Source organism: Streptomyces bikiniensis, assembly GCF_000716625.1.
Lineage (GTDB): Bacteria > Actinomycetota > Actinomycetes > Streptomycetales > Streptomycetaceae > Streptomyces > Streptomyces bikiniensis.
Genome location: NZ_JNXJ01000035.1, coordinates 1 through 56,491 on the forward strand (window position 1 = coordinate 1; position 56,491 = coordinate 56,491).

The following is a 56,491-nucleotide window of genomic DNA, read 5'->3' on the forward strand; positions in this document are numbered from 1 at the left end:
GTCCACCGCCGCCGCGAACGGCGCGATCTTCGCCTCCGCCAGCGCACGCACCGACTCCCGGAGCATGTCGTGCTCCTCCGAAGGACGGTACAGATCGAAGTCCTTGCCCATGATGTGGAGCTCCCCTAGACGCTTGTGGCACTGAGTACCCTCAGCAAAGCACACTCAGTGTCACGAACGCCAGAGCGCCCCGACGCGTCATGCGTCGGGGCGCTCGGAGAACCGCGCGGTCGGTCTTGTCAGCGAGAGGACGTCGTGAGGTTCTCGCCGTCCTCGGCGAAACGCTTCTCGTCGTACTCGGCGGCCAGCCTCCGTGCGTGCTCCTCGGTCATTTCCAGGCGGATCAGCAGGGCCGGGGTGCATATGGTCGGCAGCACGTACCGGAGCAGGACCAGGACCCGGTGGGTCAGGTCGTTACGGTCGCACAGGATCTGGGACATCGCCTGAATTCCGGAGAAGGAACCGGCGAAGAGTTCGGCCGTGTCCGTCACGTCCACGTGGAGGAGGAGTTCTCCCCGCACCTTCGCGACGGTGAGGATCTCCGCCACCTGGTCGATCCAGGCGCGGAAGGGGGCCGCCCTGTCGACCCCCGCGGCGCCGCTGTCCATGGCCAGCGCGACGCTCGCCCGTACCAGCGGGTCGCGCTGCAGCCGGTGGGCGAGAAGGAAGGCCTGGTCGATCAGTTCCTGGAGCTTGACGGGCTGGGGCGTGAGCGGTTCGTCGAGCATCTGGGCGTCCAGCACGCCGAGGGCCAGGTCCTCCTTGGAGGCGAAGTGGAAATACAGCGCCCCCTTGGTCAGTCCGGCGCGCACCAGGATCTCCCCGATGGTCGTCCGTTCGTAGCCCCGCTCGGCGAAAACGGCGGCGGCCGACTCCAGGATCAGCCGCCGGGTCCGAATTGCACGCGCTTGCTGCGCCAAAGCGCCTCCCGCTGTCTCGCTGTCTGTGCTCACCCTGTGACGTGAAGCATTGAAAAGAAAACCGCGCTCTACGTACCCTACGCCGGACGGATTTGCCGTTCGGGGTGCGCAGGGACTGCGAGGGGGAGCCATGGAACAACACCACCGTGGAGGAACGACACCCGTTCCGGGGGAGTTCGTCCACCGGGCGGACCCCGCCGACATCATTCCCACGGGCTGGGCACAGGTGGAGGAGAACCGTTACTCCGTCTCCGCTCGCTGGCCTGCTTCGCATCCCTTCTTCTCCCTGGTGGCAGGTGACCGGCACGACCCCGTGTTGGTGGCCGAGACGATACGTCAGGCCACCATGCTCGTCCTTCACGCCGAGCTCGGGGTACCCGTGGAGGATCAGTTCGTCATGTGGGAGCTGAACTACACCGCCGATCCCGGAGAACTCGCCGTCGACGGCCCCTCGTCGGAGATCGTCGCCGAGATCTCCTTCCCCGAGCTCGACAGGCGCGCGGGCAAGGTGCGCGGCCTGCGCACCAGCGTCCTCATGACCCGGGACGGCCGGCGGGTCGCCACCGGCGACAGCACGGCGCGCTGCACCCCGGGCCCGGCGTACCGCCGGATGCGGGGCGAGCGGATGGCCGCCCTCGGCCGCCCGGTCCCCCTGATCCCCGGAGTGGACCCGCACCTGGTCGGCCGCGAGGACCCCAAGGACGTCGTCCTGGGCCCCGGCGACCGCCCCGACCGCTGGCAGCTGCGGATCAACACCGCCCACCCCACCCTCTTCCGCCGCCCGAACGACCACGTCCCCGGGATGCTCCTCCTCGAAGCGGCCCGCCAGGCGGCGATGCTGGCGACCGGCAGCACCGCCTACCTCCCCGCCGCCATGGAGCTCTCCTTCTCCCGCTACGTGGAACTCGACAGCCCCTGCTGGATCGAGGCCGAGGTCCTGAGCGCCCCCGCCGACCCGGCGACCACCGTCCGGGTCACCGGCCACCAGGACGGAAGCCGCGTCTTCCTCTGCACCCTCACCTCCCCGTCCCGGGAGCCGGTCGCGGCCGGGCCCTGCCCCGCCGTCCGGTCGGCGGGCTGATCCGGACCATGGGCCCCCGCATCCTGATCACCGGCGCGTCCGGATTCATCGGCGGCCGGGTGGCGGCCGCCGCCGCGGCGACGGTGGAGGCCGGGCACGTACGCCTGCTCACCCGCGGCCCGCTCGACCCGCCGGCCGCCGGGCCGGAGGGGGCCCCGGCGGTCGAGACCGTCCTGGGCGACCTCCGGGACCCCGGCTCCCTGCGCCGGGCCTGCGAGGGGATCGACGTGCTGGTCCACTGCGCCTCCGCGATCGGCGGGGACGAGGAGACGGCCCGCGCCGTCAACGACGAGGGCACCCGGGCCCTGGTCGACGCGGCCGTACGCGCCGGGGCGACCAGGATCGTCGCCCTGGGCACGGCCTCCGTCCACGGCCGCGGCCCCTTCCGGGCCGCCGCCCCCGGCACCCTGCCGATCGCCCCGGTCTCGGCCACCAGCCGCACCCGCGCGGCGGGCGACCGGCACGTCACGGAGGCCGGCGGCACCGTCCTGCGCCCCCACCTCGTGTACGGGACCGGGGACCGGCGGATGCTGCCGGGCCTGGTCACGCTGCTCGGCGCCCTGCCCGGCCCGCTCGACGGCGGCACCTCGCGGCACTCCATGATCGACGCGGACAGCCTGGCGCGCGTCCTGCTCGGCGCGGCGCTCTCGCCCAGGACCCAGGCCGGCCCCCACCACGTGAACCACCCCGAACCGGTGCCGGTCGCGGACCTCCTCGCGGTGGGCGAGGCCCTGCTCGTCCACCGCGCCGGGCCGCGCCGGGGACCGGCGGTGACCGTCGCCGAGGCGCGCACCCTCCTCGCGGACCACCCCTTCGCCCTCCACCACCTCGACATGCTCGCCACCGACCACTGGTTCGCCGACGAACGCCCCTGGCGGGAGCCGGGCCGCGACCCGGGAGCGCCCTTCACCGAGGGGTTCGCGAGGCACGCGGAGTGGTACCGGAGCCTCCTCGGCCGTTCCTGAACGGGAAGCCCGCCCGGTCTCCCCGGGCGGGCCCGAGACCCCCTCGCGCACCCCTCCTCCGGGCGGTTCCCGGTCGATAAAGTGGGGGCACGATGACACGTTTCCGCGAGAGCGTCCGGTCCCTGCTGCGCGAGCAGGTGCTCGACGCGGCCTACCGCCTCGTCGCCGCCGAGGGGTGGAGCGGGCTGCGCATGACCTCCATCGCGCGGGCCGCCGGCATCAGCCGCCAGACCCTCTACAACGAGTTCGGCTCGAAGGAGGCCATCGGAAACGCCCTGGTCCAGCGCGAGCTGGAAGGCTTCCTGATCGGCATCGAGCGCGAACTCGACGCGCACCGCGGCGCGTTGGAGTCGGCTGCGGCGGCCGGAGTCGGCTACACGCTCCAGCAGACCGTGGACAACCCCCTCATCAAGAGCGTCCTGGTCGCGGCGCGGGGCGGCGAGGACGACCTCCTCGCCTACCTCACCACCCGTACGGAGCCGGTCTTCGGCACGGCGATGGCGATGCTCGACGCGTACGCGACCGAGGCCTGGCCCGACGTGGACGCCGAGTCGCGCGGCCTCGCCGTCGAGACGGTCGTGCGGCTCACCGTCAGCCACATCGTCCAGCCGGTGGCCCCTCCCGCGGAGACGGCGGCGCGCATCGCCAGGATCACGGCGAGGATCGCGTACCCGGGCGGCACCTGAGGCGCGCGCCGTCTCCGGGCCGGAAGTACGGAGCCGGGGCCGTACGCGCGACTCCCGAGCCGGACGTACGACGAGGTCCGGTGCCGAACACGGGGGATCTTCGGCACCGGACCTCTGTTGAATATTCTACGAGATGGTCCGGGGTGCTCGCGCACGCCCCCCCGGCCGACGGGCGAAGCGCGGCCCGACGGGGTACACCTCCCCTGAGACGCGGATGCGGCCGGACCCGGCCGGGACACCCCTCGCCCGCGTCCCCGACGCCGAGGAGGAGGCCGCCGTGGAAGGCAGGAGCAAGGGATTCGTGCATTCCTTCAACCGTCTCGGGGGATACGGGTTCGTCGTCCCCGTCGGCTCCGAGGACCAGGTCTGGTTCAGCGCGGAGGACATCGAGGACGAGAGCCGGACCGTCTCGGAGGGGCAGCAGGTCTCCTTCGTCCTGGTCCTCGGGGACGGCCGCTTCGAGGCCAAGGAGCTGCGCGTCTGACGGCCACCGCGCCCCGGGGCGCGCCCCCGGGGCGGTGGTACTGTGCCGAGGCCAGTCGCACCTTTGTACGCACCCGAACGGGTGGGTGCACGGGTCAGGGAATCCGGTGCGAGACCGGAACTGACGCGCAGCGGTGAGGGCGACGGGCGGAGCATCGGCCACTGGGCGGCGACGACGGCCCGGGAAGGCGCCCCGTCCGGCTGACCCCGAGTCCGAAGACCTGCTGGCGGCCCCGGCGGCACACGCGCGCCCGGGGAGCACCGTACGACAGGCTCCGCGCATGAGCCCTGGCCGCAGAGGAAGTCCCGTGCCGCTCGCACACCCCGTCCGCTCCGCCGTGCCGTTCCTCACCGGAGCCCTGCTCCTGACCGCGACGGGCTGCGGCGCGGGGACCACCCCCGCCCCCGACCGGCCCGCGGGCGGCGCCGCCGGGGAGGCGAAGACCGGGTACCCCGTCGTCCTCGACGACAACTGCGGACGGCCCGTCCGCGTCGAGCGCGCGCCCGAGCGGGCCGTCGCCCTCGACCAGGGCGCGGCGGAGATCATGCTCTCCCTCGGCCTCGCCGACCGCATGGTGGGCACCGGCACCTGGACGGATCCCGTCCTCAAGGGCCTGGAGAAGGAGAACGCCAAGGTCCCGCGCCTCGCCGACCGCTACCCCTCCTTCGAGAAGGTCCTCGACACCGAACCCGACTTCGCCGCCGCCTCCTTCACGTACACCCTCGGCAAGGGCGGCGTGGCGACCCGCGAGCGGTTCGAGGAGCTCGGCGTCCCCACGTACCTCTCGCCCACCGACTGCGTCGGCAAGGACAACGGCGGCGACGGCGACGGCGTCCGCGTCCGGCCGCTCACCATGGAGACGGTCCACGGCGAGATCCGCGACCTGGCCCGGATCTTCGGAGTCCCGGAGCGCGGCGAGAAGCTCGTCGCGGAGCTCAAGGCCCGGGTGACGAAGGCGACTTCGGGTGGAAGCTTCGAGAACGCCACGGTCCTCTACTGGTTCGCCAACTCCGAGGCGCCCTACATGGCGGGCTGCTGCGGCGCCCCCGGCATCGTCTCCCGCGAACTGGGTGCCAAGAACGTCTTCGACGACACCAAGGAGGAGTGGCCCCAGATCAACTGGGAGACCGTCGCCGACCGCGACCCCGACGTCCTCGTCATCGGTGACCTCACCCGCCGCTCGCAGTCGGCCGAGAGCGCCGCCAAGAAGATCGAGTTCCTGGAGTCCGACCCGGTCACCCGCAACATGACCGCGGTGAAGAACAAGCGGTACGTGCTGCTCAGCGGCCAGGCGCTCAACCCCACGGTCCGCACCGTCGAGGCCGTCGAGAAGGTGGCGGCGGCCCTCCGCTCGTACGGTCTCGCCAAGTGACGCCCACTGCCCCTCCGCCCACTGCCCCTCCGCCCACCGCCCCTCCGGCCGGGGCTTCGGTGCGGAAGGGAGCCGCGGTCCTGCTGGGGACGGCGGCCGGGCTCGCGCTCCTGGCCGCGTCGATCGCCGTGGCCATCACCATCGGCCCGGCCCGCATCGGCGTCGCCGACGTGTGGGCGACGGTCGCCGCCCACCTCGGCGGGGGCGTCCCGGAACTCTCCCCGATCCGGGACGGGATCGTGTGGGACCTGCGGCTTCCCCGCACCCTGCTCGCCGCCGTCTGCGGCGCCGGCCTCGCCCTCTGCGGCGCGGTGATGCAGTCGCTGCTGCGCAACCCGCTCGCCGACCCCTTCGTCCTGGGCGTCTCCTCCGGCGCCTCGACCGGCGCGGTCGCGGTCGTCGTCCTCGGTGTCGGCGGGGGAGTGCTCTCCGTCACCGGCGGGGCGTTCCTCGGGGCGGTCTGCTCCTTCGCGCTGGTGCTGCTGCTCAGCCACACCCTCGGCGGCTCCACGGACCGCGTGGTCCTCTCCGGGGTCGCCGCCATGCAGCTCTTCTCCGCCCTCACCTCCTTCGTGGTGATGACGGCCGCCGACGCGGAGACCACCCGGGGCGTCCTCTTCTGGCTGCTCGGCTCGCTCGCCGGGGCCGGCTGGACCGACGTGTGGGTCTGCCTCGGCGTCCTCGCGGCGGCCCTGACGACCTGCCTCGGGTACGCGCGGACCCTGGACGCGTTCGCCTTCGGCGAGGAGGCCGCCGCCTCCCTCGGCGTCGCCGTCGCCCGGACCCGGATCGTCCTCCTCTGCGCCACCGCGCTCCTGACGGCCGCCCTGGTCTCCGCCGCCGGGGCCATCGGCTTCGTCGGGCTCGTCCTGCCGCACGCCGCCCGCGCGCTCGTCGGCCCCGGGCACACCCGGCTGCTCCCGGTCACCGCCCTGGCCGGAGCCGTCTTCCTCGTCTGGGCCGACACCCTCGCCCGTACCGTCCTCGACCCCCAGGAGGTCCCGGTGGGCGTGGTCACCTCGCTGATCGGCGTACCGGCCTTCGTCCTGGTCCTCTACCGCACGAGGAGCACGCGATGACCCCCACCCGCGAGGACACGGGCCTGCGCGCCGACCGGGTCTCGCGCACCGCCGGCGGCACCCTCGTCCTGGACGGCGTCGGCATCGCCCCGGTCCCCGGCACCGTCACCGGCCTCCTCGGCCCCAACGGCTCCGGCAAGTCCACGCTCCTGCGCCTGCTCGCCGGCGTCCTCGCCCCCGACTCCGGGACCGTCACCCTCGACGGCGAGCCCCTTGCCGGGCTGGGCCGCAGGACCGTCGCCCGGCGCCTCGCCACGGTCGAGCAGCAGTCCGACACGCAGACCGACCTGACCGTCCTCGACGTCGTACGGCTCGGCCGCGTCCCGCACCGCAGGGCCTGGACCCCGCCCTCGGTGGCGGACGAGGCCGCCGTCCGCTCCGCCCTCGCCCGCACCGGCCTCGCCGACCGGGCCCGCCAGCCCTGGCGGACCCTCTCCGGCGGCGAGCGCCAGCGCGTCCAGATCGCCCGCGCCCTCGCCCAGGAGCCGCGCGAGCTCCTCCTGGACGAGCCCACCAACCACCTCGACGTCCAGCACCAGCTGGACCTCATGGAACTCGTCTCGGGCCTGCGCCTCACGGCCGTCGTCGCCCTGCACGACCTGAACCTCGCGGCGATGTACTGCGAGCGGTTGGTGGTCCTCTCCGGCGGACGCGTCGTGGCCGCCGGCACGCCGGACGAGGTGCTCACCGAGGAGCTGATCGCGGACGTCTACCGGGTCCGGGCCGCCGTGACGCACCCGGACCCCGGCGGCCGCCCCCACGTCCGCTTCCTGGGGACGGCCGGGCCGCCCTACTCCCCTTCGCCGGGCTCCGGCGCCAGCGCGTCCATGAAGGAGCTGACCGAGAACACCGCGCGCCCGGGACCGGCCGGACCGTAGCCGGGCGGGGCGGTCAGGTCGTTCTCCCGGAGCGTCTCCGTGTACGCCTCCAGGAGCCGCAGGTGGTACTCCAGCGGGGCGCCGTCCGGGTTCTCGCGGCCCAGCGGCGTCGTCGGCTCCGGGCACCAGGTGGTGAACCGGGGCGTGATCCCGCGCGACATGAAGAACCGCAGCCCCTCCCGCGTGGAGGCGATCGCCTCGTCCACGGTCAGGAAGCCCGAGGGGCGCGCCATCTCGACCCCGGCGACGAAGTTCGGGATGACGTTGCGCGGCCCGAAGACCTCCGCCGAGTCCAGGATGCGGCGGTGCCACTCGTCCCGGCCGATGTAGCGCTCCTTGCCGGGGCAGTACAGCTCGAACAGGCGCCGGTCCCACACCTCGTAGTTCGGGTGGTAGATCCGGATGCCGTAGTCGTGGAACCGCCGCACGTCCTCCTTGGGCAGGGCCTGCGCGACGACCTTGCCGATCCAGCGGCCCGGGAAGCGCTTCTCGATCGCCTGCGCGTACTGCCCGTAGAAGTCGGCCTCGTCCTTGCCGCCGACCTTCGAGGTGACGGCCCCGCCGGTCAGGGTGTACGCGGTCGAGGCGCGGGCCGTGTCGTGCCGGTCGATGATCTCCAGGGCCTCCAGGACCTCGTCCACCGGCTTCACCCCGGTGTACGGGCGGCCCGCCGCCTTGTGCTGGCGCCAGTTGTGGTTGATGTCGCAGTACTGGCACTCCTCCTTGGCGCCGAAGTACTGGCACACCCGGAAGACCGTCAGGTAGATCAGATAGCCCCACTGGATCGTCGGCGCCACCTCCATCACGGACTTGCCGTTCGACAGCGGGTGCCGGTAGTACTCCGGCATCGGCGGCAGGCCGACGTCCGCGATCCGCGCCCCGTCCAGGAACAGCGCGAGGGCCCCGTCGGCGTCCGGCGCGACCCGGTACGGCGAGGACGGGTTGACCCGCACCGACACCACCGTGCGGCGCAGCCCGTACGGGCCGCCGGTCAGCACGATCTCCTCCGGCGGGCGGTTCAGGGCCGCCTCCCCGAGCTCGGGCAGCGTCCGGTGGTCGAAGGAGAAGATGAAGTACGACTTCGGCTTCACCTCACCCCCTTCGTTGCCGGACAGGGCGGAGGGGTCGAAGGCGACCCCTCCGCGCAGCAGGTCCTCCTTGAGCACGGCCTCCCGGGGGATCCCCGGGAAGCGCTCCATGAGGGACTCCACGACGGACGTACGGGTGGGTGCGACGCTGGACACAGGCGGATCTCCGGAGGTGAGGGGCTTGGTCTGTTCTTCGTCTTCGGCGGTCTGCGGCTGAGTGGGACTAACCGACGAGGGCGTCGAGCCGTTCGATGATCCTGCGGAGTTCGCGGGCGCCGCGAGGCGACATCGCCCGGAGCACGCCGTCGAGCAGGGCACGGCCTTCGAGGGGGTCGCCGCAGCAGTACCAGTGCACGTTGCCGAACTCGTCGTCGTGCCAGAGCTCGCGCTCGGGGCGGTGGACGTGGTCCTTCCACATGCGCAGTGCCGCGCTGGTGTCTCCCGGCTGGAGGTAGTTTCGCGTGCGTTCGAGGCGAACGATTTCGGACAGCGCTCGCGGTGAGAGGCGGTCGACGGCCGGCCTCGAGCGCCGTGAGTGCTGTCGGCCCGGGATGCCGGCCCGGATGCGTCCTGGCCGTCTACGCGGCATGGACCTTTCGGTTGGTCATCATGCCGTACATGGTGCCACGAGCTCGGACGGCGCCTCGAACGGGTTCGCTCCTCCGGGTCTTCGCCGGACGTGGGGACCGCCTTCGTCCGGTCGTGTGCTCGGGCCGAGGAACACGCGCGACCGCGACGAAGGCGGTGGCGGCCGCCGTGCCTGCGGAGTCGTCGGCGCGGGTGGTCGCGGTCGTGGCTCCCGCCCGTGTGCGGTTTCACCGGCTTCCGGCGCCGGGGTCCGCGGCGGGAGCGGACGGGCGGGACGCCTCGCGCGAGCGGTTCCGGGCGGGCCGGCGGCACTGCGTCCGGCACATGTTCCTGTAGGAGAGCGCCGCCGCACGCGGCTACTGCGTGATCGAGTAGCCCCGCCGGACGAATGCGTAGTGCCCCCGGCGGCCCGTGCCCGGGTGTCCTGCCGCCCGCGTCCCCGGCGAACGGACGCCGCGCACCCCGGGACCGACGGGCCGGGACGCGGCGGGGCGGCTCACCCCCGTCGCCGTGGCTGCGCGGTACGGAACGGAGCGTCGCACCGCGCCCCCGCCGCCGGCAGCGGCCGAGGCGGTCGTGCCCGGGAGCGGGCGGGGCGGTCAGGCGCGGGGGACGAGGTCCAGTTCGGCCAGCGCGGCCGCGGCGTCGGCGGCGTGGTCGGGGGAGGGGCTCTTGGCCAGCGCCCGGTTCAGGTGGCGGCGGGCGGCCTCCCGGTCGCCGCGCATCCGGGCGGCCAGTCCCAGACCGATCTCCGCGCGCACCTCGCCCCGGCCGTAGGCCCGTTCGCCCGACACGGACAGCGCGCGTTCGTACAGCTCCGTCGCCTGCCGGGCACGGCCGGCCGCCAGGGCGGTCCTGCCGAGCCAGGTCAGGGTCTCGACGACCTCGGTCCACAGCCCGAGCTCCTCGGCGACCAACAGCCCCGCCCGGTGCAGCCGCTCGGCCCGGACCCGGTCCCCTTCGCGCTCGGCCGCCAGCGCCAGCGCCCGGGTGGCCCGCAACTGCCCCCAGCGGTCGCCCACCTCCTGGAACAGCGCGGCGCCCAGCTCCGCCCGGTCGTGGTCCCCGGCCGGGTCGTTGCCCGCCAGTTCCACCAGCGCCGCCGCCTCGCCCCAGCGGTCCCGGGCTGCCCGCGCGCCGGCCAGGCTCGCCCTCACCAACCGCAGCCCCTCGGACCGGAGGCCCTGCCCGAGCAGGCCGGTGCCGACGAACCACTGCAACCGGGCGCGCAGCACCGGGTCGCCGATCCCTGACGCCGGGTCCTCGTCCGCCGCGACGGCCGGCTCCGCGTCCACCGAGGAGGTGCGCAGCTCGATGCCGGTCAGCCAGGCCCGCGCCGCCGGCCGAGCCCCCGCGTCGGCCCCGTCGTCGACGGCCAGTGCCGTCTGGAGCGACCTGCGGGCCTCGGTGAGCCGTCCCCGAAGGAACCAGTACCAGCTCAGCGCGTTCACCAGCCGCACCGCGCACCCCGGGGCACCGCCGGCCGCGGCGAACTCCAGGGCGCGTCGCAGGTTCACGGTCTCCGCGTCCAGCCGCTCCAGGCAGCGGCGCTGCTCCGGGCCTCGCAGCAGCTCGCTCTCCCGCTCCGCCGCCTCGGTGTGCCGGCGCACGAAGCGAGCCCGGACGGCGGCCTCCTCCCCGGCCTCCGCCAGGCGCTCGCCGCAGTACGCGGCCACCGACTCCAGCAGGCGGAACCGATCTCCCTCCCGCACCACCAGCGAGCGGTCCACCAGCCGGGACAACAGGTCCGGCACCCGCTCCGGGCCGAGGTCCGCACCGGCGCAGACCGCCTCGGCGAACCGAAGGGTGCAGCCGTCCGCGTGCACGGCCAGCCGCCGCAGCACGGTCCGCTCGTCCGGGGAGAGCAGCTGCCAGCTCCAGTCGAGCATGCTGCGCAGCGTCTGCTGGCGCGCAGGGAGGCCCCGCACCCGGGCCGCCGGCGGGGTGAGCCGGTCCTCCAGGCAGGCGGCGAGCTCGTCAGGGCTCAGGGTCCGCAGCCGAGGCGCCATCAGTTCCAGCGCGAGCGGAATGCCGTCCAGGCGACGGCAGATGGCGGCCACCGCCGCCGCGTTGCCCGCGTCGAGGGCGAAGCCGGGCGCCGCCGCGGCCGCCCGCTCCACGAACAGCTCGACGGCGCCGGACCGGGCCACCGCCTCCGCGTCGGCACGCTCCGGCAGTGCCAGCGGCGGCACCGGGTGCACCAGCTCGCCGGGGACGTCGAGGGCCTGCTGGCTGGTGACGAGCAGGTGCCCGGCGGGGACCGCCGACAGCAGGGCCCCGGCGAGCACGGCCACCGGCTCGACCAGGTGCTCGCAGTTGTCCAGCAGGACCAGCAGCTCCTTGCCGGCAACCGCCCGGCACAGCCAGCCCACCAGGTCGTCCAGGTCCGGCTCGGTCGCCGCGGTGTCGCACAGGCCCAGGGTCGTGATGACCCGCTCGGCGACGTCGTCGTGGTCCGCCGCGGCGCTCAGACCGGCCAGTTCCACCAGCCACACGCCGTCGGCGAACCGCTCGGACAGGTCGCGCGCCGCGGCGATCGCCAGCCGCGTCTTGCCCACGCCGCCCAGACCGGTGAGCGTGACCAGACGGGTCCTGGTGCCCGGGCTCAGCAGGGCGCGCACCCGCTCGACCGCCGAACGCCGGCCGATCAGCGGCGTCAGCGGCGTGGGGAGGTTGGTGCGACGGGACGGCGCCGCTGCGACCGGCGCGGCCAGCTCCGGTTCCTGACGCAGCATCGCCTCGTGCAGGGCGGAGACCTCCGGCCCGGGCGACACCCCCAGCTCCTCGACCAGCCGACGCCGCAGCTCCTGGAAACCGTGGAGCGCCTCGCCCTGCCGCCCGGCCCGGTACAGCGCGCGCATGTGAGCCATCCGCAGCCGTTCGCGCAGCGGGTGCCGGGCCACCAGTTCGCCCAGCTCCGCCGCCAGCGCAGGGTGCTCGCCCAGCACCAGCCGCACCTCGGCCTGGTCCTCGACGACGCTCAGGCGCAGCTCCTCCAGCCGGGCGACCTCGGCGCGGACGAACAGCGACTCGGCGACGTCGGCGTAGGCCGGGCCCCGCCACAGCGCGAGCGCCTCGGCGAACAGGCCCGCCCGTGCCGAGGGCTCGCGGCGCCCGCGGGCCCGCTCGACCAGCTCCTGGAAGCGGGCCGCGTCCAGCGCGCCGTCGGGCATCACGAGCCGGTAGCCGGCGGGCTCCCGGACCACCCGCTCCCTGCCCAGCACCCGGCGGAGCTGGGAGACCTTGGTCTGCAGGGTGTTGGCCGAGCCGCCGGGCGGATTGCCCGCCCACAGGTCGTCGATCAGGCGGTCGGCCGGCACCGGCCCCCCGCCGTGCACCAACAGGTCCGCCAGCAGGGCGCGCACCTTGGCCTCGGGAACCTTGACCGGCCGCCCCTCGGCGTCCCAGACGGCCAGCGGGCCGAGCACCCCGTAACGCATGCCCGCAGTGTATCTCCGGGCGACCCTCAGGAAATCGTGCGTGACCGTCTGCATCGTGGCCCCGAACGTTCTCGGACGGAGACCATGGGGAGTTCCATGAGCACAACAACCGCAGGCGGGGCCGGGGCCCGGGAATGGGGAGGACTGGCGGTCCTGTCGTTGCCCACCGTGCTGCTGGGCCTGGACGTCACCGTGCTGTACCTCGCCCTTCCCTCCCTGGCGGAGGACCTGCGCCCGAGCGGCACCGAAGAGCTGTGGATCATGGACGCCTACGGCTTCCTGATCGCCGGCTTCCTGATCACCATGGGCACCCTGGGCGACCGCATCGGCCGGCGCAGGCTGCTGCTGCTGGGGGCGGCCGCCTTCGGAGTCGTCTCCGTGCTGGCCGCCTACTCCACCAGCGCCGAGATGCTCATCGCCGCCCGCGCGGCCCTCGGGATCGCCGGCGCCACCCTCATGCCGTCCACCCTGGCGCTGATCAGCAACATGTTCTCCGACGAGCGCCAGCGCTCGCTGGCCATCGGCGTCTGGGCCACGAGCTTCGCGCTCGGCATGGCACTCGGCCCGGTGGTCGGCGGCGCGATGCTCGACCACTTCTGGTGGGGTTCGGCGTTCCTCCTCGCGGTCCCGGTCGCCGTCGTGCTGCTGGTGGCCGCGCCCCTGCTGATCCCCGAGTACCGGGCGCCGCACAGCGGCCGCTTCGACCTGCTCAGCGTCGTGCTGTCGTTGGTCGCGATCCTGCCGGTGATCTACGCGGTGAAGCAGTTCGCCAAGGACGGCCTGGACCTCGCCACTGTCGCCGCCACGGTGGTCGGCGTGGTGTTCGCGGTGGTGTTCGTCAAGCGCCAGGGCAAGCTGGCGAGCCCGCTGCTGGACATGCGCCTGTTCACCGACCGGACCTTCAGCGCCGCGCTGAGCGTCCTGCTGGTCGGCCTGGTGGGCGTCGGCGGCTCCATGCTGCTGATCACCCAGCAGCTCCAGCTCGTCGAGGGGCTGCCGCCTGTCGAGGCGGGGCTGTGGATGGGCCCGCCCGCGATGCTGATGTTCCTCGCGGCGATCGGAGCTCCGCTGGTGTCGCGCCGGGTGCCGCCGGGGATCGTGGTGGCCGCCACGCTGACGCTGTCCACGGTGGGGTACGTGCTGCTCACCCAGGTCGACGCCGGGGACGGCGTGGCCCTGATGGTGATCGGCTTCGGCCTCGTCTACCTCGGACTGGGGGCGATCGCCGCCCTGGGCACGGACCTGGTGGTCGGGGCCGCGCCGCCGGAGAAGGCCGGCTCGGCCTCGGCCATGTCGGAGACCGTCCAGGAGCTGGGCCTCGCCCTGGGCGTGGCGATCCTGGGCAGCCTGGCCACCGCCGTCTACCGCAACCGCATCGACGGCGAGATCCCCGCCGGTACGCCCTCGGACGTCGCCGAGCCCGCCGGCGACAGCCTGGCCGGCGCGGCGTCGTCGGCCCAGCGGATGCCCGAGGGGTGGTTCGAGGCGGCCAAGGAGGCGGCCACCTCCGGTCTGAACACCGCCATGCTGGTCGCCGCGGTGTGCACGCTGGTGCTGGCGCTGCTCTCCGCCGTCGTCCTGCGGCACGTCGGGGTCATCGGCGGCCAGGAGCCGGACGCCGGGGAGAGCGTCCCGGCGGAACGTGCCGGGTCACAGGTGTGAGCGTGCCGGAGCCACGCACCCCCCCCGCCCGGCGCCGGGCGACCGGTGCCGGTGCGGGGCGGCCCGGGTCACCCGGCGTCCTCCGCCACCACGTCCCGGGCCAGCCGGACGAAGGAGCGCAGCGCCGGATGCTGGTTGTTGGACGCCCAGACCAGGTACACCGGCACCGGGGGCGCGTCCCGGAGGGGGAGGTACGTGATCTCGGAGTGCGGGTGCATCCACGCGGTGGAGGCCGGCGTCACCCCGAGGCCGACGCCTGCGGCGATGTACGTCTGCCAGTCGTCGAGGGTGTCGACCTCCACCGCGACGACGGGCCGCCTGCCGTCCTGCCAGAGGCGGAGACTGGTGGTGCCGGAGAAGGAGTTGATCACCAGGGCGTGGTCGGCCAGGTCCGCCAGCCGGACCTCGCCCACTGCGGTGAGCGGGTTGTCCGTCGCCACCGCCACCACTCGGGGCTCCATGACGAGCAGCTCCTCGTGCAGGTTCCGGCCCCGGGCGTGGGTGCGCATGATCGCCACGTCCGACAGCCCGCTGGTGAGCCCGCCGGCGGGGTCGTCCACCCGCCGCAGACGCACCTCGACGTCCGGGTGGACCTCCTGCCATCGGCGCAGGATCTCGCTGGTGTACACACCGACCGCCGACCAGGCGTGTCCGACGCGCAGGGCGCGCACCCTCTGCAGGTCCGAGCGCATGGCGTCGTCGAAGGCGGTGACGGCCGCGTCGGCCTTGGCGCAGAAGGTCTTGCCGGCCCGCAGGTCGGCGCGGGCGGTGCGCAGCTCGCCGGTCTGCGGGAAGGACCCGATGGTGGTGGTCGGGAGCAGCGGCAGGCCCAGGTGGGCGCGCTGGGCGGAGGCCCGCTCGGGGTACGGCTGCGAGCGGCGGGAGTCGGCCTCCGTCACGGCGGCGGTCCGGGCGCGCACCCGCGGGTTCCGGGTGAGGGGGGAGGTCGCGCGGGAGGCGACGGCGGCGAACCCGTCCAGGTTGGCCGCGGCCGGGCCGGTGAAGTCGAGCGCCAGGCCCTCGACCGGCGCCTTGGCCAGGACGGGCAGGGCGTCCCCGAGGCGGTCGAAGTACGAGGCGACGAGGAGCTTGGGCCGGTCGGTGAGCGCGCCGAGGTCGCGATAGGCACGGGCGGCGGCGTTCAGGTCGGCCGGGGTGCGGTCCTGGACGAGCGCGGGCTCGTCCAGCTGCACCCACGCGGCGCCGGCCGCCCGCAGGTCCGCGAGGACCTCCGCGTACACCGGCAGGAGCCGGTCGAGCAGGGGCAGCGGGTCGAAGTCGGCGGCCACGCCCGGCGCGGGCTTGGCGAGCAGCAGGTAGGTGACGGGTCCGACGAGGACCGGACGGGCCGCCGGCCCCAGAGCCAGGGCCAGGGCCTCCTTGAGCTCCGCGACCTGCTTGGAGGAGTCGGCCGAGAAGACCGTGTCCGGGCCCAGCTCCGGCACCAGGTAGTGGTAGTTGGTGTCGAACCACTTCGTCATCTCCAGCGGGGCGACGTCCTGCGTGCCGCGCGCCATCGCGAAGTAGCCGTCCAGGGCGTCCGCGGCGACCGCCTCCCGGTGCCGCGCGGGAATCGCGCCCACCATGACGCTGGTGTCCAGGACGTGGTCGTACTACGAGAAGTCGCCGGTCGGCACCTCGTGGACGCCGGCTCCGGCGAGCCGCCGCCAGTTCGCGCGGCGCAGTTCGGCGGCGGTGGACCGGAGGGAGTCGGCGGTGACGCGGCCCTTCCAGTAGCCCTCGATCGCCTTTTTCAGCTCCCGGTCACGGCCCTGGCGGGGGTAGCCGTACACGGTGGCCCGTGCTGCCGCGGCTGCGGACTTCGTGGTCACGGAGATCTCCTTCGCGAGATGAATCCCTGAGATCCCGGAGACGGGACGGGGGTGCGAAGGGGCGACGGACCGGACGGTCGCGAGCACGCGCGGCGGGGCGCGGTCGTCCGCCTGGTATGTGCGCCGACCCGCCCTCGAGGTCACCGGGATGTCCGCGCGCGGAATCGTCCGCGTGCGGGCAGCGGGCAGGTCTTCGGACTCGCGGGCGCGTCGTGTCGTGCACGACTCCTACTGGCCGTCGCTTCCCAGACCCTTCCCGGGTCCAGTGCGTATGGCGGCGGTCGTTCCCGCTCACCGCTGCGGGGCAGCCCCGGATTCCCACCGGATTCCCACCGGGTTCCCTCTTACGACGCGTCCCGCCTGGCGGACGGGGCGAACCAGCTGCCCGGCCAGACTGTGGGGTCGATCGCCGGACGGGAGGAGTGCGTCTCGCCATGCGGACGCGGAGGTGAGACGGGCGGTTGCCGCCCGCGGAGCATCGCGACCGCGCGACCGCAGGGCCGCACGACGCCGGGGCCGCGCGACCGCAGGGCCGCACGACGGCGGGGCCGGGGACGGCACCACCCGTCCCCGGCCCCTCGCCGTACCGCCGCCGGGTCCTCTCTCGGGACCCTCCACCGGGCCCCTCCCCGGCGGCGGGTGCCGGCCCCCTCAGGCCGGCCGCCCGGACGTCTCCGCCCGGTCGTACACGTGGAACCCCCGGCCGGTCTTCCGGCCGAGCAGCCCCGCCTCCACCATCCGCAGGAGCAGCGGGGGAGGGGCGTACAGGGGCTCCTTGAACTCCTCGTACAGCGAGTCCGCGATGGACGCGACCGTGTCGAGTCCGATCAGGTCCGCGAGCCGCAGCGGCCCCATCGGGTGGGCGCAGCCCAGTTCCATGCCCCGGTCGACGTCCGTGGCGGAGGCGAACCCCGACTCCGTCATCCGGATCGCGGACAGCAGGTACGGGACGAGCAGGGCGTTGACGACGAAGCCGGCCCGGTCGCGGGAGCTGATGGCGGTCTTGCCCAGGGTCTCCGTCGCGAAGGACGTCACCGCGGCCGTCGTCGCCGCCGAGGTGTGGAGGGTCGTGACGATCTCCACGAGCGGCAGCACGGGCACCGGGTTGAAGAAGTGCAGCCCCACGACCCGGTCGGCGCGCTCGGTGGCCATGCCGAGCCGCATGACCGGGAGCGAGGAGGTGTTGGTGGCGAGGACCGCCGCCGGGTCGGTGACGATCTTGTCGAGCGCGGCGAACACCCGGGACTTGACGGCGGGATCCTCGACCACCGCCTCGACCACGAGCTGCCGGTCCGCGAGGTCGGACATTTCGGCGGTGGCCGTGATCCGGTCGAGCGCCGCCTCGGCGGAGGGGCGGTCCAGCTTGCCGCGCCGGACGGCCCGTTCGAGGGAGACGGCGACCCGCTCGCGGGCGGCCCGCGCCGCCGCGCGGTCGGCCTCGCAGATCACGGTGGGGAGCCCGGCCCGCGCGCAGACCTCCGCGATGCCCGCGCCCATCTGCCCGCCGCCCACGACGCCGACGCGCCGGATGCCGCCGCCCGGACCGGGACTCGTACCGGCCTCCGTGCCGCCGCCCGGACCGGCGCCCGCGCCGCTCACACCGTCACGTCCGCGGTCGCGACGGTACGGACGAGGTGGCGGGAGTACGCCTCCGGGGTGAAGAAGAGCGGCAGTTCGGCGGTGAGCGCGGTGCTCTCGAAGAGCTCCCGCACCTCGTTCAGGGCCGCCCACGGGAACTCGGCGCCGAGCGCGTCCAGTTCCCGTTCCAGGAGCTCCAGGACCGTGTCGCGCTCGACGGTCCGGTGCCGGAGCCACTGCCAGATCTGGACGCGGGCGATCTCGGCGGCCGCGGCGTCCTCCACCAGGCCGTCCAGGACGACGGCGCCCCGGCCCCGGATCCAGGCGTCGTAGTAGCGGAGCACCACGGCGATGTTGGTGCGGACGCCCTCCTCGGTCGGCGGTCCGCCGACCCGCCGCACCGCGAGCAGCTCCCCGGGCGTCACCCGCACGTCCTCGCGGCTCCGGTCGAGCTGGTGCGGACGGTCCCCGAGGACCCCGTCGAAGACCTCGCGGCAGACCGGCACGAGCCCCGGATGGGCCACCCACGAGCCGTCGAAGCCGTCCTCCGCCTCCCGCTCCTTGTCCAGGCGGACCGCGGCGAGCACGGCCTCCTTCGCCGCCGCGTCCTCGGCCGGCACCTGGGCGGCCATGCCGCCGATCGCGTGGGCGCCGCGCCGGTGGCAGGTGCGCACGAGCAGTTCGGTGTACGCCCGCATGAACGGGGCCGTCATCGTCACCTTCGTCCGGTCGGGCAGCAGGAAGTCGGAGCGGTGGCCGAAGGTCTTGATCAGGCTGAACAGGTAGTCCCAGCGGCCCGCGTTGAGGCCCGCGCTGTGCTCCCGCAGCTCGTACAGGATCTCCTCCATCTCGAACGCCGCCGTGATCGTCTCGATGAGGACGGTGGCGCGGACGGTGCCCCGGGGGATGTCCAGGAGCTCCTGGGCGAGCAGGAACACGTCGTTCCACAGGCGCGCCTCGTACCGGTTCTCCAGCTTGGGGAGGTAGAAGTACGGGCCGTACCCGGCGTCGGTCTGCCGCCGCGCGCAGTGGAAGAAGTACAGGCCGAAGTCCACGAGCGCGGCCGGCACCGGGCCGCCGTCGAGCTCCAGGTGCTCCTCGTCCAGATGCCAGCCGCGCGGCCGGACCACGATCGTCGGCAGCCGGCCCTCGCGCAGCCGGTACTCCTGGCCTCCCCCGGTGGTGAAGTCGAGGCGCCGCTCGATCGCGTCGAGCAGGACGAGCTGGCCACCGATCACGTTCTCCCAGGTGGGCGCGGTGGCGTCCTCGAAGTCCGCCATCCACACACTGGCACCGGAGTTGAGCGCGTCGACCGCCGCCCGCCGCTCCGGCGGACCGGTGATCTCCACCCGGCGGTCGGTCAGGCCGGGGGCGGGCGGGGCGACCCGCCAGTCCGGGTCGGCGCGCACGGCGGAGGTGGTGAGCGGGAAGTCGAGCGGCGAGCCGGTGGCGAGCCGGATGGCCTGCCGGCGCCGCTCCTTGAGGAGCCACCGGCGGCGCTCGCCGAAGGCGGTGGCGAGACGGCCGACGAAGTCCAGGGCGTCGGGGGTGAGGATCTCGTCGTGGCGGTCGCCCGGGGCCGCGAGCACGCGGACCTGGCGGGTCGGGACGGCGCTGGTGGTCATCGGTGTCTCCTGAGGGGGAGCGGGTGGTGCGGGGGAGGGCGGGGGCGCGGGTCGTACGGGGAGGGGGTGCGGGGACGGGTGACGTGGACACCCGCCCCCGCGGTTCGAGGGGCCTCGGAGGGCCTAGTGGAACTGCTCCTCCTCCGTGGACCCGGCGAGCGCGGTCGTGGAGGAGGCGGGGTTGACGGCGGTGGAGACCAGGTCGAAGTAGCCGGTGCCGACCTCGCGCTGGTGCTTGACGGCGGTGAAGCCGTGCTCCTGCGCGGCGAACTCGCGCTCCTGGAGGTCGACGTACGCGGTCATGCCGTGCTCCGCGTAGCCGCGGGCCAGGTCGAACATGCCGTGGTTGAGCGAGTGGAAGCCGGCCAGGGTGATGAACTGGAACTTGTAGCCCATGGCGCCCAGTTCGCGCTGGAACTTGGCGATCTGGTCGTCGTCCAGGGCCGCCTTCCAGTTGAAGGACGGCGAGCAGTTGTACGCCAGCATCTGGTCGGGGTGCTCCGCGTGGATCGCCTCGGCGAACTCGCGGGCCTGCGCCAGGTCCGGGGTGCCGGTCTCGACCCAGATGAGGTCGGCGTACGGGGCGTAGGCCAGGCCGCGGGCGATGACCGGCGCCATGCCGTTGCGCACCCGGTAGAAGCCCTCCGCCGTGCGCTCGCCGGTGGTGAACTCGGCGTCCCGCTCGTCGACATCGCTGGTGAGCAGGTTCGCGGCGAGGGCGTCGGTGCGGGCGATGACCAGGGTCGGGGTGCCGGCGATGTCGGCGGCGAGCCGGGCCGCGTTGAGGGTGCGGACGTGCTGCGAGGTGGGCACGAGCACCTTGCCGCCGAGGTGGCCGCACTTCTTCTCGGAGGCCAGCTGGTCCTCGTAGTGGATGCCCGCCGCACCGGCCGCGATCATCGCCTTGGTCAGCTCGAAGGCGTTCAGCGGACCGCCGAAGCCGGCCTCGGCATCGGCGACGATCGGCGCGAGCCAGTCGGTCGTGTCGGTGCCGCCCTCGGCGGTGGCGATCTGGTCGGCGCGCAGCAGCGCGTTGTTGATCCGGCGGACCACCTGCGGCACCGAGTTGACCGGGTAGAGGCTCTGGTCGGGGTAGGTGTGGCCGGCCTGGTTGGCGTCGGCGGCGACCTGCCAGCCGGACAGGTAGATGGCCTGGAGCCCGGCCCGGACCTGCTGCACGGCCTGGCCGCCGGTGAGGGCGCCGAGCGCGTGGACGTAGTCGAGCTCGTGCAGCTGACGCCACAGGCGCTCCGCGCCGCGCCGGGCGAGGGTGTGCTCCTCGCGGACGCTGCCCGAGAGGCGGACGACGTCCTCGGCGGTGTAGGTGCGCTCGACGCCCTTCCAGCGGGGGTCCGTGGCCCACTGCCGCGCCAGCTCTTCGGCCGCCTGGTTTCCTGCCTGCGCCATGATGGTCTCTCCCGGGGAGTGTCGAACTTTGCGAAGGTCGGCGAAGACTCGCGAAGCTCCGTATGAGGTGACGAACGGCCCGCCGTGCCCCGGGCGGAGACGACCGGGTCCTACGACGTCAGGGCATGAGCCGTGCCCCGAACTCCGCCTCCTGCCGGGTCACCGGCGGGCCGTGGTCCGACTTTCGCAGTGGCACTCCGTGCCATCAACCATGGCCGCATGCCAACTTCTGCGAATCTTTCACCCCGGGTTTGCCAAGTTTGCGAAGCCCCGAAAGGGCCCGGGGTGACCTAGGGTGTGACCCACGTACGACCCGAAGGGAACGGCCGTGAGCAAGATCTACGCGGGGGCGCGGCTGCGGCGGCTGCGCGAGGAGCGCCGGCTGAGCCAGGCGGACCTGGCCAGGGTGCTCAGGATCTCGCCCAGCTACCTGAACCAGATGGAGCACGACACCCGGCCCCTGACGGTCCCCGTCCTGCTGCGGGTCGCCGAGTCCTTCGGCGTCGACCCCGACTTCTTCTCCGAGCGGGACACCGGCCGGCTCCTGGCCGACCTGCGCGAGACCCTGGCCGACGAACTCGACCGCTCCGCGCTCTCCGCCGCCGACCTCGCGGAGCTCGCCTCCCGCCTCCCGCACGTGGCCGCCGTCCTCCTCGACCTCGGCCGCGGCCGCCAGGCCCTCACCGAGCGCCTCGCCGCCCTGAGCGGCGACCGCGGCGACGCCCTCGCCCCGGACGCGGCGCGCGCCCGCACGCCGCACGAGGAGATCCGCGAGTTCTTCTACCGGCGCCGCAACTACCTCCACGACGCCGACCTCGCCGCCGAGGGGCTCGCGGAGGAGATCGGCGTCCGCCCCGGCGAGGTGCGCCGGGCCCTCGCCGCCCGGCTCGACGAGCGCCACGGCGTCCGGATCGCCGCCGACGCCGAGGCCGACCGGCAGCTCCACCGCTACGACCCGGCCGCCCGCATCCTGCACCTCTCGCCCCGGCTGCGCCCCGGCCAGCAGGCCTTCCGCATGGCCACCCAGCTCGCCCTGCTCGAACAGGACGCCCTGCTCTCCGGGTACGCCTCCGAGGACTACGAGGAGGGCTCCCGCACCTGGTCCCTGGCCCGCATCGGCGTCGCCAACTACCTGGCCGCCGCGCTCGTCCTGCCGTACCGCGCCTTCCACACCGCCGCGGAGGAGACGCGCTACGACATCGAGCGGCTCACCGACCGCTTCGGACTCGGCTACGAGACGGTCTGCCACCGCCTCAGCACCCTCCAGCGCCCCCGTCTGCGCGGGGTGCCGTTCTCCTTCGTCCGGGTCGACCGGGCCGGGAACATGTCCAAGCGGCAGTCCGCCACCGGCTTCCACTTCTCCCGCGCCGGCGGCACCTGCCCCCTCTGGAACGTGTACGAGGCGTTCGCCGCCCCCGGCCGCATCCACGTCCAGGTGGCGGCCATGCCCGACGGGCAGCGCTACCTGTGGACCGCCCGCACGGTGACCCGCCACCGGGGCGGCTGGGGCGAACCCGGCAAGACCTTCGCCATCGGCCTCGGCTGCGAACTGCGCCACGCCTCCCGGCTCGTCTACTCCGACGGCCTCGACCTCGGCAACAGGGCCGCCGCCACCCCCATCGGCATGGGCTGCCGGGTCTGCGAACGCCTCGACTGCCCCCAGCGGGCGGTGCCCCCGCTCGGCCGCGCCCTCGCCGTCGACGAGCACACCAGCACGTTCGTCCCGTACGCGGTGGAGGAGCAGGGGAGGGGCTGAGGGAGGGGCCGCCCGGGCCGGGCCCGATACTGTCCGGACGATCTCGGAACGGTGGGGGGCGCGGTGGACTGGACGACGCTGCTCGGCGGGGTGGCCGCCGGACTGCTGATCTCCGTCGTGACCGCGCCGGCCGGGGTCTCGGGGGCGGTGTTCCTGCTCCCGGTCCAACTGAGCGTCTTCGCCGTGCCGAACCCCTCCGTCACGCCGACGAACCTGCTGTTCAACGTGGTCGCGGGCCCCGGCGCCCTGTGGCGCCACGCCAGGACCGGCGCCCTGCGCGGCCCCCTCACCCGCCTCCTGGTGGCGGGCACCCTCCCCGGGGTGGTGGCCGGCGCCGTCGTCCGCGTCTTCGCCCTCCCCGGCCCCACCGTCTTCCGCGCCCTCATCGCCGCGCTGCTGCTGCCCCTGGGCGTGTGGCTGTGCGTCCGCACCCTGCGCCCCGCCCGGAAGCGGACCGGCGCCGAGCCCTCGCCCCGCGCGGTCACCGGACTCGCCCTGGCCGTCGGGGTGGTGGGCGGGATCTACGGCATCGGCGGCGGCTCCCTCCTCGGCCCGGTCCTGGCGGGCCGGGGCGTCCCCGTCTCCCGCGTGGCCCCGGCCGCGCTCGCCGCCACCTTCGCGACCTCCGTCGTCGGCGCCGCCACCTTCGCCCTGCTCTCCCTCACCACCACCGAGGCCGCCGCCCCGGACTGGGCCCTGGGCCTCGCCTGCGGCTTCGGCGGCCTGATCGGCGGCTACCTCGGCGCCCGCCTCCAACCCCACCTCCCAGAAACCGCCCTCCGCCTCCTCCTCGGCACCCTCGCCACGGTCCTGGGGGCGCTGTACGCGGCCCAGGCACTGTTCTGACCGGAGGAACGAACGGCGGCGCGCGCATCGGACCGGAAGGCGCGGGTGGCAGAGGCCGCCTCCACCGCGTTCCGGGAGGAACCGTGCATGGCCGAGACCGCCGCCCACCACGGGCTGTTCCGCGACACCGCCCTGCACGTGGACGACACCGCCGGGCCGGGCCGGCCGGTCGTCCTGATCCACGGCCGGCCGCTGTCGGGCGAGTCGTGGAAGTACCGGGTGCCGGCCCTCGCCGAGGCCGGGTAGCGCGTGGTCACCTACGACCGCAGGGGGTTCGGCGGGACGCGTTCTACCGCCCGGACCCGCGACGCGCTGCCCCGCAGCCGGGTCCACCTGGTCCCGGGCGGCCCGCACGGCGTGAACGCCGGCCACGCGGCGGAGTGGGACCGGGTGCTCCTCGACTTCTGAGTCCTGAGTCCCGCGGAGCCGTACGGAAGGCCTACGGCAGCGCCCCCGCCCGCCGCGCCGCCACCACCGCCTCCATCCGCGTGTGCGCCCCCAGCTTCCGCATCGCCGAGCGCAGGTAGCCCTTCACCGTCTCCGGGCGCAGCCCGAGCCGTACGGCCGCCGTCGCGTTCGTCGCGCCCGAGGCGACCGCCGCCAGGACGTCCGTCTCGCGCGGGGTCAGGGCCACCCCGGGGAGGGCGGCGGGGGCGCCGGAGGCCGTCTCCAGGCGGCCGCAGACCGCCAGGAGCCGTTCCCGCAGCTCCGGGTCCGTAACCTTCGGCGCCAGCTCGCGCAGCTCGCCGTACGCCTGCCGGACCTCCTCCCAGGAGGGGCCCGGCGGGGGCGGGGCCAGGAGTTCCCGGACCTCGTCCCGTACCGCCAGCGCCTGCTCCAGGTCGCGGGCCGCCGCCACCGCCGCGTCGAAGACCCGCTCGCCGACCGGCAGCGCGTCGCGCAGCGCCCCGTACAGCACGCCCCGCACCTTCCGGCGCACGACGACCGGCACCGCGATCACCGACCGCAGCCCCTCCGCCGACACCGGACCGTCGTACTCGTGGGTGATGTGCCGCGCCGACGGGTAGTCCGTCACCGCGCACGGCCGTCCCAGCGCCAGGCACTTCCCGCCCAGGCCGGAGCCCGCCGAGATCGCGAGCCCGCGCAGGGCCGGTGTCACCGCGCCGTTCAGCTCGCCGATCCGCAGCACCCGGGTCTCGTGCGTCAGCCCCCCGAAGACCACCGGGAGCCCGGTGGCGCGGCGCAGCCTCAGCAGCGCCCCGCGCAGCTCCACCGACGATTCGACGTGCTCGCGCACCGCGTTCTCCTTCGTGGCCGCCGGCCCCGCCGCGCCGGCCCTCGCCGTCCGCGGGTTCACCCCCGAACGGGGGTGGTGAGACCTGGGTCACCGATTACACGATGTCCTGGACCGGTCCCGCAACGAGGAGGACACATGACGGCAACCAGTGCGACCGAGGAGTTCCGGGCCGCCCGGGACTTCCTCCTGGAGCACCGGGAGGACTACGCGGCGGCCTACGAGGGCTTCGCGTGGCCCCGGCCCGAGCGGTTCAACTGGGCGCTCGAATGGTTCGACGTCGTCGCGGAGGGCAACGACCGCACCGCCCTGCACATCGTGGAGGAGGACGGCTCCGGGACGAAGGTGTCCTTCGCGGAGATGTCCGCCCGCTCGAACCGGGTCGCGAACCGGCTGCGGTCCCTGGGCGTCCGCGCCGGGGACCGGATCGTGGTCATGCTGGGCAACCAGGTCGAGCTGTGGGAGACCGTCCTCGCCGCGATGAAGCTGCGGGCCGTCGTCATCCCCGCCACCCCGCTCCTCGGCCCCGCCGACCTGCGCGACCGCGTCGACCGGGGCCGCGCCCGCCACGTCCTCGTGCGCGCCGAGGACACCGCCAAGTTCGACGACGTCCCCGGCGACTACACCCGGATCGCGGTCGGCGGCGACGGGACGGGGGAGTGGCGGGAGTACGAGCTCGCCGCCCGCGAGTCCGACGCCTTCGAGCCGGACGGCGACACGCGCGCCGACGACACCCTGATGCTGTACTTCACCTCGGGCACGACCGCCCGCCCCAAACTGGTCGAGCACACCCACACCTCGTACCCGGTCGGGCACCTCGCCACCATGTACTGGATCGGGCTCAAGCCCGGCGACGTGCACCTCAACATCTCCTCGCCCGGCTGGGCCAAGCACGCCTGGTCCAACCTCTTCGCCCCGTGGAACGCCGAGGCGACCGTCTTCGTCCACAACTACACGCGCTTCGACCCGGCCCGCCTCATGGACGAGATGGAGCGGAACGGGGTCACCAGCTTCTGCGCCCCGCCGACCGTCTGGCGGATGCTGATCCAGGCCGACCTGGGGCAGCTCAAGACCCCGCCGCGCGAGGTCGTCGCCGCCGGCGAACCGCTCAACCCCGAGGTCATCGAGGCCGTCCGGCGCGCCTGGGGCATCACCGTCCGCGACGGCTTCGGGCAGACCGAGACCGCCGTCCAGGTCTCCAACAGCCCCGGCCAGCGCCTCAAGGAGGGCTCCATGGGCCGCCCGAGCCCCGGCTACCGGGTGACCCTGGTCGATCCGGTGAGCGGCCGCCCGGACGTCGACGAGGGCGAGATCTGCCTCGACCTGTCCGCCCGCCCGGTGGGTCTGATGGCCGGCTACCACGGCGACCCGGAGCGCACGGCGGAGGCGATGGCCGGCGGCCACTACCGCACCGGCGACATCGGCGCGCGGGACGCGGACGGCTACATCACCTACATCGGCCGGTCCGACGACGTCTTCAAGGCCTCCGACTACAAGATCAGCCCGTTCGAGCTGGAGAGCGCGCTCCTGGAGCACGAGGCCGTCGCCGAGACCGCCGTCGTCCCCGCTCCCGACCCGCTGCGGCTCGCCGTCCCCAAGGCGTACGTGGTCCTCGCGGCGGGCTGGGAGCCGGGCCCGGAGACCGCGAAGGCCCTCTTCGCGCACTCGCGCGCGGTCCTCGCCCCGTACAAGCGGATCCGGCGCATCGAGTTCGCCGACCTGCCCAAGACCGTCTCCGGCAAGATCCGCCGGGTGGAGCTGCGCCGCCTCACCGCCGAGGGCGGCGGCACCGAGTACGCGGAAGGGGACCTCGCATGAGCACGCCGGAACTCTCGTACGCGCACGGCACCTCCACCACCCCGCTGCTCGGGGACACCATCGGAGCCAACTTGGACCGGGCCGTCGCCGCCTGGCCCGACCGCGAGGCGCTGGTCGACGTCCCCACCGGGCGCCGCTGGACGTACGCGGAGTTCGGCGCGGACGTCGACCGGCTCGCCGGGGCGCTGCTCGGCAGCGGCGTCCGCAAGGGCGACCGGGTCGGCGTCTGGGCCGTGAACTGCGCGGAATGGGTCCTCGTCCAGTACGCCACCGCCCGCGTCGGCGCCGTCATGGTCACCATCAACCCGGCCTACCGCGCCCACGAGTTGGCGTACGTGCTCAACCAGTCGGGCGTCTCCCTGCTCTTCGCCTCCCTCGCCCACAGGACGAGCGACTACCGGGCGATGGTCGAGCAAGTGCGGGGAGAGTGCCCGGGGTTGCGCGAGACGGTGTACTTCGGGGACGCGAGCTGGGACGCGTTTCTCACCCGGACGCCCGGGGAGTCGCGCCCGGAGCCGCTCTCCTGCGACGAGCCCGTCAACATCCAGTACACCTCGGGGACCACGGGCTTCCCGAAGGGGGCCACGCTCTCCCACCACAACATCCTCAACAACGGTTACTTCGTCGGGGAGATGATCGGCTACAGCGAGCAGGACAGAATCTGCATTCCCGTCCCGTTCTACCACTGTTTCGGCATGGTCATGGGCAACCTCGCGGCCACCTCGCACGGTGCCTGCATGGTGATCCCCGCCCCCTCCTTCGACCCGGCCGCCACCCTCCGGGCGGTCCAGGAGGAGCGCTGCACCTCGCTGTACGGGGTGCCGACGATGTTCATCGCGGAGCTGAACCTCCCCGACTTCGCGACGTACGACCTGTCCACCCTCCGCACCGGCATCATGGCGGGCTCGCCGTGTCCGGTGGAGGTGATGAAGCGGGTGGTCGCCGAGATGAACATGGCGGAGGTGTCGATCTGCTACGGCATGACCGAGACCTCGCCCGTCTCCACCCAGACCCGCCGCGACGACGACCTGGAGCGCCGCACCGGCACCGTCGGCCGGGTCCTGCCGCACGTCGAGGTGAAGGTCGTGGACCCGGCGAGCGGGCTGACCGTGGAGCGCGGCGCGGCGGGCGAACTGTGCACCCGGGGCTACGGCGTGATGCTCGGCTACTGGGACGAGCCGGAGAAGACCGCCGAGGCGATCGACCCCGGCCGCTGGATGCACACCGGCGACCTGGCGGTGATGCGCGAGGACGGCTACGTGCAGATCGTCGGCCGCATCAAGGACATGATCATCCGGGGCGGTGAGAACGTCTACCCGCGCGAGATCGAGGAGTTCCTGCACGGCCACCCCAAGGTCGCGGACGTCCAGGTGGTCGGGGTCCCCGACGAGCGCTACGGCGAGGAGATCCTGGCCTGCGTGATCCCCCGCGACCCGGCCGACCCGCCCACCCCGGAGGAGATCACCGCCTTCTGCCGCGACCGCCTCGCCCACTACAAGATCCCGCGCCGGGTGGAGATCCTCGCGGAGTTCCCGATGACGGTGAGCGGGAAGGTGCGGAAGGTGGAGCTGCGGGAGCGGTACGCCGGGAACTAGGGCCTGTCCGACCCTGATCCGCCGGACAGGCCCTGGCGGGTGCCGGTGAGGTCCCTGCGCATGCAGACGCGGGGCCAGGCCGCCAGGCCGTGGGCCGCCTCCGCGTGGACGATCGCGCGCAGGCCCTCCGTGAGGGCCGGGTCGGAGTCGGTGAGGGGGCGGAAGCCGAGCCGGGCGTAGTACGGGGCGTTCCAGGGCACCTCGGCGAAGGTCGTCAGGGTCAGCGCCGTCAGGCCCTCCTCCCCGGCGGTCACCGCCAGGTGCTCGATCAGGGCCCGCCCGACGCCCCGGCGGGCGGCGTCCGGGTGCACCGACACCTGCTCGATGTGGGCGGCGCCGTCGACCGGGTCGATGAGCAGGTACGCCACCGGACGGTCGGCGGCGTCCGCCGCGACCCGGGCCCGGCCCGCCCGGCGGTACGCCTCCAGGGTCTCCAGGGACGGCGGGTCGTCGTCGGCGATCGCCGCCATGCCGAGGGAGCGGAAGGGTTCGCCCGCCGCCCGCTCGATGTCCTGGAGCAGCGGGAGGTCGGCCGCGACGGCCGCTCTGATGCGCATACGGCAGTATGACGCGGGGCGGGTGCGGGACGGTCCTCAGGGGCGGGTGGTGCCGCCCGGCGGCGGCCGGTTCCGGTCCGCGTCCCCGGGCCGGTCGAGCAGCCCGCCGTCCCGCGAGAAGCGGGGCAGGAACAGGGCGAGCGCCGGATCCCCGTACAGCGCCACGTACAGCTGGACCAGGCGCCCGTCCGTCACCTCCCGCCGGTGGGCCGGCAGCGGGTACCGCTCGCGCAGCCCGGCGAGCAGCCGCCGCGCCGCACCGGTCGTGACGGGCAGCCGCAGCAGCACCGCCACCGCCCCGAGGGCCGGTGGCAGGCCGACCGCCAGCACCGCCGGCAGGTCCGCGCGGAACGCCCCCGTCGCGACCGCCCCGACGAGGACGGTCAACAGCACGCAGCCGAGCAGGGCCCGCACCACCCACAGCTGCGCGACCGGCCGCAGCAGCCCGGCCCCGCGCAGCTCGCCGCTGAGCGCGTCCACGGCCCGCCGCGCCTCGGGGCGCTGCGTGAGGTCCCCCAGGGCGAGGGCCCGGCGGAGCGCCCCGTGCACCCCGAGCTGCACGGGGTCACGGGTCCGGCCCGGCCCGCCGTTGGCCCGAATCGTATGTTTGCGGCCCGCCGCGACCGCCCCGCGCTGGTGCAGTGCCACGAGCGCCACGATGACGGCGGCCCGCCGCCCGCCGCGCAGCAGCGCGAGCGCCTGCGGCGTCGGCACGGCGTCCGCGCCCGGTGGACCGCTCTCCCGGCTGCACGTTCGCGCCAGCACGGCGGCGAGCAGCAGCTCGGCCCACGCCGCTCCGATGAACCACCACATCCCCGTCGGCATGACGCCCACCCCCCAAGGGAGTTGTGCCCGGCGGAGCGTGTTCCTCACGCGTGAATGGCCGATTTCGGATGCCGAGGTGTTGTGGGGGGAGGCCGGGGGCGCGCTCCGCGGAGCCCGGGCGCCGGGTGCGGGCGCGGAGGAGCGCGGGCGCGGGGTCAGGCGCCTCCCGCGGCCAGGTCGTCGGCGGCGTGGTTGACCGGCTGCGGGGTGCCGGTCAGGTCGAGGACGAAGAGCGGCAGGCCGACCTCGGCGGCGCGCGTACGGGCCTCCGGGGTGTAGCCGGCGAGCGAGAAGAACACGCTCGTGGCCGAGGCGCCCAGTCCGTTGAGCCAGAGGCACTCGACCGCCCGCAGTCCGGTGGGGCGGGTGCTCGGGTCCACCTGGGCGACGAGTCCCGGCGCCCGCAGGTCCACCCCGGAGGCGGGCCGCTCCTCGGGCTGGACGACGTCCCGGAAGCCGAGCCAGCGCAGGTACGAGGCCGCGGCGGCCACCGCGTCCCGCCCGGTCCGGATCGTCACGGGCCGGAAGGCGCCCCGCGCCGGGGCCGGGCGCGGAGCCGTGGGCGGCGGCGGGACGTGGGCGGGGTGGCGCTCGGCGAACGGGCGGTACGGCCTCCGGGGCGGCGGGGTGCCGGGGGTGCGCGGGGCGGCGGGACCGGGGGCGGGGACGCCGGGGCCGGTCCGGTCGGGGCTTTCGCGGCCCGCGCCGGCGTCCGTACGGCCCGGGGCGTCCGTACGCCCCGGGTCGTCCTTATGGCCGGTACGGGTGCCGGGACCGGCACCGGCCTCCGAACCGCCCGCGGTGTTCCCGCCACCGGAGCCGCCGGAGCCACCGGGGCCGCCGGAGCCACCGGGGCCACCGGGGCCGCCCAGGCCGCTCGGGTCGTCGGAAGCGCCCCCGCCGCCCCCGGAGGGCACCGCGTCCGCCGCCCGGACCGGCACCCGCAGGACCGCGCCGCACTGGCAGCCGAGCTCCGGGTGCGGCCAGTCGTCCTCGCGGCCGCAGGCGCCGCAGCGGACGGTGACCCACTCGTCCGTCCAGTTCCGGTGCGTGATCGGCTCCGCCACCGCGCCCGCCGCCACCGGCGGCGCCACGGGGCTCCCGCACGCACAGGGGAAGGCGGGCGCCGCGTACGCCTGCGTGCTCAGGCATTCCGGGCAGCGCACCGGTACCGGATCTCCCACGGTCCAACCCCCTGTCGTCCGCTCCCATCGTCCACCCATCCACCGCCCCGGGGGAGGGTGTTCGGCCACTTCGGACACCCGGAACCGCCCCCGAACCGTTCCGGCACGCGGACCTCCCTTGACGGTTCTTCGCCACCCCACCTACATTGCTTCCACATAGCAGAACAGCTTTTCCGTATTACGGAAACGGGTGGTGAACCTCCGAGACGAGAGGGAAGTCCGCCCGGTTCCGCCCGGCCGAAGCAGGAGCACTCCCATGCCTCGTATGACCGCCGCCGCAGCGGCCGTTGAGATCCTCAAGCGCGAAGGCGTCACCCAGGCGTTCGGCGTCCCCGGCGCGGCGATCAACCCCTTCTACCGCGAGCTCAAGAACGTGGGCGGCGTCGGCCACACGCTCGCCCGCCACGTCGAGGGCGCGTCCCACATGGCCGAGGGCTACACCCGCGCCAAGGCCGGCAACATCGGCGTCTGCATCGGTACGTCCGGCCCCGCCGGCACCGACATGATCACCGGCCTGTACTCGGCGATCGCCGACTCGATCCCGATCCTCTGCATCACCGGCCAGGCCCCGGTCTCGAAGCTCCACAAGGAGGACTTCCAGGCCGTCGACATCGCCAGCATCGCCAAGCCGGTCACCAAGGCCGCCACCACCGTCCTGGAGGCCGCGCAGGTCCCCGGCGTCTTCCAGCAGGCCTTCCACCTCATGCGCTCCGGCCGTCCCGGCCCGGTCCTCATCGATCTGCCGATCGACGTCCAGCTGACCGAGATCGAGTTCGACCCGGAGACGTACGAGCCGCTGCCGGTCTACAAGCCGCGCGCCACCCGCGCCCAGGCCGAGAAGGCGCTGTCCTTCCTCCTGGAGTCCGAGCGCCCGCTGATCGTCGCCGGCGGCGGCATCATCAACGCCGACGCCTCCGACCTGCTCGTCGAGTTCGCCGAGCTGACCGGCGTCCCGATCATCTCCACCCTCATGGGCTGGGGCACCATCCCGGACGACCACGAGCTGGCCGCCGGCATGGTCGGCGTCCAGACCGCGCACCGCTACGGCAACGCGACCTTCCTGGAGTCCGACTTCGTCCTCGGCATCGGCAACCGCTGGGCCAACCGCCACACGGGTTACAACCTGGACGCGTACACCAAGGGCCGGAAGTTCGTCCACGTCGACATCGAGCCCACCCAGCTCGGCAAGATCTTCGCCCCGGACTACGGCGTCGCCTCCGACGCCAAGGCCGCCCTGGAGCTCTTCCTGGAGATCGCGAAGGAGTGGAAGGCCGCCGGCCGCCTGCCCGACTTCACCGCCTGGGCCGCCTCCGCGCAGGAGCGCAAGGCCACCCTCCAGCGCCGCACGCACTTCGAGAACATCCCGATGAAGCCGCAGCGCGTCTACGAGGAGATGAACAAGGCCTTCGGCCCGGAGACCCGGTACGTCACCACCATCGGACTCTCCCAGATCGCCGCCGCGCAGTTCCTGCACGTCTACAAGCCGCGCCACTGGATCAACTGCGGCCAGGCCGGTCCGCTCGGCTGGACCATCCCGGCCGCCATCGGCGCCGCCACCGCCGACCCGGAGACCCCGGTCGTCGCGCTCTCCGGCGACTACGACTTCCAGTTCATGATCGAGGAGCTGGCGGTCGCCGCCCAGCACAAGGTCCCCTACGTCCACGTCCTCGTGAACAACGCCTACCTGGGCCTCATCCGGCAGGCGCAGGGCGGCCTCGGCATCAACTTCGAGGTCAACCTGGAGTTCGAGAACATCAACACCCCGGAGATCGGCGTCTACGGCGTCGACCACGTCAAGGTCGCCGAGGGCCTGGGCGTCAAGGCCATCCGCGTCGAGGACCCGGACAAGCTGGGCGAGGCCCTGGAGCAGGCCAAGAAGCTGGCCGTCGAGCACCGGGTGCCGGTCGTCGTCGAGGCGATCCTGGAGCGCATCACCAACATCGCGATGAGCAAGACGGTCGACATGAGCGACGTCACCGAGTTCGAGGAGCTGGCCACCGAGCCCGGCCACGCCCCGACCGCGATCAAGGCCCTCCAGGTCTGACCCCGGAGCCGTGACACGGCCCCCGTCCCGCCGAGCACCGGGACGGGGGCCGTTTCACGTCCCGGTGCCCTGCGCCCGTACGAGCACCGCGCCCGCCTCCGTCCACTCGTACAGGACCGACCGGCCGGCCCGTCCCCGCCGGACGAGGCCCGCCTCCCGCAGCACCTTCAGGTGCCGGCCCACCGAGCCGAGGCCCTGCCCGGTCAGGGCCACCAGTTGGCTGGTGGACTTCGGCGTCCCCAGGCGCACGAGCACCCCCGCCCGCCCCGGTCCGAGCAGCGCGCCCAGGGCCCGCGGCACGACCGGGCCCGAGGCGTCCGCCAGGACGCCCGCGCAGGGGTAGACCACCGCGAACCGCTCCGTGCCCTCCCAGGACACCCAGCCCGTCGCCGGGGTCACCGGCACGAAGAGCAGCCGGCCGCCGTCGACCGAACGCGGCGGGTACGGGCGGGCGTTGACCTGGAGCCGACCGTCGCCGAGCCAGCGCATCCGGCCCGGCGACAGCTCGTCCAGGGCCGCCGCCCAGCCGGCCCGGCCCAACCGCGCGGTCCGCGCCGTCACGTCGGCTTCGAGGATCCTCCGCCGCCGCGGCCACTCCGGGAGCACGGTCTCCTCCCACACCCACGTCAGGACCTCCGCCATCCGCCCGGGCAGGTCCCGCGCCGAGCGCAGCGGCTCCGGCACGGGGCCGCCGAGGGCGACGGCGAGCTGCGGCACCGCCCCGGCCGGGTCGGCGGCGCGGACGGCCTCCACCTCCTCCCCGAAGGGGCGCTCGCCCTCGCCGAGCGGTGGCGGCGTCAGGAAGTCCGCGTTCCAGGTGGGGCCGATCGCGGCCCGTACGAGCAGGGCGTCGAGCGGCTCGGCCGCCAGACGCGCCCGGTAGGCGGGCAGCGAAGAGGCCAGCCAGGCCCGTTCGCCCGGATGGGTCGCGGCGGCCGCGTGCAGGGTCTTGAGCGCGGCGATCGTCTCGGCCAGCGGCGAGACCACGAAGCGGCCGCCCGCGAGCGAGTCGGTCCCGATCCGCCACCAGCCCATCCCGCCGCCCCCCGAGCTCCTCGGTTTCGCCTCCGCGCGAAACGATAACGGTGGGCGCCAAGCGCCCCCGAGACTCCCCGCATGTCCCGTTACCACGCCCGCCACGGCACCCGTCGGGAAGCCCGTCACGACACCCGCCGGGAAGCCCGTCACGACACCTGCCGGGACGCCCGTCACCGCACCCGCCAGGGCCCCCGCTACCGCTCCCTCTTCCGTACCCCCGAATTCGCCCCGCTCTTCCTCACCGGCTCCGCCCACACCGCCGCGCAGACGGTGGCCGGGCTCGGGCTCGCCACCCTCGTCTTCCGCGCCACCGGTTCGCCGCTCCTCTCGGCCCTGGCCCTCTTCGGGCCCTCGCTCGCCCAGCTCCTCGGCGCGACCACGCTGCTCTCCGCCGCCGACCGGCTGCCGCCGCGCGCCGCGCTCTCCGGGATCGCCCTCTTCTTCGCCGTGGGCACGGCCGTCCTGGCGGTCCCCGCCCTCCCCACCTGGGCGGTCTTCGCGGTCCTCCTCGCCGAGGGGCTCGCGGCCTCGCTGGGCGGCGGGGTGCGGTACGGCCTCCTGAACGAGATCCTGCCGCGCGAGGCGTACCTCCTCGGCCGCTCGGTGACGAACATGTCCACCGGCGTCTGCCAGATCGGCGGTTTCGCGGCCGGCGGGCTCCTCGTCGCCCTGCTCTCGCCGCGCGGCGCGGTCCTCGCCGGCGCCGGGCTCTACCTCGCCGCCGCCCTCCTCGCCCGGCTCGGCCTCGCGGCGCGCCCTCCGCGGGCGGAGGGACGCCCCTCGATCGCCGCGACCCGGCGCGCCAACGCCCTGCTCCTGTCCCTGCCCGCCCGCCGCCGCTGCTACCTCGCGCTCTGGGTGCCCAACGGGCTGATCGTGGGCTGCGAGTCGCTGTTCGTGCCGTACGCCCCCGAGCGCGCCGGACTCCTCTTCGTCTGCGGCGCGTTCGGAATGCTGGTCGGGGACACCGCCGTCGGCCGCTTCCTGCCGGAGCGGCTGCGCGCCCGGCTCCGCTTCCCGCTCCAGGCGCTGCTCGCGGCCCCGTTCCTGCTCTTCGCCCTCGACCCCGGGCTTCCGCTCGCGCTCGCCGCCGTGACCGTGTCGGCAGTGGGGTACGGGGCGAGCCTGCTGCACCAGGAGCGGTTGACGGCCCTGGTGCCGGAGGAGCTGGGCGGTCACGCCCTGGGCCTGCACTCCTCGGGGATGCTGGCGTTCCAGGGGGTGAGCGCGGCCCTGGCCGGCACCCTGGCCCAGTACGCCTCGCCGCGGACCGGGATGGTGCTCCTCGCCGTCGCCTCGCTCGCCGTGACGTTCCTCCTGGCGCGGGCCGACCGGCGGGAAACGAAGAAGAGCGCGGAACCAGGGACCGTAAACCTGGTTCCGCGCTCTCCCGTCTGATGTCCGCCCGACGGTGCGAGGCTGGCGCGACAGGACGTTCGCGCCGCCGGGCGGAGTCTCGGGATTCCCCGTACGGGGGAGGCGTTGGGACCGCGGCGGTGCCGACGGGCGGAGCGGCCGTCCCCTCCTTCAGGTCAGGAAGGGGGCCGTCGCCCTTACCACCGCACTGGCTCGGCGCCGCCGCGGTCCTCACGCTGTCCGGTCCACCGGCCACCCCTCATTCGGGCCGGTGTTCCGGACCGCGTACGGCGCTGACCTCCCGTCAAGTGCCGTACGCAGTCTGGGTTCCGCCGTGGATCAGTCGCGCAGGGCGGCGACCGCCTCGGCGACGCGCCTGCCGTACTCCGGGTCGGCGGCGGCGAAGTGCGCGACGTTCTTCTCGACGACGTCCTCGCGGGACACCTGGGAGAGGCTGCCGGCGATGTTGGCGACCAGACGGCCCTTCTCGTCCTCGGACATCAGGCGGTAGAGCTCGCCGGCCTGGAAGAAGTCGTCGTCCTTGACGTGCGCGGGCGTCTCGTGGGTGCCGGTCCAGCCGTGGATCGCGAGCGGCGCGGAGAGCGCGGCGTCGGTCTGGGCCGGGCCCTGGTACGAGTTGGGCTCGTAGTTCTTGTCGTGGCGCGAGCCGTTGCGGGTGGCCATGAAGCCGTCCCGGCCGTAGTTCTGCGCCGTGGTCGCCCTGGGGGCGTTGACCGGCAGCAGGGTGTGGTTCACGCCGAGGCGGTAGCGGTGGGCGTCCGCGTAGGCGAAGAGACGGCCCTGGAGCATCTTGTCCGGCGAGGGGCCGATGCCCGGGACGAAGTTGTTCGGGGAGAACGCGGCCTGCTCGACCTCGGCGAAGACGTTGTCCGGGTTGCGGTCGAGGACCAGGCGGCCCACCCGCTGGAGCGGGTAGTCGGCGTGCGGCCACACCTTGGTGAGGTCGAACGGGTTGAAGCGGTAGTCCGCGGCCTCGGCCGCCGGCATGATCTGGACGTAGAGGGTCCAGGAGGGGTTGACGCCCCGCTCGATCGCCTGGAGCAGGTCGGTCTGGTGCGAGTTGGCGTCCTTGCCGACCAGTTCGGCGGCCTGCTCGGCGGAGAGGCTGCGGATGCCCTGGTTCGTCTTGAAGTGGTACTTGACGAAGAAGGCCTCGCCCGCCTCGTTGGTCCACTGGTAGGTGTGCGAGCCGAAGCCGTGCATGTGGCGGTACGAGGCGGGGATGCCGCGGTCGCCGAAGAGCCAGGTGATCTGGTGGGTGGACTCGGGGGAGTGCGCCCAGAAGTCCCAGACGTTGTCCGGCTCCTGCTTGCCCGTGAACGGGTCGCGCTTCTGCGAGTGGATGAAGTCGGGGAACTTGATCGGGTCCTTGATGAAGAACACCGGGGTGTTGTTGCCGACGAGGTCGTAGTTGCCCTCCTCGGTGTAGAACTTCAGCGCGAAGCCGCGGGGGTCGCGCACCGCGTCCGCGCCGCCGAGCGAGTCGGCCACGGTGGAGAAGCGGATGAAGGTCTCGGTCCGCTTGCCGACCTCGGAGAGGAAGGCGGCCTTCGTGAAGCCGGTGACGTCGTCGGTGACCTCGAAGTACCCGTACGCGCCGGAGCCGCGGGCGTGCACCACGCGCTCCGGGATCCGCTCACGGTTGAAGCGCGCGAGCTTCTCCAGCAGGTGCTGGTCCTGGAGGAGGAGGGGGCCACCGACGCCGGCGGTGGCGGAGTTCTGGTTGTCGGCGACGGGGGCGCCGGACTCGGTCGTAAGCACGCGCTGCGACATCGTGACCTTCCGTACGGGAGCTGCACTGTGTGACGGTGCCAGGAGCGTAGGTACGCCCTCCGAAAAACGTCAACAGTTTGTTGAAAATGAAGTGTGGTGTTCCGGTCGGCGGCGGCGCCTGGGCGCGACAGGACAGTTGTCAGCGCCGCCGCCGACCGGAAATCGGGGGCCCCGGGGAAGCGGGGGCGGGGTCAGACCTGCTGGCCGGAGAGGCGCTCGACGGCGCGCAGCAGGGCCGAGTGGTCCAGGCCGCCGTCGCCCTGCGCGCGCAGGGAGGCGACGAGCTGGGCGACGACCGCGCCGACCGGAAGGGCGGCACCCACGTTGCGGGCGGCGTCGGTGACGATGCCCATGTCCTTGTGGTGCAGGTCGATGCGGAAGCCCGGCTTGAAGTCCCGGTTCAGGAAGTTGTCCTTCTTGCGGGTCAGCACGGTCGAGCCGGCCAGACCGCCGTTGAGGACGTCGAGGGCCGCCTGGAGGTCCACGCCCGACTTCTCCAGGAAGACCACGGCCTCGGCGCAGGCCTGGATGTTGACCGCCACGATGAGCTGGTTGGCGGCCTTCACCGTCTGGCCGGAGCCGTGCGGGCCGCACAGCACGATCGTCTTGCCGAGGGCCTCCAGGATCGGCAGGGCCTCGTCGAAGTCGGCCTGCTCGCCGCCGACCATGATCGAGAGCACGGCCTCGATGGCGCCGGCCTCGCCGCCGGAGACCGGGGCGTCGATGACGCGGATGCCCTTCTCGGCGGCGTTCTTGGCGAGGTCGACCGAGGTCTGCGGGGTGATCGACGACATGTCGATGACCAGCGCGCCCTGCTTCGCGTTCTCCAGGATGCCCTCGGGGCCGTAGGAGATCGCCTCGACCTGCGGGGAGGCGGGCACCATCGTGATGACCACGTCGGCGTCCTTGACGGCCTCGGCGATCGAGCCCGCGGCGGTGCCGCCGGCCTTGGCGAGGCGGTCCAGCTTGTCCTGCTCCAGGGTGAAGCCGGTGACCTGGTAGCCGGCCTTGAGGAGGTTCTCGGACATGGGGGAGCCCATGATGCCGAGGCCGATCCACGCGATCTTGGGAAGGTTGCTCATGGTGAGGGTGCCTCTCGGAAAACTCTGGTGGTACGGGGGAGGGGGCGCGGGTCGGCCGGTCAGCGGGCCGCGCGGGCCTCGGCCGGGAGCCACGCGAAGGACGCGGCGGCGTCGGCGGCCTTGTACTCCAGGCCGACCCAGCCGTCGTAACCGGCCTTCTTCAGCTCGTCGAGGAGCTGCTCCAGGGGCAGGTCGCCGGTGCCCGGCGCGCCGCGGCCCGGGTTGTCCGCGATCTGCACGTGACCGGTCTTGTCCGCGTACTGCGCGATGACCGCGCTCACGTCCTCGCCGTTCATCGACAGGTGGTAGACGTCGAGCAGGAACTTGGCGTTGCCGAGTCCGGTGGCCGCGTTGACCTTGTCGACGACCTCGATCGCGGCGGGGGCGCTCACCAGCGGGTAGAGCGGCGACTCCGGCTTGTTGAGGGTCTCGACCAGGAGGATCGCGCCGACGCGGTCGGCGGCCCGGGCGGCCAGGACCAGGTTCTCCAGGGCGAGGGAGTCCTGGATCTGCGGGTCCACGCCCTCGACGCGGTTGCCGTAGAGCGCGTTGAGCGCCTTGCAGCCGACCGAGGCGGCGAAGTCGGCGGCCACGTCGATGTTGGCGCGGAAGCGGTCCGACTCCTCACCCGGTACGGAGAGGGCCCCGCGGTCCGGGCCGGGGAGCTGCCCGGCATAGAAGTTCAGTCCCACCAGCTGGGTGCCGGCGTCCTCGAGGGCCTTCTTGAGGGCGTCGAGCTCGCTCTGCTCGGGGGTGGCGGTGTCGATCCAGGGCCACCACAGCTCGACCGCGGTGAAGCCCGCCGCGGCGGCGGCCGCGGGGCGCTCCAGGAGCGGGAGTTCCGTGAAGAGGATCGACAGGTTCACATCGAAGCGCTGATCGGTGTATCCCATGAGGGGTAGGCGCTCCTTCCGTATAGCGGAAGTAAGTTTCTGTCTGTCGGAATGTTGCAAGCAGGTCGCCGGGCTTGTCAAGGGGTCCCCGCAGGTCCGGGGCTCCCGCGGGGCCCGGGAGGGGCCGTAGCGTGGGGTCATGGTGCGTTTGAGAGTGGAGTTCACGACCGAGCCGTTCGACCTCGACGAGGCGCCGGCGCACGCGGTCGTGGCCCGTGAGGTCATCCAGTCGGCCGACCTGGACGCGGTCGACGTCGGTCCCTTCGGCAACACGGCGGAGGGCGGCGCCGACGCGGTCCTCACCGCCGTCGACGCGCTGCTCCGCGAGTCGCTCGCGGCCGGCGCCACGCGCGTCTCGCTCCAGGTCAACGTGATCGGGGGGGACGGGAAGTGAACGAACACCCCCTGATCGCCGCGGTGAAGCCCCTGGTCGACGCCATGGGCGCCGAGCTGCTGGGGCCCGAGCTGGCCGAGCCCGACGACGTCGTCCTGTCCTGGGAGGGGGAGGACGTGCTCGCCGTGCGCCTCCCGCAGCTCTCGGAGTCCCTGGACCACATCCTGGCCGCGATGGAGCGGCAGCACGGGACGCCGCTCGCGGAGCTCGACCGCAAGTCCAAGCAGGAGATCGTCCGGCTCCTGGAGGCGCGCGGGGCCTTCTCCGTGCGCCACGGGGTGGAGACGGTGGCGGGCGCGCTCGGCGTCAGCCGCTTCACCGTGTACAACTACCTCAACCGCGAGACCGCCCTGAACAGGGAAAAGGCCGTCAAGGCCGACTAGTTGATCATGTGTGTCCACAAGCCGTCGTCCGCATGTCGGGACGACGGCTTTTGTGTCACCGACTTTTCAACAAAGTGTTGACGTTGTGTTGCGGAGGGCGTTAGCTATCCGCAGCCCGTCCGACGCACAGCGAAAAACAGCCACGGAGGCTTCCCGTGACTTCAGGTACGACACCGGGCCTGGCCCGGTTCAACACCTCGGCGGACAGCGAGGCCCTCGCCGCGCTCCACGAGGTGTGCTCCAGCTCGGCGTGGGGGAGCAAGATCCTCGCCCAGCGCCCGTACGCCACCGCCGAAGCCCTCTTCCTCGCCAGCGACGCCGCCATGGCCGAGCTGACCGCCGAGGACCTGGCCGAGGCGATGGCCGGGCACCCGCCGATCGGTCGTCCGAAGGCCGGGGACCCGACCTCCTCCCGCGAGCAGAGCGGGATGGCCGGCGCCTCCGAGGAGCTCAAGGCCGAGATGCTCGAACTCAACCTGGCCTACCAGGACAAGTTCGGTCATGTCTTCCTCATCTGCGCCACCGGCAGGAGCGGCGAGCAGATGCGCGACGCGGTCCGCGAGCGGATCGGCAACTCGCCCGAGACGGAGCGCGAGATCGTCCGCACCGAACTGGGCAAGATCAACCGCATCCGGCTGACCCGCCTCGCCGAAGGCGCGTAGGCCCCGCGAAGGGCCCGCGAGCCCCGCAGAGGACTCGTAGCAAAAGAGGAAGGGAGCTCCGCAATGAGCACCGACACCACGGCCTCGGTGTCCACGCACATCCTGGACACCAGCATCGGCCGCCCCGCCGAGGGCGTCGCCATCGCCCTCGCGGCCCGCGCCGGCTCCGACGCGGAGTGGACCGCGCTCGGCGGTTCCGCCACCGACGCGGACGGACGCTGCAAGGACCTGCCGGCCCTGCCGGAGGGCACCACCCACGTACGCCTCGACTTCGAGACCGAGGCGTACTTCTCGACCCAGCACAGTGCGAAGAAGCAAGCCGAGGCGCAGCAGGACGCCCCCCGCGTAAGGGACAGCGGTGCGTTCTTCCCGGAGGTGGCGATCACCTTCGCCGTCACCCCGGGCGAGCACTACCACGTACCGCTGCTGCTCAACCCGTTCGGCTACTCCGTATACCGAGGGAGCTAGCAGACATGCCCACGATTCTCGGCCAGAACCAGTACGGCAAAGCAGAGAACCGCGTCGTCAAGATCACGCGGGACGGCGCCACCCACCACATCAAGGACCTGAACGTCTCCGTCGCCCTCTCCGGCGACCTCAGCGACGTCCACCTCACCGGCTCCAACGCCAACTGCCTCCCCACCGACACGACGAAGAACACCGTCTTCGCGTTCGCCAAGGAGTACGGCATCGAGTCCGCCGAGCAGTTCGGCATCCACCTCGCCCGCCACTTCGTGACGAGCCAGGAGCCGATCAAGCGCGCCCGGATCCGGATCGAGGAGTACGCCTGGGAGCGCATCGCCTCCTCCGACGCCAACTCCAAGTTCATCGGCGCCGACGAGGTCAACCACTCCTTCGCCCGCAAGGGCCAGGAGACCCGCGTCACCCAGATCACCTACGACGGCGAGAAGTGGGAGGTCATCTCCGGCCTCAAGGACCTCGTCGTCATGAACTCCACCAACTCGGAGTTCTGGGGCTACATCAAGGACCAGTACACGACCCTCCAGGAGGCGTACGACCGCATCCTGGCCACCCAGGTGTCCGGCCGGTGGCGGTTCAACTGGACCGACGACGACCAGCGCATGCCCAACTGGGAGCGGTCCTACGAGCAGACCAGGAAGCACATGCTGGAGGCCTTCGCGGAGACCTACTCGTACTCCCTCCAGCAGACGCTCTACCAGATGGCCACCCGGATCATCAACCACCGTTCGGAGATCGACGAGGTCCGCTTCTCGCTCCCGAACAAGCACCACTTCCTGGTCGACCTCGAACCCTTCGGCCTGAAGAACGACAACGAGGTCTACTACGCCGCCGACCGCATGTACGGCCTCATCGAGGCCACCGTCCTGCGTGACGGAGCCACGGCGCAGATCCCGGTCGACATGACCAACCTCTAAGCGGCACCTGAGTGACCGGCCCCCGCCCGCCCGCAGTCGGGCGGGGGCCGCACCAGACCGGAGGGAACCTTCCCATGGCACAGCCTGCACAGGGGCCGGCAACCGCCGAAGGCCCGTGTTCCACCCCCTCGTCCTCCCCGGCCCCCTGCCACCCGGTGGACGAGAAGCTCCCCGCCTCGCGGCTCGTCCCCGCGGCGCTCCAGCACATCGCCGCCATGTACGCCGGCGTCGTCACCCCTCCGCTCATCATCGGCCAGGCCGTCGGCCTCGACGCGGCCGGCATGACCCGGCTCATCGCCGCCAGTCTGCTGATCGCCGGCTGCGCGACCGTCCTGCAGACCCTCGGCGCCGGACGCTTCGCCGGCAACCGGCTCCCGTTCGTCAACGCCGCCTCGTCCGCCGGCATCGCCCCGATGCTCGCCATCGCCGAGACCAGCGCCCCCGGACACCAACTGCCCGCCATCTACGGCGCGGTGATGGTCGCCGGAGTCTTCTGCCTCGCCGTAGGACCCTTCTTCGGCCGGCTCCTGCGCTTCTTCCCGCCGCTCGTCACCGGCGTCGTCATCACCCTCATCGGGGTCACCCTGATGCCCGTGCCCGTCGCCTGGGCCCAGGGCGGGGACCGGACCGCCGCCGACTTCGGCGCCATGCGGTACCTGGCCCTCGCCGGCTTCACCCTCGTCGTCATCCTGCTCTTCCAGCGCTTCGGCAAGGGCTTCGTCAAGCAGATCGCCCTGCTCCTCGGCCTCCTCATCGGCACCCTCGCCGCGATCCCCTTCGGGATGGCCGACTTCGGCGCCCTGCGCGAGGCACCCGTCGCCGCCCTGCCCGCCCCCTTCGCCTTCGGCGCCCCCGAGTTCCAGCCCGCCGCGATCCTCTCCCTGTGCATCGTGATGCTGGTCCTGATGACCGAGTCCAGCGCCGGGATGCTCGCCCTCGGCGAGATCTGCGAGCGGCGCACCGACGGCCGGACCATCACCCGCGGCCTGCGCACCGACGGCATCGCCACCCTCCTCGGCCCCGTCTTCGGCGGCTTCCCGACCTCGGCCTTCGCCCAGAACGTCGGCGTCGTCTCGCTGACCCGGGTCCGCTCCCGGTACGTGGTCGCCACCGCCGGCTGCGCCCTGCTCGTCCTCGGCGCCTTCCCGGTCCTCGGCGCGGTCGTCTCCACGGTCCCGATGCCCGTCCTCGGCGGCGCCGGCATCGTCCTCTTCGGCTCGATCGCGGTCAGCGGCATCCGCACCCTCTCGGAAGCCGGACTCGACGACAGCTCCAACATCATCCTGGTCGCCGTCGCGCTCGGAGCGGGCATCATCCCGCTCGCCGCCCCCACCTTCTACGCCGACTTCCCGGCCTGGGCGCAGACCGTGCTCGGCTCCGGCATCAGCGCGGGCGCGCTCGTCGCCGTCCTGCTCAACCTGTTCTTCCACCATCTCGGCACCCGGAGCCGTCACACGGCCCCGGCACTCAAATCCTCCTAGGGTCCTGCCGTGCCCACACCACCCCCGAGGAATGAAGGAAGCACCGCCATGGCAGCACCTTCGGCAGCCCCCCAACGGATCGTCGTCGAGAACGCGGCGATCGCGACCGTCGACGCGAACGACACCGAGTACGCCTCCGGGTACCTCGTCGTCGCCGACAACAAGATCGAGTCCATCGGCGCCGGCAAGGCCCCCGAGGGCCTGGAGAACGTGGTCCGGCGCATCGACGCCACCGGCCACCTGGTCACGCCCGGCCTGGTCAACACCCACCACCACTTCTACCAGTGGATCACACGCGGCCTGGCCACCGACCACAACCTCTTCAACTGGCTGGTGGCGCTCTACCCGACCTGGGCCCGCATCGACGAGCAGATGGTCCGCGCCGCCGCCCGGGGCTCGCTGGCGATGATGGCCCGCGGCGGCGTCACCACCGCCATGGACCACCACTACGTCTACCCGGTGAACTCCGGCGACCTCTCCGGCGCCATCATCGGAGCCGCCTCCGAGATGGGCGTCCGCTTCACCCTCGCCCGCGGCTCCATGGACCGCAGCGAGAAGGACGGCGGCCTGCCGCCGGACTTCGCCGTCGAGACCACCGAGGGCGCGCTCGCCGCGACCGAGGAGACCGTGAAGCGGTACCACGACGCCTCCTTCGACGCGATGACCCAGGTCGCCGTCGCCCCCTGTTCCCCCTTCTCCATCTCCACCGAGCTGCTCCGCGAGGGCGCGGCGCTCGGCCGCCGGCTGGGCGTGCGCATGCACACCCACGGCTCGGAGACCGTGGAGGAGGAGAAGTTCTGCCACGAGCTCTTCGGCATGGGCCCGACGGACTACTTCGAGTCCACCGGCTTCCTCGGCGAGGACGTGTGGATGGCGCACTGCGTCCACATGAACGACTCCGACATCGCCGCCTTCGCCCGGACGAAGACCGGTGTGGCGCACTGCCCGTCCTCCAACGCGCGCCTCGCCGCCGGCATCGCCCGCGTACCGGACATGCTCGCGGCGGGCGTCCCCGTCGGCCTCGGCGTCGACGGCACCGCCTCCAACGAGTCGGGCGAGCTCCACACCGAGCTGCGCAACGCGCTCCTCATCAACCGCCTCGGCGCCCACCGCGAGGCCGCGCTCAACGCCCGCCAGGCCCTGCGCCTCGGCACCCACGGCGGTGCGCAGGTCCTCGGCCGCGCCGACAGCATCGGCTCCCTCGAAGCCGGCAAGCTCGCCGACTTCGTCCTCTGGAAGATCGACGGCCTCGGCCACTCCACCATCGCCGACCCGGTCACCGCCATCGTCTTCGGCGCGGCGGCCCCGGTCACGGCCTCCTTCGTCAACGGCAGGCAGATCGTCGAGAACGACCGGCTGCTCACCGTCGACGAGGACACCATCGCGCGCGACGCGCGCACGGAGGCGCAGCGCCTGGCCCGCATCGCGGCCCAGGCCTGACCCTCCCCACGGAGTCCGGCCGAGGGGGACGGCCCTCGGCCGGTCGCCGCGGATCCGAGCGGGATCCGCGGCAGCCGACCGGGAGGTGCCGTACGCAGAAGACCTACGGCACCTCCCGGAACGGTGACACCGCCCGCACCCCCACCGGGCACCCCGTCCGCACCCCCACCGGGCACCCCGCCCGCGCCGCCGCCTCCGCGGCCGCACCACCCGGCCTCCCGAGGCCCCTCCCCGCGACGAGCCGCACCTCCCGCACCCCGCACCGCATCGCACCACCTCCCAGACACCCGCGTCGCCGCCGACGTGTAACCGACCGGAGGAACCGCCGTGGCATCCAAGCCCCAGGTTCGCAATGCACAAGACGCAGGCTCCGCCCCCGAAGACCGCGAGAAGCATCCGGTCGACGAGACGCTGCCCCCAGTGAAGATGCTCACCAGCGGTCTCCAGCACGTGGCCGCCATGTACGCGGGCGTCGTCGCGCCGCCCCTGATCGTCGGAGCGGCCGTCGGCCTCTCCGGCACCGAACTCACCTTCCTCACCGGCGCCAGCCTCTTCACCGCCGGCCTCGCCACCTTCCTCCAGACCCTGGGCGTCTGGAAGATCGGCGCCCGCCTGCCGTTCGTCAACGGCGTCACCTTCGCCGGCGTCGCCCCGATGCTCGCGATCGTCGACACCACCGACGACAAGGCCGACGCGCTCCCCGTGATCTTCGGCGCGATCATCGTCGCCGGACTCCTCGGCTTCCTCGCCGCCCCCTGGTTCTCCCGGCTCGTCCGGTTCTTCCCGCCGGTCGTCACCGGCACCGTCATCACCCTCATAGGCGTGTCCCTCCTCCCGGTCGCGTTCGGCTGGGCCCAGGGACCCAACCCCCAGGCGAAGGACTACGGTTCGACGACCTTCCTCTCCCTCGCCGGCATCACCCTCGTCGTCGTCCTGCTCCTGCGCCGCTTCACCCGCGGCTTCCTCAAGCAGATCGCCGTCCTGGTCGGCCTCGTCATCGGCACCCTCATCGCCATCCCGTTCGGCGTCACCGACTTCTCCCCGGTGACCGAGGCGGACATCGTCGGCTTCCCGTCCCCCTTCCACTTCGGCGCCCCGCAGTTCGCCCTCGCCGCGATCATCTCCATGTGCGTGGTCATGCTGGTCTCCATGACCGAGTCGACCGCCGACATGCTGGCGCTCGGCGAGATCGTGGAGCGGCCCGCCGACGAGAAGACCATCGCCGCCGGACTGCGCGCCGACACCCTCGGCTCCGCGATCAGCCCCCTCTTCAACGGCTTCATGTGCAGCGCCTTCGCCCAGAACATCGGCCTGGTCGCCATGACCCGGATCCGCAGCCGCTTCGTCGTCGCCTGCGGCGGCGGCTTCCTGGTCCTCATGGGCCTCTCGCCGGTCGCCGCCTCGCTCATCTCGGTCGTGCCCCGTCCGGTCCTCGGCGGCGCGGGCGTCGTCCTCTTCGGCTCGGTCGCCGCCAGCGGCATCCAGACCCTCGTCAAGGCCGGCCTGGAGAAGGACAACAACGTCCTGATCGTGGCCGTCTCGCTGGCCGTCGGCATCATCCCGATCACGGCGCCGGAGTTCTACCACGCCTTCCCGGAGACCGCGAAGATCATCCTGGACTCCGGCATCTCGACCGGCTGCGTCGCCGCCGTCCTGCTCAACGTGGTCTTCAACCACCTGGGCCGGCGCCGGGACGACGACGAGGTCACCGCGCCGATGGAGCCCGGCGAGGAGATCTCCGGCAGCCGCACCGCGAAGGCGGCGCACGTCCACTGAACCCGCACCCCGTCCCCCCGGCCGCCCCGGCCCCCGCCCCCACGGCGGGGCCCGGGGCCGCCGCGCGCACGGCGCCCCCGGGAACGACCGGGAGCGCCACGGGGACCGGAACCGGCACCGGGACCGGCGCCAGGGCCGGGACCGGGACCGGGAGCGGGGCCAGGAGCGGCATCGGCAACGGAACCGGCACCGGCACCAGGCCCGGGACCGTCGTCCTGATCAACCCCAACACCTCCGCCACCACCACCGCGATGATGACCGCCATCGCCAGGCGCGCCCTGGGACCCGCCCACCCCGTCCGGGGCGTGACCGTCGCCCGGGGGCCGCGCATGCTCACCGACCTCGCCGCGCTGCGCGCCGCCACCCCCGAGGTCCTCGCCGCGGGAGCCGCCGCCACCGCCGGCGGCGGCTGCGCCGCCCTCCTCGTCGCCGCCTTCGGGGACCCGGGCCTGGACGCCCTGCGCGAGGCGACCGGACTCCCCGTGGCCGGCCTCGGCGAGGCGGCGCTCCTGGAAGCGGCCGCCGACGGCGCCCCGTTCGGCATCGCCACCACCACCCCGCTCCTGGCCGACCCCATCACCGCCCGGGTGGCGGAACTCGGGCTCTCCGACCGGTACACGGGCCTGCGGCTCACCGCCGGCGCCCCCGAACGCCTCTCCGCCGACCCGGCGGCGCTCCTCGACCGCCTGGAGCGGGCGGTCCGCGCCTGCGCGGAACGCGACGGGGCCCGCACCGTCGTCATCGGCGGCGGCCCGCTCGGCGAGGCGGCCGAGGAGCTCAGGACCCGGTGCGCGGTCCGGATCGTCGCCCCGATCCCGGCCGCCTGCCGGTCGCTGGCCCGCCTCCTGACGGAGTGACGACGGAAGGCGCCCGCCCCGCTCACCCCTCCACCGCGATCCGGCGCCGGCACTCCCGCGCCAGGGACGGATACGCGGCGCCGATCGCCTCGTACAGGCGCCTGCGCAGCAGCCGTTCGGCCTCGCCGCGTCCGGTTTCGCCGTACAGGCCGTCGAGCAGCGTCTCGTACCGCGCGAGGGCATGCCGCAGATAGCTCACCTGCCACCGTACGAGCGACCCGGCGGGCGCCCCGGCCGTCCGCGCCGTGCCCTTGCCGTCCGGTCCGGGCGCCCCGGCCGTCCGCATCCCAGCCTTGCCGTCCGGTCCGGGCGTCCCCGGGCTCCGGGCCCCCAGCAGGTGCCGGTGGCGGACGGCGCGGCGCTCCAGCTCGGGGCCGGGCAGCCGGGGCACCTCGATCGGCTCCGTGCGGATCGCGGTGAGGACGGCGGCCCGCCGCCGCTCGGCGTACGCCCCGGTGGCCGAGGAGCGGGCCCGCGAGAGCGCCGCCGCCTCGGCGAACTCGGGCGTCCGCTCCACGGTCTCCACCCGGGCGAGCAGATAGAGCCGCACGGGCGCGAGGGACCAGCGGCGCGGGTCGCGCCCCTGCACGTCGGGCGTGCCGAGCAGGTCCCGGACCATCGCGTCGGTCCAGCCGCGCCCGCGCATTCCGGCGAGCGACACATAGGTCGTACGGTCCGTCATGTTTCCCCCAGAACTCGACTACGGAGAGTGACGATCCCAGTGAAGCGCACCCCACTGACAACGCCCCGCCACCGGCACCGCCTCTTCGCCGGCACCGCCTTTTCTTCGGCACCGCCTCTTCATCGACTTCTTCGGCGGCGCCCCTTCATCGACGCCGCCCCCTTGTCGAGCCCGTTCCGACTGTGCGATATAGGTCTGGACCTTTCCCACGGACGGAGGCCGTACCGTGCAACGCCCGTTCCCCCCACGCCGCTCGACCGCCCTGGCGGCGCTCCTCGCGCTCGCCCTCACCGCCTGCTCGGCCGCCGGTGCCGAGCCGAAGGACACCAGCGCCCCCACCGCGCCCACCGGAGTCACCGCCACCTCGGGCAGCTCCACCACCGTGCACGTCATGTGGAGCGCGGCCACCGACGACCGCGCCGTCACCGGCTACGAGGTCCACCTCGACGGCCGCAAGGTCAAGGACCTCCCCGCCACCACCCTCATGACCGACGTCGTCGGCCTCGCCCCGGCCACCCCCCACCGCTTCACCGTCCGCGCCCGCGACGCCGCCGGCAACGCCTCGCCCCCCAGCGCCGCCGTCGCCGCCACCACCCTCCCGGCCGCCGCCAAGGACCGCACGCCCCCCACCGCCCCGACCGGCCTCCGCGCCACCCCCGACGGCAGCCGCGCCGCCACCCTCCGCTGGACCCCGGCCCGGGACGACACCCAGGTCACCGCGTACGACGTCTACCAGGCCGACACCCGCGTCCACACGGTCCCGGGCACCACCACCGGCACCCGTCTCACCGGCCTGCGCCCCGGCACCGCCTACGCGTTCACCGTCCGCGCCCGCGACGCCGCCGAGAACTCCTCCCCGGACAGCAACACGGTCGACCTCACCACCGCCCCGGCCCCCGGCGCACCCCCGAACACCGCCCCCACCGACCTCGCCGCCACCGCCGCGAAGGGCGGCGAGATCACCCTCACCTGGACCCCGCCGAAGACGGGCGCCCCGGTCACCCACCACGAACTCCACCTCAACGGCCGCTTCGCCACCACCATCGTCTGGGGCACCGCACCGCCCCCCGGCCGCGCCACCTACACCTTCCCGGTCACCGACCCCCCGGGCACCCGCTACACCCTCACCCTCCGCGCCCGCCTCCCCGACGGCACCTGGGGCGACTTCTCGGCCCCGAGGACGGTCACCGTGCGCTGAACCCCGGCCCCGAACTGCGGCGACACACCTGCCGCCCGCTCCTTGCAGCCCTGAACCGCCCGCCCGGAACTACCCTGGGAAGCGTGGCCGAGACCGTTCTCACCAACACCGGGCTCGACAGGTTCCTCGAACTCGTCGGCGGAGCGCCCGAGCACCACGACCCCGCGTTCGCGCGGGCCGCCGAGGCGGTGCTCGGGCTCCTCGCGCTCCGAGGGGCCGACCGGGGGACGGGGCTGCCCGAGCCGACGCCCGAGCTGACGCGGCAGCTCCTCGTGGAGGACCTGCCGTCGTTCGTGTACGTGCCGCCCGGCGAGCTCGCGCTCTACCCCGCCGTGCTCGGGGCGCTCGCCGCCCGCTTCGACGGGGACCGCGCCGAGCGGGTCGCCGGAGTGGTCGCGGACGCCGGGACCGACTTCGAACGGGCCATGCACGATCCCGGCAACCTCACCTGGCACCGCTGGTACGCCTCCCTCCTGCACACCTGCGGCGCCGACCTCACCGACGCCGAGGACGTACGGCGCAGGCTCGCCGCCCTCGACGGCGCGCCCCTGCCCGACGGCGTGCGCCGGGCGGACCTCATGGGGCGGACCGCCCTCGCGGACGTCCTGCTCACCGAGGCCCTCACGCGCGCGTACGTACGGGACGCCGAGGCGCCGCCGCCCGTCGGGCCGCTGCTCACGGACCACGCCGTCGCGACCGGCATCGGACGGGTGGCCACCGCCCTCCAGGACCGGTGGACCGCCGCCGGCCTCGCCGAACAGCTCGCCGGCCCCTACGCCCACTACGCCCCCGGGCCCGACGCCTTCCCCCACCTCGTCCTGGCCGACGCCCTCCTGGACGAGCACCTCGACCACCACGGCGACCCCGCCGCTCCCGTGCCCCCGCCGCCCGCGATCGGACCCGGGTCCGCCGAGGAGGACGCGGACGCCCTCCTCGCCGCCGTCGAGGAGCTCGCCGAGGAGGAGTTCGAACCGTACGGGGGCGAGGCCCCGCACCTCCTCTACGTGGTCTACCAGCGCGGCTGCTCCGCCGAGTCCGTCGCCCGCAAGGCCGCCGAGTACGAGGACTGGACCGTCGACCCCGCCCTGGAGGACCTGCCCGTCCCGGTGCCGGACGACGCGCCCGAGGCGTACGCGGTCCCGCCCGTGCCGGAGCTCGTCCGGCTCCTGGGCACCCCGGAGCTGAACGAGGCCGACCGCGCCCGGCTCGAAGGGCCCGCCCGGGACCTGGCCGCCGTCCTCGACCGGCTCGCCGCCACCGGCCTGGTCTTCCGCACCGGCGACGCCTTCGGGCTCACCCCGCGCGGCGCCGGCGCCGTGCGCTACCTGCTCGGCGTGCGCGGGGTCGCCGCGCCCGACGCCGCCGAGGCCGCGGCCTGGCCCGCGCCCGTCCTGGTCGCCGCCGCCGGGAGCTGGCCCGCGCCCGTCGCCGCGCGCGTGCTCGCCGACTGGCTCCACGCGCGCGTGGACACCGCCCACGCCTGGTCCCGACTCCTCGACGCCCTCGGCACCGTCCACGCCGGCACCTCCGAAGCGGCCGCCACCCGGGGGCTCTTCACCGTCCTGGACACCACCACCGCCCCGCCCGGGGCGCTGCGCGCCGCCCTCCGCGACCCGGTGCTCGGCGCGTACGCCCTCCGGGCCCTGGAGGACCGCGGCGAGGAGGCCGACCCGGTCCAGGTGCCGACCTCGGCCCGGGCCCTGCACGTCCTCGACGCGCTGCCCGCCAAGAAGGGGCCCCTGGAGTCCCGCCGCGCCGCCTTCGACGAGACGGCCGCCGCCTGGCCCGGCGGCTCCGCCGCCCTGGTCCGCGCGATGGCCGGGGCCGACCGCCACGAGGCGGAACGCGTCCTCGGACCGCTCGGCATCGCCCTGCCGTGACGCGGGGGAGCGGGAAAAGGGACGGGCCCCGCTCCCGGTGCTGTGCGACACCGGGGCGGGGCCCGTCCTGAACGCCGTCCGACGACTGTGCGGGCAGCCGGATCAGCGGTACGGGGCGACCGTACGACCGAGTCAGCCGACCAGCTGCTCGTACGCCGGGAGGGTCAGGAAGTCCGCGTAGTCCGCGTCGAGGGAGACGTGGAGCAGCAGGTCGTGGGCCTGCTGCCACTTTCCGGCGGTGAAGGCCTCCTCGCCGATCTCGGCGCGGATCGCGGCCAGTTCCTCGGCGGCGACCCGGCGGGCCAGCTCCGGGGTGGCCGTCTCGCCGTTCTCGAAGACGACGCCCGCGTTGATCCACTGCCAGATCTGGGAGCGGGAGATCTCGGCGGTGGCCGCGTCCTCCATCAGGTTGAAGATGGCGACGGCGCCGAGGCCGCGCAGCCACGCCTCGATGTAGCGGATGCCGACCTGGACGGCGTTGCGCAGGCCGTCGTAGGTGGGCTTCGCGTCGAGCGAGTCGATTGCGATCAGGTCGCCGGCCGCGACGGAGACGTCCTCGCGCAGGCGGTCCTTCTGGTTCGGCTTCTCGCCGAGGACGGCGTCGAAGGAGGCCATCGCGATCGGCACCAGGTCGGGGTGGGCGACCCAGGAGCCGTCGAAGCCGTCGCCGGCCTCGCGGTCCTTGTCGGCCTTGACCTTCTCGAACGCGACCTTGTTGACCTCGGCGTCCCTGCGGGACGGGATGAAGGCCGCCATGCCGCCGATCGCGTGCGCGCCGCGCTTGTGGCAGGTGCGCACGAGGAGTTCGGTGTACGCGCGCATGAACGGGGCCGTCATCGTGACCGCGTTGCGGTCCGGCAGGACGAACTTGGCGCCGCCGTCGCGGAAGTTCTTGACGATGGAGAAGAGGTAGTCCCAGCGGCCCGCGTTCAGGCCGGCGGCGTGGTCGCGGAGCTCGTAGAGGATCTCCTCCATCTCGTACGCGGCCGTGATGGTCTCGATGAGGACCGTGGCGCGGACGGTGCCCTGCGGGATGCCGACGTAGTCCTGGGCGAAGACGAAGATCTCGTTCCAGAGGCGGGCCTCCAGGTGCGACTCCGTCTTCGGCAGGTAGAAGTACGGGCCCTTGCCGAGGTCGATCAGGCGCCGGGCGTTGTGGAAGAAGTACAGGCCGAAGTCGACGAGCGCGCCGGGGACGGGCCGTCCCTCGAAGGTGAGGTGGCGCTCCTCCAGGTGCCAGCCGCGCGGCCGCATGACGACCGTGGCCAGCTCCTCGGCGGGCTTGAGGGCGTACGACTTGCCGGAGCGCGGGTCCGTGAAGTCGATGTTCCGGGTGTACGCGTCGATCAGGTTGAGCTGGCCCAGGACCACGTTCTCCCAGGTCGGCGCCGAGGCGTCCTCGAAGTCCGCGAGCCACACCTTCGCGCCGGAGTTGAGCGCGTTGATCGTCATCTTGCGGTCGGTGGGGCCGGTGATCTCGACCCGGCGGTCGTTCAGGGCCGCCGGGGCCGGCGCGACCTTCCAGGAGTCGTCGGCGCGGATCGCGGCGGTCTCCGGGAGGAAGTCCAGGGTGGACGTGCGGGCGATCTCGGCGCGGCGCTCCGCCCGGCGGGCGAGGAGCTCGTCCCGGCGCGGGGTGAACCGGCGGTGCAGTTCGGCGACGAAGGCCAGGGCGGCCTCGGTGAGTACCTCTTCCTGGCGCGGCAGGGGCTCGGCATCGACGACGGCCAGGGGGGACGGCGCTGGTGCGGACATGAACTGTCACTTCCTTCAGCGGACTTCGCGGGCGGTGCCAGGCGGCCGCCGGGCGTCACGGGACGGCACGGAGTGCCACCGGAGCCGAGATACGGCCGCGAGCGCCGTCTGGAGTAGCAGGCGCTTCTGAACAGTGGATACTAGTTTCCTCATGGTGGAAGTTCAATGGTTTGTTGATGTCGAGATTCTCCGGATCGACAGAAAGCGGCGCTCAGTGCCAGGCCGCTCACTCCCGGTCGCCCACCCGGAAGCGCCCCTTCCGCAATGCTCGCTCCGGGCTCACTCCAGGCGTGACAGATCCGCCTCCGTGTCGATGTCGTAGGGCTCCGCCACGTCCGAGCAGTCCACCGGCGTGATCGCGTCCCGGTGCGCCGCCAGGTAGTCCCGCGCGCCCCGGTCGCCCACCGCCGTCTCCGCGACGCCCGCCCAGTGCCCGGCGCCGAACAGCACCGGATGGCCCCGCCGCCCGTCGTACGAGGCCGCCGCGAGCGAGTCCCGCGAGCCGTACGCCGCCCGGACCCGGGCCACCGCCTCCGCCCCGATCCCCGGCTGGTCGACCAGGGACACGAGCGCCGCGTCCACCCCGCGCGGGTCGGCGGCGAGCGACGCGAGCCCGGCCCGGAGCGAGGAGCCCATCCCCGCCTCCCACTCCGGGTTGTCCACCAGGACGCACCCGGGCAGCTCCGCCCGCTCCCGCACGGCGTCCGCCGACGCCCCGAGCACCACGTGCACCACCTCGCACCCGGCCGCCCGCAGCACCCCCACCGCGTGCTCCACCAGGGGGCGGCCCCGATGCGCGAGGAGCGCCTTGGGCCGGCCTCCGAGTCGCCGTCCGCCCCCGGCGGCGAGCAGCAGACCGGCCACGACGGGGGAGCGGTCGGAGGGGAACGGGTCGGTTCGGTCTTCCGGAGTCGTCATGGAGACTGCATACCGCATCCGGACGGAAACACACGGTTGCCCGAATCAGCCTTGCGGGGGGTGGCGCGAGGGGTGGCGAAGGAGTTAACTGGCCCGACTCGCGGCGCCCGACCGCCGTCCGGAGTCGTCCGGAGGGGGCGGTCCGGGGCGTTCCGCGTGCTCGGGGTGTGGAGTGGTGTGGAGTTCTGCGCACGGTGTCGTGCGAGGGGGAGAACCATGTTGCGAAGCGTGGAGCAGAGGCCGGTGGGCATCGAGGGCGTGGACCCCAGGGTGACCGAACTGAGGTCGGCCGTGTCCCGCCTCCGGCGCGAACTCGCCTCGCACCGAGCCGAGTTGACGGACCGGGAGATCGCCGAGGGAGAGCTCGCGGCGCTGGACGCCATGGCGCTCGGCGGCGCTCCGGAGGTACGGCGGCTGCGCCGCTCCCTGCTGATCGTCGCGGGCTGCGTCGGCTCCGTCAGCGCGCTCGCGGACGCCCTCGCGGGGGTCCGCCGGGCCGTCGAGCTGTTCGGCGCGCCGCCGGAGCGCGGTACGGAGAACTGAGGGGTCGTCGAGCGGCGGCCCGGTCCCGGGTGCCTACCGTCTGATCAGCCGCCGGGCCGTCGCCGCCGCCACCGCCGCCGTACGGGAGTCCACGCCCAGCTTCGCGAAGACGTGGACCAGATGGGACTTCACCGTCGCCTGGCTCAGGAACAGCGCCTTGCTGATCTGCGCGTTCGACAGGCCCTCGCCGACCAGTTGGAGCACCTCCAGCTCGCGCTTGGTCAGCGCCTCCGCAGGGGTCCGCATCCGGTCCATCAACCGGTGCGCCACCGCCGGCGCGAGCGCCGACTGCCCGGCCGCCGCCGTCCGCACCGCCGCCGCCAGCTCCTCCGGCGGCGCGTCCTTCAGGAGGTAGCCGCAGGCGCCCGCCTCCACCGCCGCCAGGATGTCCGCGTCCGTGTCGTACGTCGTCAGGACCAGCACCTTCGGCCCGCCCGGCGCCGCCGTGATCGCCGCCGTCGCCTCCGAACCGTGCATCCCCGCGCCGAACTGGAGGTCCATCAGGACCACGTCCACGCCCCCGGCGGCGGCCAGCTCCACCGCGCGCTCGGCGGTGGCGGCCTCCGCGACGACCGCGAAGTCCGGCTCGGTGTCCAGGACCGCGCGCAGGCCCGCCCGTACCACCGGATGGTCGTCGGCGAGCAGAAGGCGGACGGTCATGCGGAACCTCCGGTGGTGGGGGAGCGGTCCTCGGGGGACAGCGGAAGGGAGACGGCGACGGCGGTGCCCTGGCCCGGCGCGGACTCGACGGTGAACGTGCCGCCGAGCGACTCCGCCCGCGACCGCATCGCCGGAAGCCCGAAGCCGCCCTCGGACGAGGGGCGCACGGAACCGGGCTCGAAGCCCTCCCCGTCGTCGACCACGTCCAGGGTCACCGACGCGTCCATGAACGACAGGGTGATCTCCGCGCGCGAGGCCGAGGCGTGCCGCACCGTGTTCGCGAGGGCCGACTGCGCGATCCGCAGCAGCGCCACCTCGTACGGGGTCGGCAGCTCCACCGGCGTCCCGCTCACCGAGAACCGGACCCGGGGGCCCGTCCCCGGCCCGTGCGTACCCGTTCCCGGCCCGTACGGCCCCGCCCCCGGCTCGCACAGGCGTTCCAGGGCCGCCGCCAGCGAGCCGTGCTCCAGGTCCGACGGCGTCAGGGCCCGGACGAAGCGCCGCGCCTCCGCCAGGTTGTCCTGCGCGGCCCGGCGCGCCCGCTCGATGTGCCCGGCGGCGGGGGAGCCCGGCGGCAGCGCCCGCTCGGCCGCCCGCAGCAGCAGCTGGATCGAGGACAGGCCCTGCGCGAGCGTGTCGTGGATCTCCCGCGCGAGCCGTTCCCGCTCGGCCAGCGTCCCCGCGTGCCGCTCCGCCGCCGCCAGCTCCGCCCGCGTCGCGACCAGCTCCTCGATGAGCCGGCGCCGCCGCTCGCTCTCCCGGTACAGCGCCTGGTAGCCGAGGACCGTCGCCACCGCGACCGCCGCGCCGAGCAGCGGACCGATGAAGACCCCCGGGTTGAGCGCGGCGCCGTGCCCCACGTACGAGAGGATCGCCGCGCCCGCCGTGAGCGCCACGGCCGGCAGCGACCAGCGGACGGGCAGCAGGTGCAGCTGGAGGAAGTACAGCGGGAACGCCACCCAGAGCGCCTCCGGCGTCAGCCAGAGCATCACCAGCCAGGACGCGCCCAGGATCCCCAGCCAAGCGCCGGCCGCCCGCCGGGAGGTCCGTACCGCCGGCAGGTACGACCCCGCCGCGTAGACCGCCCCCGTCACCGCCGCCGCCACCGTCCCGGCGGCCGAGTGCGCCCGCACCGCCGCCAGGACGAGCAGGCCCGCCATGAGCAGGTGCAGACAGAGGCGCAGCACGAGCGGGGCGGGGGTGAGGGAGCGACGGGCGGGGCGGCGGGAGGAGGGGTGGAGGGGGGAGTCGGGAGCCATGGTTCCTCCAGGTTAGACAGCGGGCGGGTGACCCGGCTCAACCGAAAGTTCGATTGCGGGGCCATCCGCCGCGCGATGCCCGCGAGGGGGTGCGCGGACCATGCTGGGCGGCATGTTCGTGGCATGGAGAGACATGGGATTCGCCAAGGGGCGGTTCGCCCTCATGGGTGCGGTGGTCGTCCTGATCACCCTGCTCGTGGGGCTGCTGTCCGGGCTGACCGCCGGACTCGCGCGGGAGAACGTCTCCGCGATCACCGGGCTGCCCGCCGACCGGCTGGCCTTCGCGGCGCCGCCGTCCGGGCGTTCGGCCTCCTTCACCGACTCGGCGGTGACGGAGGAACAGTGGCGGGCGTGGGCGCGGCGGCCCGGGGTGACGGACGCGGAGCCGCTCGGCATCCGCACCCTCGGAGCCACCGCGGGCGACCGCACCGCCTCCGTCTCCGCCTTCGGTACGGAGCCGGGGTCCGGGCTCGCGCCC

Annotated in this window: 50 protein-coding genes, 2 pseudogenes and 2 riboswitches (1 of these 54 cut by a window edge); of the genes and pseudogenes, 29 read left to right on the plus strand and 23 right to left on the minus strand. The window is 73.7% G+C overall.

Going from position 1 to position 56,491, the window contains the following annotated elements; translation table 11 throughout:
* Together OO47_RS38060 and OO47_RS24715 are read right to left on the minus strand one after the other, a co-directional pair.
* Nucleotides 1-111, minus strand: a 111-nt coding sequence (locus tag OO47_RS38060; protein ID WP_167345355.1) for an acyl-CoA dehydrogenase family protein, incomplete at its 3' end; no start/stop codon positions are given.
* 128 nt (nt 112-239) lie between these two features.
* Nucleotides 240-920: a ScbR family autoregulator-binding transcription factor gene (locus OO47_RS24715; protein WP_030219588.1), complete on the minus strand. Its 681-nt coding sequence runs from the start codon at nt 918-920 to the stop codon at nt 240-242.
* A gap of 130 nt (nt 921-1,050) precedes the next feature.
* On the opposite strand from OO47_RS24715, the gene OO47_RS24720 reads away from it, so the two are divergent.
* The 7 genes from OO47_RS24720 to OO47_RS24750 all read left to right on the plus strand — a co-directional run bounded on the left by OO47_RS24720 (nt 1,051) and on the right by OO47_RS24750 (nt 7,465).
* On the plus strand, nt 1,051-2,001 hold the full coding sequence (locus OO47_RS24720; protein ID WP_051716246.1) for a ScbA/BarX family gamma-butyrolactone biosynthesis protein: 951 nt from the start codon (nt 1,051-1,053) through the stop codon (nt 1,999-2,001).
* Between the two features lie 8 nt (nt 2,002-2,009).
* Nucleotides 2,010-2,966 carry an NAD-dependent epimerase/dehydratase family protein gene (locus OO47_RS24725; RefSeq protein WP_030219598.1) on the plus strand — a complete coding sequence of 319 codons (957 nt, stop codon included), beginning with the start codon at nt 2,010-2,012 and terminating at the stop codon, nt 2,964-2,966.
* Between the two features lie 92 nt (nt 2,967-3,058).
* Nucleotides 3,059-3,652 (plus strand): TetR family transcriptional regulator, encoded by a 594-nt coding sequence (locus tag OO47_RS24730; protein ID WP_030219601.1) that lies wholly within the window; start codon nt 3,059-3,061, stop codon nt 3,650-3,652.
* A gap of 301 nt (nt 3,653-3,953) precedes the next feature.
* Nucleotides 3,954-4,136 (plus strand): cold-shock protein, encoded by a 183-nt coding sequence (locus OO47_RS24735; protein WP_234323290.1) that lies wholly within the window; start codon nt 3,954-3,956, stop codon nt 4,134-4,136.
* Between the two features lie 35 nt (nt 4,137-4,171).
* A riboswitch (cobalamin riboswitch) is annotated at nt 4,172-4,378 on the plus strand.
* Nucleotides 4,379-4,416: 38 nt separating this feature from the next.
* Nucleotides 4,417-5,508 carry an ABC transporter substrate-binding protein gene (locus OO47_RS24740; protein WP_033210213.1) on the plus strand — a complete coding sequence of 364 codons (1,092 nt, stop codon included), beginning with the start codon at nt 4,417-4,419 and terminating at the stop codon, nt 5,506-5,508.
* Nucleotides 5,505-6,587 (plus strand): FecCD family ABC transporter permease, encoded by a 1,083-nt coding sequence (locus OO47_RS24745; protein ID WP_078489895.1) that lies wholly within the window; start codon nt 5,505-5,507, stop codon nt 6,585-6,587. Before OO47_RS24740 ends, OO47_RS24745 begins: the two co-directional genes overlap by 4 nt.
* Nucleotides 6,584-7,465, plus strand: coding sequence for an ABC transporter ATP-binding protein (locus OO47_RS24750; protein WP_078489896.1), 882 nt, complete (start codon nt 6,584-6,586; stop codon nt 7,463-7,465). Before OO47_RS24745 ends, OO47_RS24750 begins: the two co-directional genes overlap by 4 nt.
* Here the strand turns inward: OO47_RS24750 and OO47_RS24755 are convergent.
* The 3 genes from OO47_RS24755 to OO47_RS24770 all read right to left on the minus strand — a co-directional run bounded on the left by OO47_RS24755 (nt 7,378) and on the right by OO47_RS24770 (nt 12,581).
* Nucleotides 7,378-8,664, minus strand: coding sequence for a radical SAM protein (locus tag OO47_RS24755; protein WP_051716250.1), 1,287 nt, complete (start codon nt 8,662-8,664; stop codon nt 7,378-7,380). The two genes, OO47_RS24750 and OO47_RS24755, sit on opposite strands and share 88 nt — an antisense overlap.
* A 112-nt stretch (nt 8,665-8,776) precedes the next feature.
* Nucleotides 8,777-8,971: a hypothetical protein gene (locus tag OO47_RS38065; protein ID WP_234323291.1), complete on the minus strand. Its 195-nt coding sequence runs from the start codon at nt 8,969-8,971 to the stop codon at nt 8,777-8,779.
* 769 nt (nt 8,972-9,740) lie between these two features.
* Complete coding sequence (locus tag OO47_RS24770) at nt 9,741-12,581, minus strand: BTAD domain-containing putative transcriptional regulator (RefSeq protein ID WP_030219625.1); 2,841 nt, start codon at nt 12,579-12,581, stop codon at nt 9,741-9,743.
* A 96-nt stretch (nt 12,582-12,677) separates the two neighbouring features.
* Here OO47_RS24770 and OO47_RS24775 point away from each other — a divergent pair, with 96 nt between their 5' ends.
* Nucleotides 12,678-14,243: an MFS transporter gene (locus tag OO47_RS24775; protein ID WP_030219629.1), complete on the plus strand. Its 1,566-nt coding sequence runs from the start codon at nt 12,678-12,680 to the stop codon at nt 14,241-14,243.
* A 68-nt stretch (nt 14,244-14,311) separates the two neighbouring features.
* On the opposite strand, the gene OO47_RS37395 is transcribed toward OO47_RS24775, so the two are convergent.
* The 5 genes and pseudogenes from OO47_RS37395 to aceA all read right to left on the minus strand — a co-directional run bounded on the left by OO47_RS37395 (nt 14,312) and on the right by aceA (nt 20,685).
* Nucleotides 14,312-14,935, minus strand: coding sequence for a LysR family substrate-binding domain-containing protein (locus tag OO47_RS37395; protein ID WP_199812335.1), 624 nt, complete (start codon nt 14,933-14,935; stop codon nt 14,312-14,314).
* Nucleotides 14,912-16,075, minus strand: a pseudogene (locus OO47_RS34105) (hypothetical protein); the annotation flags it as partial. The pseudogene OO47_RS34105 and the gene OO47_RS37395, both read right to left, overlap by 24 nt.
* A 167-nt stretch (nt 16,076-16,242) precedes the next feature.
* A riboswitch (cobalamin riboswitch) is annotated at nt 16,243-16,472 on the minus strand.
* Between the two features lie 254 nt (nt 16,473-16,726).
* Nucleotides 16,727-17,605, minus strand: a complete 879-nt coding sequence (locus OO47_RS24785) for a 3-hydroxybutyryl-CoA dehydrogenase (RefSeq protein ID WP_030219632.1) — start codon at nt 17,603-17,605, stop codon at nt 16,727-16,729.
* 65 nt (nt 17,606-17,670) lie between these two features.
* Complete coding sequence (aceB, locus tag OO47_RS24790; RefSeq protein WP_030219634.1) at nt 17,671-19,278, minus strand: malate synthase A; 1,608 nt, start codon at nt 19,276-19,278, stop codon at nt 17,671-17,673.
* Between the two features lie 123 nt (nt 19,279-19,401).
* The gene (gene aceA, locus OO47_RS24795; protein ID WP_030219637.1) at nt 19,402-20,685 is read right to left on the minus strand and encodes an isocitrate lyase; all 1,284 of its coding nucleotides are present in this window, start codon (nt 20,683-20,685) and stop codon (nt 19,402-19,404) included.
* A gap of 328 nt (nt 20,686-21,013) precedes the next feature.
* Between aceA and OO47_RS24800 the strand changes: the two genes are divergently transcribed.
* The 4 genes and pseudogenes from OO47_RS24800 (at nt 21,014) to OO47_RS36975 (ending at nt 23,695) form a co-directional block, all read left to right on the plus strand.
* A complete protein-coding gene (locus OO47_RS24800; RefSeq protein ID WP_030219640.1) occupies nt 21,014-22,441 on the plus strand; it encodes a short-chain fatty acyl-CoA regulator family protein in 1,428 nt (475 codons plus the stop codon).
* Between the two features lie 63 nt (nt 22,442-22,504).
* On the plus strand, nt 22,505-23,287 hold the full coding sequence (locus tag OO47_RS24805; protein ID WP_030219641.1) for a sulfite exporter TauE/SafE family protein: 783 nt from the start codon (nt 22,505-22,507) through the stop codon (nt 23,285-23,287).
* Between the two features lie 87 nt (nt 23,288-23,374).
* A pseudogene (locus OO47_RS24810) lies at nt 23,375-23,530 on the plus strand (alpha/beta fold hydrolase); the annotation flags it as partial.
* Between the two features lie 6 nt (nt 23,531-23,536).
* Nucleotides 23,537-23,695: a hypothetical protein gene (locus OO47_RS36975; protein WP_158708693.1), complete on the plus strand. Its 159-nt coding sequence runs from the start codon at nt 23,537-23,539 to the stop codon at nt 23,693-23,695.
* A 31-nt stretch (nt 23,696-23,726) separates the two neighbouring features.
* Here OO47_RS36975 and OO47_RS24815 read toward each other — a convergent pair whose 3' ends face one another.
* On the minus strand, nt 23,727-24,545 hold the full coding sequence (locus OO47_RS24815; protein ID WP_030219648.1) for a helix-turn-helix transcriptional regulator: 819 nt from the start codon (nt 24,543-24,545) through the stop codon (nt 23,727-23,729).
* A gap of 135 nt (nt 24,546-24,680) precedes the next feature.
* Between OO47_RS24815 and OO47_RS24820 the strand changes: the two genes are divergently transcribed.
* Together OO47_RS24820 and OO47_RS34115 are read left to right on the plus strand one after the other, a co-directional pair.
* A complete protein-coding gene (locus OO47_RS24820) occupies nt 24,681-26,360 on the plus strand; it encodes an AMP-binding protein (protein ID WP_030219650.1) in 1,680 nt (559 codons plus the stop codon).
* Nucleotides 26,357-27,955: an AMP-binding protein gene (locus OO47_RS34115; protein ID WP_030219653.1), complete on the plus strand. Its 1,599-nt coding sequence runs from the start codon at nt 26,357-26,359 to the stop codon at nt 27,953-27,955. The genes OO47_RS24820 and OO47_RS34115 overlap by 4 nt, the downstream gene beginning before the upstream one ends.
* Here OO47_RS34115 and OO47_RS33540 read toward each other — a convergent pair.
* From OO47_RS33540 to OO47_RS24835, 3 genes are all read right to left on the minus strand, one after another.
* Nucleotides 27,952-28,512: a GNAT family N-acetyltransferase gene (locus OO47_RS33540; RefSeq protein ID WP_030219655.1), complete on the minus strand. Its 561-nt coding sequence runs from the start codon at nt 28,510-28,512 to the stop codon at nt 27,952-27,954. The two genes, OO47_RS34115 and OO47_RS33540, sit on opposite strands and share 4 nt — an antisense overlap.
* A 36-nt stretch (nt 28,513-28,548) precedes the next feature.
* Nucleotides 28,549-29,337, minus strand: coding sequence for a TIGR04222 domain-containing membrane protein (locus OO47_RS33545; protein WP_030219657.1), 789 nt, complete (start codon nt 29,335-29,337; stop codon nt 28,549-28,551).
* Between the two features lie 155 nt (nt 29,338-29,492).
* Complete coding sequence (locus OO47_RS24835) at nt 29,493-30,431, minus strand: hypothetical protein (RefSeq protein ID WP_234323292.1); 939 nt, start codon at nt 30,429-30,431, stop codon at nt 29,493-29,495.
* 346 nt (nt 30,432-30,777) lie between these two features.
* Here OO47_RS24835 and gcl point away from each other — a divergent pair, with 346 nt between their 5' ends.
* The gene (gene gcl, locus OO47_RS24840; protein ID WP_078489898.1) at nt 30,778-32,565 is read left to right on the plus strand and encodes a glyoxylate carboligase; all 1,788 of its coding nucleotides are present in this window, start codon (nt 30,778-30,780) and stop codon (nt 32,563-32,565) included.
* Nucleotides 32,566-32,619: 54 nt separating this feature from the next.
* On the opposite strand, the gene OO47_RS24845 is transcribed toward gcl, so the two are convergent.
* Complete coding sequence (locus tag OO47_RS24845) at nt 32,620-33,600, minus strand: ArsR/SmtB family transcription factor (RefSeq protein ID WP_030219664.1); 981 nt, start codon at nt 33,598-33,600, stop codon at nt 32,620-32,622.
* A gap of 81 nt (nt 33,601-33,681) precedes the next feature.
* Here OO47_RS24845 and OO47_RS24850 point away from each other — a divergent pair, with 81 nt between their 5' ends.
* Nucleotides 33,682-35,001, plus strand: a complete 1,320-nt coding sequence (locus OO47_RS24850; protein ID WP_234323293.1) for an MFS transporter — start codon at nt 33,682-33,684, stop codon at nt 34,999-35,001.
* 297 nt (nt 35,002-35,298) lie between these two features.
* Here OO47_RS24850 and OO47_RS24855 read toward each other — a convergent pair whose 3' ends face one another.
* The 3 genes from OO47_RS24855 to OO47_RS24865 form a co-directional block, all read right to left on the minus strand.
* Nucleotides 35,299-36,753 carry a catalase gene (locus tag OO47_RS24855; protein WP_030219670.1) on the minus strand — a complete coding sequence of 485 codons (1,455 nt, stop codon included), beginning with the start codon at nt 36,751-36,753 and terminating at the stop codon, nt 35,299-35,301.
* A 191-nt stretch (nt 36,754-36,944) separates the two neighbouring features.
* A complete protein-coding gene (locus OO47_RS24860) occupies nt 36,945-37,835 on the minus strand; it encodes a 2-hydroxy-3-oxopropionate reductase (RefSeq protein WP_030219673.1) in 891 nt (296 codons plus the stop codon).
* Between the two features lie 59 nt (nt 37,836-37,894).
* Nucleotides 37,895-38,728: a TIM barrel protein gene (locus OO47_RS24865; protein WP_030219676.1), complete on the minus strand. Its 834-nt coding sequence runs from the start codon at nt 38,726-38,728 to the stop codon at nt 37,895-37,897.
* Between the two features lie 142 nt (nt 38,729-38,870).
* Between OO47_RS24865 and OO47_RS24870 the strand changes: the two genes are divergently transcribed.
* From OO47_RS24870 to OO47_RS24910, 9 genes are all read left to right on the plus strand, one after another.
* Nucleotides 38,871-39,122 (plus strand): hypothetical protein, encoded by a 252-nt coding sequence (locus tag OO47_RS24870; RefSeq protein ID WP_078489900.1) that lies wholly within the window; start codon nt 38,871-38,873, stop codon nt 39,120-39,122.
* 44 nt (nt 39,123-39,166) lie between these two features.
* Nucleotides 39,167-39,505, plus strand: coding sequence for a helix-turn-helix domain-containing protein (locus OO47_RS24875; RefSeq protein ID WP_051716253.1), 339 nt, complete (start codon nt 39,167-39,169; stop codon nt 39,503-39,505).
* Nucleotides 39,506-39,660: 155 nt separating this feature from the next.
* The gene (gene uraD, locus OO47_RS24880) at nt 39,661-40,167 is read left to right on the plus strand and encodes a 2-oxo-4-hydroxy-4-carboxy-5-ureidoimidazoline decarboxylase (RefSeq protein WP_030219685.1); all 507 of its coding nucleotides are present in this window, start codon (nt 39,661-39,663) and stop codon (nt 40,165-40,167) included.
* 63 nt (nt 40,168-40,230) lie between these two features.
* Nucleotides 40,231-40,635: a hydroxyisourate hydrolase gene (gene uraH / locus OO47_RS24885; protein ID WP_030219689.1), complete on the plus strand. Its 405-nt coding sequence runs from the start codon at nt 40,231-40,233 to the stop codon at nt 40,633-40,635.
* A 5-nt stretch (nt 40,636-40,640) separates the two neighbouring features.
* Nucleotides 40,641-41,564 (plus strand): factor-independent urate hydroxylase, encoded by a 924-nt coding sequence (gene pucL, locus OO47_RS24890; protein ID WP_030219690.1) that lies wholly within the window; start codon nt 40,641-40,643, stop codon nt 41,562-41,564.
* Between the two features lie 74 nt (nt 41,565-41,638).
* On the plus strand, nt 41,639-43,045 hold the full coding sequence (locus OO47_RS24895) for a nucleobase:cation symporter-2 family protein (RefSeq protein ID WP_030219693.1): 1,407 nt from the start codon (nt 41,639-41,641) through the stop codon (nt 43,043-43,045).
* A 48-nt stretch (nt 43,046-43,093) separates the two neighbouring features.
* Complete coding sequence (locus OO47_RS24900; RefSeq protein ID WP_030219696.1) at nt 43,094-44,485, plus strand: 8-oxoguanine deaminase; 1,392 nt, start codon at nt 43,094-43,096, stop codon at nt 44,483-44,485.
* 327 nt (nt 44,486-44,812) lie between these two features.
* A complete protein-coding gene (locus tag OO47_RS24905) occupies nt 44,813-46,261 on the plus strand; it encodes a nucleobase:cation symporter-2 family protein (RefSeq protein ID WP_030219699.1) in 1,449 nt (482 codons plus the stop codon).
* A gap of 218 nt (nt 46,262-46,479) precedes the next feature.
* Nucleotides 46,480-47,118 (plus strand): aspartate/glutamate racemase family protein, encoded by a 639-nt coding sequence (locus OO47_RS24910; protein WP_267883714.1) that lies wholly within the window; start codon nt 46,480-46,482, stop codon nt 47,116-47,118.
* A gap of 22 nt (nt 47,119-47,140) precedes the next feature.
* On the opposite strand, the gene OO47_RS24915 is transcribed toward OO47_RS24910, so the two are convergent.
* Nucleotides 47,141-47,800 carry a hypothetical protein gene (locus tag OO47_RS24915; protein WP_030219703.1) on the minus strand — a complete coding sequence of 220 codons (660 nt, stop codon included), beginning with the start codon at nt 47,798-47,800 and terminating at the stop codon, nt 47,141-47,143.
* 226 nt (nt 47,801-48,026) lie between these two features.
* Between OO47_RS24915 and OO47_RS24920 the strand changes: the two genes are divergently transcribed.
* The gene (locus tag OO47_RS24920) at nt 48,027-48,998 is read left to right on the plus strand and encodes a fibronectin type III domain-containing protein (protein ID WP_030219707.1); all 972 of its coding nucleotides are present in this window, start codon (nt 48,027-48,029) and stop codon (nt 48,996-48,998) included.
* An 83-nt stretch (nt 48,999-49,081) separates the two neighbouring features.
* A complete protein-coding gene (locus tag OO47_RS24925; RefSeq protein WP_030219710.1) occupies nt 49,082-50,878 on the plus strand; it encodes a hypothetical protein in 1,797 nt (598 codons plus the stop codon).
* A gap of 132 nt (nt 50,879-51,010) precedes the next feature.
* Here the strand turns inward: OO47_RS24925 and aceB (OO47_RS24930) are convergent, their stop codons facing one another.
* Together aceB (OO47_RS24930) and OO47_RS24935 are read right to left on the minus strand one after the other, a co-directional pair.
* Entirely contained in the window at nt 51,011-52,633 is a 1,623-nt protein-coding gene (gene aceB / locus OO47_RS24930) for a malate synthase A (RefSeq protein WP_030219714.1), read from the minus strand.
* A gap of 279 nt (nt 52,634-52,912) precedes the next feature.
* Nucleotides 52,913-53,551, minus strand: a complete 639-nt coding sequence (locus OO47_RS24935) for a nucleotidyltransferase family protein (protein ID WP_030219717.1) — start codon at nt 53,549-53,551, stop codon at nt 52,913-52,915.
* A 216-nt stretch (nt 53,552-53,767) separates the two neighbouring features.
* On the opposite strand from OO47_RS24935, the gene OO47_RS24940 reads away from it, so the two are divergent.
* The gene (locus OO47_RS24940) at nt 53,768-54,094 is read left to right on the plus strand and encodes a DUF5955 family protein (RefSeq protein WP_030219720.1); all 327 of its coding nucleotides are present in this window, start codon (nt 53,768-53,770) and stop codon (nt 54,092-54,094) included.
* A 33-nt stretch (nt 54,095-54,127) separates the two neighbouring features.
* Here OO47_RS24940 and OO47_RS24945 read toward each other — a convergent pair whose 3' ends face one another.
* Both OO47_RS24945 and OO47_RS24950 read right to left on the minus strand, forming a co-directional pair.
* Entirely contained in the window at nt 54,128-54,754 is a 627-nt protein-coding gene (locus OO47_RS24945) for a response regulator (RefSeq protein ID WP_030219725.1), read from the minus strand.
* On the minus strand, nt 54,751-56,013 hold the full coding sequence (locus OO47_RS24950) for a sensor histidine kinase (protein WP_078489899.1): 1,263 nt from the start codon (nt 56,011-56,013) through the stop codon (nt 54,751-54,753). Before OO47_RS24950 ends, OO47_RS24945 begins: the two co-directional genes overlap by 4 nt.
* Before the next feature lie 112 nt (nt 56,014-56,125).
* Between OO47_RS24950 and OO47_RS24955 the strand changes: the two genes are divergently transcribed.
* Nucleotides 56,126-56,491, plus strand: the 5' portion of a protein-coding gene (locus OO47_RS24955; RefSeq protein WP_030219728.1) for an ABC transporter permease. Its footprint extends 714 nt past the window's final position; only the first 366 of its 1,080 coding nucleotides appear in the window; it begins with the start codon at nt 56,126-56,128; its stop codon lies beyond the right edge, outside the window.

Coding starts and splice junctions, on each gene's coding strand:
- OO47_RS24900 (WP_030219696.1), top strand. CDS start 43,094: ATGGCAGCACCTTCGGCAGCCCCCCAACGGATCGTCGTCGAGAACGCG.
- OO47_RS24940 (WP_030219720.1), top strand. CDS start 53,768: ATGTTGCGAAGCGTGGAGCAGAGGCCGGTGGGCATCGAGGGCGTGGAC.
- aceB (WP_030219714.1), bottom strand. CDS start 52,633: ATGTCCGCACCAGCGCCGTCCCCCCTGGCCGTCGTCGATGCCGAGCCC.
- OO47_RS24850 (WP_234323293.1), top strand. CDS start 33,682: ATGTCCCGTTACCACGCCCGCCACGGCACCCGTCGGGAAGCCCGTCAC.
- OO47_RS24860 (WP_030219673.1), bottom strand. CDS start 37,835: ATGAGCAACCTTCCCAAGATCGCGTGGATCGGCCTCGGCATCATGGGC.
- OO47_RS24950 (WP_078489899.1), bottom strand. CDS start 56,013: ATGGCTCCCGACTCCCCCCTCCACCCCTCCTCCCGCCGCCCCGCCCGT.
- OO47_RS24770 (WP_030219625.1), bottom strand. CDS start 12,581: ATGCGTTACGGGGTGCTCGGCCCGCTGGCCGTCTGGGACGCCGAGGGG.
- OO47_RS24915 (WP_030219703.1), bottom strand. CDS start 47,800: ATGACGGACCGTACGACCTATGTGTCGCTCGCCGGAATGCGCGGGCGC.
- OO47_RS24935 (WP_030219717.1), bottom strand. CDS start 53,551: ATGACGACTCCGGAAGACCGAACCGACCCGTTCCCCTCCGACCGCTCC.
- OO47_RS24945 (WP_030219725.1), bottom strand. CDS start 54,754: ATGACCGTCCGCCTTCTGCTCGCCGACGACCATCCGGTGGTACGGGCG.
- OO47_RS24845 (WP_030219664.1), bottom strand. CDS start 33,600: ATGGGCTGGTGGCGGATCGGGACCGACTCGCTCGCGGGCGGCCGCTTC.
- OO47_RS24750 (WP_078489896.1), top strand. CDS start 6,584: ATGACCCCCACCCGCGAGGACACGGGCCTGCGCGCCGACCGGGTCTCG.
- OO47_RS24755 (WP_051716250.1), bottom strand. CDS start 8,664: ATGGAGCGCTTCCCGGGGATCCCCCGGGAGGCCGTGCTCAAGGAGGAC.
- OO47_RS24725 (WP_030219598.1), top strand. CDS start 2,010: ATGGGCCCCCGCATCCTGATCACCGGCGCGTCCGGATTCATCGGCGGC.
- aceB (WP_030219634.1), bottom strand. CDS start 19,278: ATGACCACCAGCGCCGTCCCGACCCGCCAGGTCCGCGTGCTCGCGGCC.
- OO47_RS24865 (WP_030219676.1), bottom strand. CDS start 38,728: ATGGGATACACCGATCAGCGCTTCGATGTGAACCTGTCGATCCTCTTC.
- OO47_RS34115 (WP_030219653.1), top strand. CDS start 26,357: ATGAGCACGCCGGAACTCTCGTACGCGCACGGCACCTCCACCACCCCG.
- OO47_RS24820 (WP_030219650.1), top strand. CDS start 24,681: ATGACGGCAACCAGTGCGACCGAGGAGTTCCGGGCCGCCCGGGACTTC.
- pucL (WP_030219690.1), top strand. CDS start 40,641: ATGCCCACGATTCTCGGCCAGAACCAGTACGGCAAAGCAGAGAACCGC.
- OO47_RS24740 (WP_033210213.1), top strand. CDS start 4,417: ATGAGCCCTGGCCGCAGAGGAAGTCCCGTGCCGCTCGCACACCCCGTC.
- OO47_RS33540 (WP_030219655.1), bottom strand. CDS start 28,512: ATGCGCATCAGAGCGGCCGTCGCGGCCGACCTCCCGCTGCTCCAGGAC.
- OO47_RS38065 (WP_234323291.1), bottom strand. CDS start 8,971: ATGTGGAAGGACCACGTCCACCGCCCCGAGCGCGAGCTCTGGCACGAC.
- uraH (WP_030219689.1), top strand. CDS start 40,231: ATGAGCACCGACACCACGGCCTCGGTGTCCACGCACATCCTGGACACC.
- OO47_RS37395 (WP_199812335.1), bottom strand. CDS start 14,935: ATGCGCTCGGACCTGCAGAGGGTGCGCGCCCTGCGCGTCGGACACGCC.
- OO47_RS24855 (WP_030219670.1), bottom strand. CDS start 36,753: ATGTCGCAGCGCGTGCTTACGACCGAGTCCGGCGCCCCCGTCGCCGAC.
- OO47_RS33545 (WP_030219657.1), bottom strand. CDS start 29,337: ATGCCGACGGGGATGTGGTGGTTCATCGGAGCGGCGTGGGCCGAGCTG.
- OO47_RS24775 (WP_030219629.1), top strand. CDS start 12,678: ATGAGCACAACAACCGCAGGCGGGGCCGGGGCCCGGGAATGGGGAGGA.
- OO47_RS24895 (WP_030219693.1), top strand. CDS start 41,639: ATGGCACAGCCTGCACAGGGGCCGGCAACCGCCGAAGGCCCGTGTTCC.
- OO47_RS24720 (WP_051716246.1), top strand. CDS start 1,051: ATGGAACAACACCACCGTGGAGGAACGACACCCGTTCCGGGGGAGTTC.
- OO47_RS24875 (WP_051716253.1), top strand. CDS start 39,167: ATGGGCGCCGAGCTGCTGGGGCCCGAGCTGGCCGAGCCCGACGACGTC.
- OO47_RS24730 (WP_030219601.1), top strand. CDS start 3,059: ATGACACGTTTCCGCGAGAGCGTCCGGTCCCTGCTGCGCGAGCAGGTG.
- aceA (WP_030219637.1), bottom strand. CDS start 20,685: ATGGCGCAGGCAGGAAACCAGGCGGCCGAAGAGCTGGCGCGGCAGTGG.
- gcl (WP_078489898.1), top strand. CDS start 30,778: ATGCCTCGTATGACCGCCGCCGCAGCGGCCGTTGAGATCCTCAAGCGC.